The organism is Rhizobium sp. TRM95796 (assembly GCF_025779995.1).
GTDB lineage: Bacteria > Pseudomonadota > Alphaproteobacteria > Rhizobiales > Rhizobiaceae > Rhizobium_E.
On sequence record NZ_JAOXHE010000003.1, the window covers coordinates 1 to 55,082 of the forward strand.

Genomic DNA, 55,082 nt, shown 5'->3' on the forward strand with positions numbered 1-55,082 from the left:
GGACAAGCCCGAGCATGACGGCGGCGGCACTTATGATCGGTCCATGGGCAACGCCCTCTACCCCATGCCGGGATGTTCGCCCCGCGACGAGCGGAGGGATCCGCCCCCTCTCCGCCGTCATCCTCGGCCTTGTGCCGAGGATCTAAGCCATCGAACAAAATCAAGACGTTGCAGATGCTCGGGACAAGCCCGAGCATGACGGCAGCGGCAAATATGGCCTTTCCACGGGCAACGGCGTGCCCCGCCCCTCATCCCCCTGCCGGGACTTCTTCCCGCGCCTGCGGGGCGAAGGCGGATGTGGCAAGGACGGCGCTCCATCGCCCTTCTCCCCGCAGACGCGGGGAGAAGGTGGCAGCAGCCGGATGAGGGGCCGCGCACAACGCTTCTACGCGATCTCAACAACCTAGCTCAGCGCCTCGATCCCCTTGCGCCTGATGAGATCGAGCAGCACCAGCGCCGGTCCCGACGGCGTTTTCACGCCGCGTTCGAGCTGCGACACATAGCCGGTGCTGACATTGAGCCGGCGCGCGAACACCGCCTGGCTGAGCCGCGCCTTCTCGCGCATCGCCCGGATGTCGGGTCCGGAGGGAATGTCGATGCGGATCTCCCGCTCCTCCTCCGGCAGATGGCGCAGCGTGATCTGCGCCAACGTCTCATCGTCGATGATCCCGCCGCGATGAAAATCCTGAGCGGTCTCCAAGAGGGCCTCTCGCAGCCGCTGTCTTTCGTCGTTACACATGATCGATCTCCTTGAGCCGTCCTTCCGCCAACGCGCGTTTCAAACCTGCGGCGTCCAGCGCCAGCACGTCGCGGGCCAGGTCGCGGATGGTTTCCAGTTCATCCACCCCGATATTGCCCCGATCGCTCTTCTCAAACCCATACACGAACACCGCCCGGTCGCCGCGCCGGATGGCGATCAGCGTCCGGTATCCGCCGGAGCGCCCTGACCGACGCGCCCGACCCGCTGCTTAATCACGCCGCCGCCGAGATCGGCGTCAACAAGCCAGCGTTCAGCGCGGGTGATCGCCTCGATCAGCGCCGCCTCCGCGATCCCGGCGCGCCGAACGAATTTCGCCATCCACCGGGTCATGAAGACGCGCCTGCCGACCTCCGCCGCTCCCAGAACGATAGTTCATTGTGCGAGTGTTTCAAGCCGCCGCGTCGCCGCGCGGATGCGTCCGGCAAGCCCCAACGCCTTCACAGCATTCACCCGCGCGCCCAGCAGCATGGGAAAGGTGACGATCGAAATCTCCCAGAGATCCGCCTCGAGGATCCGCCGCACGCCGCTTTTAGCATCCGCTTTGGCCCGCACCGTCTCGAAACCGATTGACAGCCCGTCGAGCGCCTTGCCGCGCATCAATTCGCGCACCTCCCGCGCCCGCGCCACACCGTCCGACAACAGCCCCTCGACATAAAGCCCGCGCGCATCCTCCCTGATCGTCCGCCACACGCCGATCGGCTCGGCCGGATCATGCTGATAAAGCATCCGCACGCCCTCGGCCCCGCGCCGCGCCAGCGATTTCAGAAAGGCCCCGCGCTCGACGCTGTCGCGTCCGAGATCGGTCTCGCCGAACAGGCTGGCGTAACCGGAAAACGCGCCGCCTGCGTCGAGCATCTTCAGTTCAGGCAAAGCGAAGCGTCGCCCGGCGCGTCCGCCGATCTCGGTGCTGATCATGACAAACTCCTGGATTGTGGGAGGGGAGCGCCGAATTGACAGCCCCCGAAGCCTATGGTGGAATATTGGAATGAAGGCGGCTTTGATCATCCGAGAACGGAGACTGTTCGCCGACGGCTTCATCATGGACATGGTGATCTGGCGCGTGCCGAAACCCGTTCCGCCTGCATTGCATGGTTTCAAGTACCGCTTCTTCTATGGTCGTCCCGGAGAACGGCTGATCGGCTACGACAACGAACGCGGCAAGGGAGATCACCGTCATTATTTGGGCGTGGAATAGCGCTACGAGTTCACCAGCATCGAAAAGCTGCTCGACGATTTCGCCGAGGCGGTTTCGAACCTGAGGGGAGAGCCCATTTGACCAAGGTCGATGTCCATGTCGCCGAGCCCTTCTCGGCATCCCGCCGTCGCATTCTCGATGCGCTGGCGCGGTCGGACGCCGGCGAAACCGTCAGTGAATTCCACATCGTGTTTCCGGACTGGACCACGCTGGCCTCGGTCATGACGCCAAGCCGTCTGGCGCTCTTGCGCCATCTTCATGCGCATCCCCGATCAAACGTCGCGGATTTGGCGCGCGGCCTGGAACGCGACGATAATGGCGTCAATGACGATGTCGCGGCGCTCATGGCTGCGGGACTGATCGACCGAGACGATTTCGGCCTCAGCGCCACCTATGGCGAGATCCGTGCGTCGATTGCGCTTTAGCGATCCGGCTCGGTCAGGAAGATTCACCCCTTCTCCCGCCCCCACCGTCTCGCCAGCCGCTCGATCAGCCCCAGCCCCCACCAGGCGGTCACGCTCACGCTGGCCGCCCCCGTCAGCATCACCTCCGAGGGCGAGAGCGCCGCAGCCACCCCCATGCGCTGGGCCAGCCACACCCCGGCCGGGCCGCCGAAGACGACGCCGGCGATCAGGCCGGTGGCGAAGCGGGCGGCCGCCTCGCGGGTTCCGCGCGGCAGCATATAGACGAGCGACAGCGCCGCTCCCGCCGAGGCGCCGGCGGCGCGCTCCATCCAGAAGCCGGGGTCCTGGGTCAGGTCAGCCATCGTTAACAGTTTCACGGTAGGGTCCATCCAGTTGTTCAGGCAGGTCATCGGCGTCTCCTCCCGTTCCCGAGGCGACCCCGCGACATCGAAAAAGCGAGTCTCCTGAATCGCTTGGCCGAACGCGTTGAGACGGCGGTTTCACATCGCGCGCGCCCGGCAGAGCCGAGCCTTCACGCGCCTCATGAACCGCCTGCCGGAGCATGCCCGGCATCCTCTGGAACTTCATGATTTCATTGTCGTCTTCGTCCGCCGCGCCTTTCTCGCCGCCGGTTTTGGCCCCGCTGAGGGCTCTATCATTTTGAGTCAATCGCTCTGGACAAGCCCCTCAAAACGCTTAGCTTTAGGCTTGAAGCATCAAGGAGCCGCCCATGTCCGATTTCCCCGTGATCGATCTCGCCGCCTTCGAGGGAGCCGACGAGGATAAGAAGCGGCAGATGGGGCGGGAGGTAGACCGCATCTGCCGCGCGTCCGGCTTCCTCGCGGTCGTCAACCACGGGATTTCGGACGAAACCATTACGAATGTATGGAGCGCCGCCCGCGCCTTTTTCGATCTGCCCTATGAGCTCAAGGATCAGGCGCGCGCGCCCTATCCGGGCTATCCCTACGGCTATCTCGGCCCGGGCGCCGAGGCGCTCGCCAGGTCCAAGGGCGTGGAAAGCCCGCCCGATCTCAAGGAAAGTTTCAATGGCGGCCCGCTCTCGGCGCCCGAAGGGCTGACCGATGAGGAGGCGCTGAATTTCTGCTATGCGCCGACCATCTGGCCGCGCGATCCCCAGGGCTTCAGGGGCGATTGGGAGGCTTATTACAAAGCCGTCACCGATCTCGCCGCCCGCATCATGCGCGTCTTCGCCGTGGCGCTCGATCTCGATGAAGCCTATTTCGAGCCCTTTATCGCCAATCCCATCTCGGCGCTTCGGGCGCTCAATTACCCCGAACTCACCGCCCCGCCGCCCGAGGGCCAGTTGCGCGCCGGCGCCCATACCGATTACGGCAGCCTGACCATCCTTCTGCCGCAGCCCGGCTCGCGCGGGCTGGAAATCCTCACCCCCGAAGGCGCATGGCGCGAAGTGCCCCCCGTCGACGGCGCCTTCGTCATCAATATCGGCGATCTCATGGCCCGCTGGACCAATGACCGCTGGGTCTCCACGCTGCACCGCGTCGTCAACGTCCCCCCCGACCAAGGCGGCCTCGACCGCCGCCAATCGCTCGCCTTCTTCCACCAGCCCGACTGGTTCGCCGCCATCGAAACCCTGCCCTCCTGCCAGGCCGAAGGCGAGACGCCGACCTATGAGCCGGTGCTGTCGGGGCCGTATTTGATGGGGAAGTTCAGGAAGACGGTGGTGTGATTTTTGGCGCGCGCAAACCGTCCGCTATTGGGCACGATCTAGACAGAAGGGAACATATCGCTTCTGGATTATGAGCTCGGAAGTCGCCTATTGCGGGCCTCAGGTGCCATAGGGCGACTGCATTGTCTTCGACAATATCGATGCGATGATTGATTCTTGCCCTCGGCGGCCCTAGGCTCGATGTGAGTCACGTATGGAGTAGGTGTTCGGGCAAACCTTCTTGTGCGCCCGATTGACTAAAAGCAAACCTTGCTTCCCTAGTTTTGAGTCGCCGCAGTACTCGGCCCGCTCGTTAGCCTACTACGCGTTGAAATGGCTTTGCACTACTCACCGTCTTCAGCGCATCTTCAACCGAAAGATTGCTGATAAGCTGATGCTCGTCTGTACTGCAGGGTACAAAGTGCTCAGGCCATGTCGATACTGCTTCGCACAGAAGCTTGAACTGGGAGGGCGCATCCTGGTTGACCTGAAGTACTTTCAGACGCGTAGCCGTCTCGTTACTTTCACAGAGAAATCGGAGTTCTGGAGCAACAAATCGAGGGCAATAGCCAATAATGACAGCAGGATCTCGCGTTCTGAGACAGACAGCATTGTCATCGTACGGATTTTGAATATCCAGCATCGGAAACAAGACTTCTCCAGGTTCTAGCGCTGCTACGCGATTCGCAGACTCCATCGTTAGATGACTAATCCCATGTGCAAAAAAAACAGATCTATACCGACCGTCACGACTTCTCTCAGGAACCGGCGACACCTGCAATGCATCAGTCGCACGCACGCCGCCAATTCGCGCCATCAATCCTAATGGGTCGCTTTCCCTGTCTAGGCCGGACCAGCGTGCGTATCTGGCGTATTCTGGCCTTTTTTCGTTCATGACCCGGTTGGCAAAGATAGGGAACAGTTCGTCAGAGATATACAACGACGAGAAATCGTTCATCCTGCCGAACGGAAGAAAGTTCTTTGAAACTTGAGCGCCACGCGTGTACCCAAAGACATAGTACCCGCTCTGGTTAACGAGTTTTGCAACAGGGAGCCACCTTCGGGTGTCGGGATCTTGCCAATTCAGGAAGAATGATCGCATCATGTTTGCCCCAAGAGCTTTTGCCTGTTGATTTCGAGCATATTCAAGGCGAAAGACACCGCCTCACTGCTAATGAGTTCTGCCGGTATCCGATCAAAGATATTAGATAGGTCACTTAGATCCACTTTCGAGAGGCGCGACAGCCAGAACTCTTCGTGCCTTTTCCCTGCCAAACCCGCAAGACGGAAAGCATCAATAGGTGACAGTGGTCGTTTATCCGTCTGGTCAATGTAGAGTCCCGACCGTGTTTTTTCGGCGTATGCACGCACATCGAAGCGCTTGTCTTTCGTAACCATACGCTCTGCTCTCACTGCGTCACTCAGTTCCCTACCCAAGCTCGACGCGTGATCGAAAGTTGGTGCCAGTGTGATAGTGCGCTTCTGCGGATCCAGCACAAGCCCCCAATTTTCGCTGTGCCTATCTCCGTTACCGATCCATGCATCGAGCATGAGATATCCCACAAAACAACGTAGTGCCTCGTCTGGATCATCGGTAAACTTCTGTAAAACAGCAGTCACCCGACTAACGGTGTGACCCCGGTATTTGTAGAAGCTAGTCCCATCAAATTTTTTCTCGACGGAATTGATAAGTTCGTTTCCCAGGATCAGACGGCTACCATCAGGGTTCATTTTAGGTGACAGAACGCCCAATTTGCCCTGATATCTTGCGAACTCGTAGTGAGCGTGAGGCAGATTCAAAAGGGCACAGATCTCACAGGCAACCTTTTCAGCCCAGTTCTCACCCGTCCCTTCGCGACCAAATTTCAGAAGTTGAAGCCCGCCATCAAAATTCAACCAGAACTTCTCTTTGGTGCCGAGGTATTCAATGACATCGATTTCATTTTGCACGTCAAATACTGGAAACAGAGTCATTCGCAGTCCTGCCGCTTAGTACGAGCACTTCGACAGATCCCATACCTCAAATCGTTGAATTTGACATCGAAAAGAAATTCAACTTTTAAATTGAAGCACATGATTGATGCTGACCTTCGACCCCGCTGCGCGAACCACCGTAACAGAGGCACGAAGCGGATGACTAGAAAATATCCTTACACGTCTACAATGCGTCAACCTCCGCCACGTCGATACCCGCTGACCAACACCCCACCGCCTCCCTCTTCTCCGCATCCGCCAAGACCCTCGCCGCGCCGCCCATCGCCCAGATCGTATTACGCCCGTCCGCCAGCCCCGAGTCATGATCGAGATCGTGGCTCAGCCTGATCGCCTCCCCATAAATCCCCGAGAAAACCACGAAAGGCCGAGGCCGTGCGGGTGGCGAGTCGCAGCACAATCAGCTGCCCTCGGCGAGCCCTCCCTTCACCCAATCATATTGATCGAGGTCGAAACCGCTCACCGCAACACCGCAAACCGTTCCAGTTTGGCCAGCGTTTGCTGCCCAAGTTCTTCCGCGCCAAAACCCTTGGCCGTCTGATATTCCGCAGCCGTGCTGAAGATCATCGTCAGCGTCACCCTGGTTGCGCCATCCTGTTCCTCCATCGTGACGACGCCGTCGGCATGCTTGGGCCCGTTCTCGCCCCAAAGCAGCGCATAGGTAAACCGCTCTTCAGGCTGCACCTCGTGGTAAAGGTGGTGGTTGGGGAAAACCGTTCCATCCGGCGCGATCATGTCGAAGACCCATTCACCGCCGCTGCGTAGGTCGATCCTGCTCGTTCGGCAGGAAAAGCCTTCCGGCCCCCACCAGAGCGGCAGTGTGTCCGGGTTCATCCACACGCTCCAGACAATCGATCGCGGCGCCTTGATGATCCGCTGCAGCACCATCGTCCGGTCCGCGGCGCTGTCGATATTGTCCGTCATGTCTCACGCCCTTTCATTGTCTGCATCACAAACGCGTCCAGCCGATCCAGCCGCGCGCCCCAAAGCGCTTCTTGCTGCTCGAGCCAAGTTCGGGCGGGCTCAAAAGCCTCGGGGACGATGGCGCAGGTGCGAACCCGTCCATCCTTCGCCGTGGTGATCAGCCCGGCCTCCTTCAGCACCGACAGATGCCGCATCACGGTCGGCAGCCGCAGCCCCGTCGGCTCCGCGAGATCGGTCACGCTGACCGGCCCCTCGGCGAGCGCCGTCAACATCGATCGCCGCGTCGGGTCCGCCAGCGCGTGGAATAAGAGCGAGAGAGCGGGATCATGCTTAGCCATATGGCTAAGTTATCAGAAGCGGCGACGCACGCAAGGAAAACTTCGCCACTCGGCTAAGTGTTAGGGTGGACCGTCGCGTACACCCCCCCCTCAATACCCCACCGCCTCCCGCTTCTCCGCATCCGTCAAGAACCCCGCCGCCCCCAGCCTCGCCCACAGCGCATCCCGCTCTGCCGAGAGCCCCGAGGCCTGGTCGAGATCGTGGCTCAGCGTGATCTCCTCGCCATAGATCTCCGAGAGAAAGCCGGAAAAGGCCGAGGCCGTGCGGGCGGCGAGCGGCAGCACGGTCAGCCGCCAGAAGGCGCGGTTGGCTTCGGCGTAGTTGGCGTAGGTGTTGTCGCCGGGCAGGCCGAGCAGCAGCGGCGGCACGCCGAGCGCCAGCGCGATGTCGCGGGCGGCGCCGTTCTTGGCCTCGAAGAAATCCATTTCCCGCGGCGTCAGCGCCATGGCCTTCCAGTCGAGCCCTCCTTCGAGCAGCATCGGCCGCCCCGCCCGCGCCGGGCCGGAATAGCCCTCGGCCAGCTCCGCCTTCAGACGCTCATATTGGTCGGGGCTCAAATTGCCGCCCTCGCGCGGCTGATAGACCAGCGCGCCCGAGGGCCGGGCGGAATTCTCGATCAGCGCCGCATTCCATTCGCCGGCGCGATTGGAGAGGTCGAGCGCCGTCAGCGCCGCCGAGAGCGGCGCAAAGCCGAGGTGATCGTCGAGCGGATGAAAGAGTTTGAGATGCAGCAGCCGCCCCTCGCCCATGGCGGGATAGCGCCGGGCGCGGCCGCCGGCGGTGTAGTCATAGGCCTCCGCCCAGCCGTCGGCGCCCTCGTTCACCCTGATGCGATCGGGCCTGAGCAGATGCAGTTCGGCCAGCCGCGTCCCGGCTTTGACCGGCAGCGCATAGCCGTTGCCGGAGATCAGCAGATGGCCAAACAGCGCCTCGAAAAACTCCGCCCCCGACTGGCGCGGATTGGGCGCCGCGATCAGCGCGAGCGCCGGATGCTCGGCCGCCTCCCGTCCCCCGACATGGCAGAGCCAGTCGAGCGAGGCCGCGGCCTCGGCGATCAGCCGCACGCCGCGATGGGCGATCGGGTTCTTCATGAAACCCTCGCGGGCGAGCGCCGCGTAGGATTTCTCCCGCCAGACCAGACGCCCTTCGCCGGCGAAGGCGATCAGGCTTTCGAGCCCCTTGCGCTCGGCCGGCGCGGTGTCCTCCCGGCGTCGCCGCCAGGGCAAGAAAGATGTATTTTTCATCGTCGGATTTACCTTATGTTCAACGCGTCGTGGCAGCTTCGGCACAGGGAAAGGAGGTCCACCGGCCATGGCTAATTTCATCCACGCGCGTCAGGGGCTCAACAAGGGCGACATCGTCGTCGTCCAGTGTTCGCATCAATGCAACGTCTTCCTGATGGACGATCAGAATTTCGAGGCCTACAAGAAACGGGCCAAATTCACTTTCTTCGGCGGCCACGCCAAGCTGTTCCCGGTCAAGCTGCCGGCGCCCGCCTCGGGTCATTGGAACGTGGTGATCGATCTCGGCGGCAAACAGGCCGAAATCAGCCACCAGATCAGTTATATCCGCCAGCCGCAGCCGCAGCGCGCCGCCGCCCAGGCGTGAGGCTCGGCGCTCTTCAGGTGTGCAGCCGCAGTTTTCCGGTCACGGGATCGCGCTCCATTCCGGGGTTGTGGGTCACGGCCGGCCAGAGCTCGGCATAGCCGTCCGGCGTCGAAAACAGCGCGTTGCACATCACCTCGGCGGTATAGGCCATGCCCGGCGCGAGAAATTGCGGCGGCCGTCCGTCGTAATAGAGCAGGAAGCAGAGATAGCCTTTGCCCGCCATATAGCCGAGCATCTCGTCGAGCCCGCCGCCCAGTTGCGCGAGGCCCTTCTGGTGCATCTCGGCGACGACGAAGCGGATCGCCTTGCGGTCGAGCAGGTCGCTCGCGCCCCTGAGGATCAGCTGCTCGGCGCCTTCTGTGTCGATCTTGACCAGCCGCGCGCCGTCGAGCCCGCGCTCGGCCAGCACCGCGTCCAGCGTCGTGGTCCGCATCGTTCTCGCCCCGCCGCTCATGCCGGCGTCGCCGTTGAACTTGACGGGATCCCACAGCGCGTTGCCGCCCGAGCTCTTGGCGTTGAAGAAGAATTCCGCGTCGCGCTCCGCCTCCGCCAGCGGCCGGTCGACGATGTCGATGACCTCCAGCCCGTTCAGCCGGCATTGCAGCCTTATGCGGTCGATATTCTTGGGGTCGGGCTCGGCCGAGATCACTCTTCCTCCGGGGCCGACGAGCAGGCCGCCGAGCACCGAGAAATATCCGACATTGGCGCCGATATCGACCAGCACGTCCCCCGGCCTCAGCGCCAGGCGAAACAGATTGGTCACGTCGGGCTCATAGGCCCCGCCGGCGCGCAGAAACTGCAGGATGTGGTTCTCGTTGACGTTCTGATCGTCGTGCCGGAAATGCATCTCGGTCGGCGGACGCTCCATGCCCCTGATGCGAAACTTGTAGTCGGTCTCCATGCGCTCACCCCGGCGAATCCTTTGCCGGAGAAAACCACGCGGAGCCTGCCCGGAGCCGTCGCGGGCCGCCCCGTCGGATCGGGAAGATCGGGAGCCGAGCCGGCCCGGCTCCCCGCGCGCGTCGTCAGCCGGCCATCATGCGTCCGGTCCCGGCCCGGTCGAGACGCTGCGCGATGGCCTTGCGGGCGTTGTCCATGCCGCCCTGGCGCGCATCCGGCCCCATCGCCAGCCCGTCGGCATGGATCACGACGATATCGGTGATGCCGATGAAGGCCAGCAGGTTGCGCAGATGCGGCTCCTGCGAATCCATCGACGCGGCCGGGCCGTCCCGGTAAACGCCGCCCTGCGCCAGGATCACGACGGCGCGCTTGCCCGTCATCAGGCCCCTGGGCCCCGCTTCCCCATAGCTGAAGGTCACCCCCGCCCGCAGCACATGGTCGAACCACGCCTTGAGCGTCGAGGGCATGCCGAAATTATACATCGGCGCGCCGATCACGATCGTATCGGCGGCGACCAGTTCGGCCACGAGCTGGTCCGACAGCGCCAGCGCCGCGGCTTGTCCAGCCGTCACCGGCGGCTGTCCGCGCAGGGCGGCGGCGCCGTCGCCGTCGAGATGCGCCACCGGGTCGCGGGCGAGATCGCGCGTCACGATGCGCGGCGCGTCGCCGGCGCGTCCAAGGGCGTCGAGGGCGAAATCGACCAGTTCGTTCGACGCGGACGCCGAGCCGAGGATGCTGTTCTTGAGAACGAGAATATTCGTCATTGCCGTATTCCTGTGCGTTGAATGCCGGGCTAAGGAATAGTGATGCTTTGGCGGCGCCAGTAGCCGCCGTCTGGGCACAACACTGTTGCTTCCAGAGGAACGCGATGATCGAAATCGAGGATATGCGGGCTTTTGTCGAAGTCGCGGGCGGCGGCGGCTTCACGCGGGCGGCGGCCAGGCTCGGCGTCGCCAAGTCGGTGGTCAGCAGGCGCATCGCCAAGATGGAGCGCGACCTCGGCGTTCAACTTCTGTCGCGCAGCACGCGCGGCGTCACCCTCACCGATGCGGGCGCCGAGTTCCGGCAGCGCAGCGAGCTGATCATCGGCGCCTTCGACGAGGCCCGCGACGCCGCCGCCGCGCATCGGGGCCAGGTCGCCGGCAAATTGCGGCTGGCGGCGCCCACCGCCTTCGCCCGCCTGCTGGCGCCGACGCTGGTGCAGATGGGACAGACGCACCCCAGGCTCGAAATCGACGTCTCCTTCACCGACAGGGTGGTGGATATGATCGCCGAGCGCTTCGATGTCGCGATCCGGATCGGGGCGCTGCCGGATTCCAGCCTGATGGCCCGGCGCATCGCGCCGATACGCTCGGTCGTCGCCGCCAGCCCGGATTATTTGGAGAAGATGGGCCGGCCGGAAACGCCGACCGATCTGGCCCGTCATTCCTGCCTGCTCTACGCCATGTCTCCGGTCGGCGGCTGGAGCTTCCGGATCGGCGGGCGCTGGACGCAGATCCAGGTCGCCGGCCGCTTCCGGTCCGACAATGGCGAGACCATCGTCGATTGGGCCGTGGCCGGGCTCGGCGTCTGCAATTCGCCGTCCTTCCTGGTCGAGGACCAGATCGCCGACGGCAGGCTCGAACAGTTGTTCACCGACTACCCGACGCCGGAATTCGGCATTTACGTCGTCAGGCCGCCGGGCGGCGAAGCGACCGCGCGCGTGAAGCTGCTGACGGATTCGCTGGCCGAACGGCTCAGCCGCTGCCCCGGTCGCTGACATCCCGGGCTGCGCCCCTTTTTCATGGCGTCAGGCGCTGGCGCAGGTCGTCCAGCAGCCAGCTTCCCGCCCGCCCCAGCGGACGATTGCGCATATGCGCCGCATAGATCGGCAGTGTTTCGGCGCGGGATGGCGCATCGCCGGAGAGATCGAGCGCCTTCAGGCGACCCGCCGCAAGGTGCTGGTCGACGAGATAGGGCGGCATCCTGCACCAGCCGAATCCTGCGAGCAGAAAATCCAGGCGGCGGGCAATGTCGACGAATCTCCAGACCCGGCTGCTGATCACCCCGTAATTCGGCCCTTCGGCGCCGAGAGCGTCGGACAGGACGAGCTGGATATGGGCGTCGAGATCCTCGCGGTTCAGCGGGCGCGCCAGACGGGCCAGCGGATGCTCCGCCGCCGCCACGGGGATGAGCCTGCGATCCATCAGCGGATAGGCCATCAGGTCGTCCGGGACCGTCGGCAGCAGCAGACAGAAGGCCAGCGACGCCGATCCCGACCGCAGCCGCCGCTCGGCGCCTCCCAGCCCTTCGGTGAAAAACGACACCGGCAGGTCGGGAAATCTGTCCCGCAGCGCCCGCATGCTGTCGATCAGCGGCTCGGTCGGCACGAGCGGATCGATGGCGAGCGTCAGCGACGCCTCCAGCCCCTGCCGGGTTCCGGCGGCGATGGCTTCGAAACGCTGCGCGCTCGCCAGGATCGCGCGCGCCTGCTCGACGAGCACGCGTCCCACCGGCGTCAGCACCGGCCGCTGCCGGCTGCGGTCGAAGAGCTCGACGCCCTGATTGTCCTCGAGCGCCCTGATCGACTGGCTGATGGCCGATTGAACCCGGCCGAGCGCCCGCCCGGCGGCGGCGAACCCGCCTTCGTCGCTGATCGTCACCAGGATGCGCAGCTGGTCCAGCGTCAGGCTCTCGATCACGCCCATCTCCATTTATGATCGTCTTTATCACTATTTGATCAGTTTTTTTGACTGGCGTCATCTCGTAAATCTCTGCCGGAGCCGCCGGCAAGGCGGCGCCGTAGACGCAATCACGCGATCCTTCAGGAGTTCCCATGCCCACTTTGCTCGTCGTCAATGCCAGTCCCCGCGGAGACCAGTCCCTATCGCGCGGGCTGTCGGCGATGTTCGTCGACCGCTGGCGCGCCAACAATCCGGATGGCCGGGTGATCGAACGCGACCTGATGGAGAGCAATCTGCCCTTCGTGACCATGCCTTGGCTCGGCGCCTATTTCACCCCTGCCGACCACCAGTCGGCGGCGATGCGGGACATGCTGCGCCTGTCGGACGCGCTTGTCGACGAAATCCTCGCCGCCGATCACATCGTCATCGCCACGCCGGTCTACAACTACAATATTCCGGCGGTGCTCAAGGCCTATATCGATCATGTCGTCCGCAAGGGCCGAACGCTCGGCTTTTCCGGCGAAGGGCTGGTTCATGGCAAGGCCTGCACCGTGGTGATGGCGTCGGGCGGCGTCTATACCGAAGGCTCGCCGATCCGCGACCGCGACATCGCCACGACCTATCTCAGGCTGATCCTCGCAGTGATCGGCATCGAGGACGTCACGGTCGTGGCCGGCGGCAACGCCAAGTCGGTCGATATGGGCCAAATGTCGCGCGAGGCCTTCCTCGACAGTTTCTCAGCCGAGATCGCCGCAGCCGCGGCCTGAGCGGACCGAAACGCTGCAGTCCCGCGTCAGGTGGCCAGGGCCAGCACGTCTTCGGCCGGCATCGGCCGGCCATAGCGGTAGCCCTGTCCCGACGGGCATCCCATTTCCAGCAGCGCGTCGGCCTGGGCCTCCGTCTCGATGCCTTCGGCGATCGTGTCCAGGCCGAGATCCGAGCTCATCGCCACCAGAGCGCGGATGATGGCGGCGTTGGACGACTTGTGCTCCAGCCCGCCGACAAAGGCCTTGTCGATCTTCAGCGTGGTCAGGGGAAAGCGTTGCAACGAGCTCAACGACGCGAAACCGGTGCCGAAATCGTCGAAGGCGACGCCCACGCCCATGTCGCGGATGGCGGCGAAGGTCTCGAATGTCCGATCGTCGTCGGCCAGCGCGATCTGTTCCGTCACCTCCAGCTCCAGCAGGTCGGATCGCAGCGCATGGTCGCGCAGCGCGCTCTCGATCTTGTCGCACAGGTTCAGCGCGCGAAACTGCGCGGGAAACAGGTTGACGCTGACCTTGTAGTCCCCGCCGCCGCGATTGAGGCGCGCCGCCATCGAGGCGGCTTCTTCCAGCGTCCACCAGCCGATATCCAGCGCCAGCGCGCTCTGCTCGAGAGCGGGCAGGAAGGCCGCCGGCGACATCAGCCCGCGGACGGGATGCGCCCAGCGGATCAGCGCTTCGAAGCCGGTGATCCTGCTGGTCCGCAGATCGACCTGCGGCTGATAGAACATCTTCAATTCATTGTCGCGCAACGCCCGTCGCAACTCGTCGCGCAGGGCGCGGCGCGCCTGGGCCTCGGAGCGCATGGACGGCTCGAAGATGCGGAAACTGCCTGCCGCTGCCGCCTTGGCGCGATAGAGCGCGAAGTCGGCGGAGGCGAGCAGTTCGTCGGCGTCCACGCCATGCTGCGGGGCCAGCGCCACGCCGGCGCTCGCCGAGAGGTCGAGGGACAGCGGCCCGAGCGTGAACGGCTTGCGGAAGGCGTGCAGGATCGCCCGGACCTCCCCATCGACCTCCGTCGCCTCCGATGCCGGAAACAGCACGGCGAATTCGTCGCCGCCCAGCCGCGCCAGCGGCACGTCGGCGCTGAGCAGATAGGACAGGCGCACGCCGACCGCCTGCAGCAGGCTGTCGCCCACGGCATGGCCATGCGTGTCGTTGACCTCCTTGAACCCGTCGAGATCGATCAGCGCGGCCGCCGCGGATCTGCCGGCCATCAGCGTGTCCTGCAACAGCGCCATGAACTGATGCTTGTTGTAGAGGCCGGTCAACGTATCCTGCGACGCCAGGCGCAGAAGGCGCGCCTCGCGCTCCCGGCGTTCGGAAATGTCGCGGATCACCGCGCCCGCGCAATGGCCCCGCCGCCCCTCCCAGACCGACAGGGTGATCTCGATGGGAAATTCGACGCCGTTCTTCTTGAGCGCGAACACTTCCACGGTTCTGCCGCCGAGATTGGGCTGCTCGCCCTTGGCGACGCGGGTGAAGCCGGCCAGATGCGCGCCGCGCATTCGCTCGGGCACGATGATGGTGATCGGCTGCCCGACCAACTCGTCCCGCGCATAGCCGAACAGGCTGCAGGCGGCGGGATTGACGAATTCGATCACGCCCCGGCTGTTGACGGAAATGAGCGACAGATAGGTTGCTTCCGCAAAATCCAGAACATTGGTCGAGATGTAATCCGCTTCCATGGCTTTCCGATCCATCGCGCCGAGCTCTGTCGTCTGCGGCGATATTACCACACCTCCGTTAGAAACTTCTGATTTATCTCAAACGATGTTACCGGCGCGGAAAGCTTTTCTGCGCTCCAGCCGCCGGACGGCCGAACCAATTCGCCGCCGGCGTCCGTCGGGCGGCGCCCGCTGCGGAACCTAACGCTCATCTTGCCGTTTGTGAGGTTGACCATCCACACGCACTGAAGAGGCGCCATCATGGCCGACAAGACTTCCGCCCCCCGCACGACGACCGACGCCGGCATCCCGGTCCAGAGCGACGAACATTCGCTCACGATAGGGCGCGACGGCCCGATCGTCCTGAACGATCACTATCTGATCGAGCAGATGGCCAATTTCAATCGCGAGCGCATTCCCGAGCGCCAGCCGCACGCCAAGGGCAGCGGCGCCTTCGGCCGTTTCGAAGTGACGCAGGACATCAGCAAATTCACCAAGGCGAAATTCCTGCAGCCCGGCGCGAAAGTCGAGACGGCGGTCCGCTTCTCCACCGTGGCGGGCGAACGCGGCAGTCCAGACACCTGGCGCGATCCGCGCGGCTTCTCGGTGAAATTCTACACCGAAGACGGCAATTTCGACATGGTCGGCAACAACACCCCGATCTTCTTCATCCGCGACCCGATGAAATTCCAGCATTTCATCCGCAGCCAGAAGCGCCGGGCCGACAACGGCCTGCGCGATCACGACATGCAGTGGGACTTCTGGACGCTCAGCCCCGAAAGCGCGCATCAGGTGACCTATCTGATGGGCGATCGCGGCGTGCCGAAAAACTGGCGCGAGATGAACGGCTATGGCAGCCACACCTATATGCTGATCAACGACGCGGGCGACAAGTTCTGGGTCAAGTGGCATTTCCACACCGATCTGGGCGACGGCAACGCGCATCTGACCCAGCAGGCCGCCGACGAAATGGCCGGCCAGGACGGCGACTATCACCGTCGCGACCTGTTCGATCACATCGACAAGGGCGAATTCCCCAGCTGGACGCTGAAATTCCAGGTCATGCCGTTCGAAGACGCCCGGACCTATCGCATCAATCCGTTCGACCTGACCAAGATCTGGCCGCACAAGGATTATCCGCTGATCGAGGTCGGCAAACTCACCCTCGACACCAATCCCGAAGACTGGGACACCCAGATCGAGCAACTGGCCTTCGAGCCCAACAATATGGTGCCCGGCATCGGCCTCAGCCCCGACAAGATGCTGCTCGCGCGCGGATTTTCCTATGCGGACGCCCATCGCGCCCGGCTCGGGGTCAATTACAAGCAGATCCCGGTCAATCAGGCCAAGGCGGCCGAGGTCCATTCCTATTCGCGCGCCGGACGCGGGCGAACCGTCAACGCGGTCGATCCGGTCTATGCGCCCAATTCCTACGGCGGTCCCGGCGCGCAGCCGCAAACCGGAGGCGAAGCGACATGGATGGCCGACGGCGACATGGTCCGCGCGGCCTACACCTTGCGCCAGGACGATGACGACTGGAGCCAGCCCGGCGCGCTGGTGCGCGAGGTGATGGACGATGCGCAGCGCGAACGCTTCGTGAAGAACGTCGCCGGGCATCTCGCCAAGGGCGTCAGCGAACCCATCCTGCAGCGCGCCTTCGATTACTGGCGCAATGTCGACAAGGACATCGGCGACCGGATCGAGAAGGCCGCCCGCGACCTCGTCGGCGGCGCCTCGAAGGCTCCGGGCATGGCGAGCGCCAAATCGATCTCCGGCTATCAGGGCATTCCCGAGACAGCCTCGATCGCCCGGGGCGAAGGCCAGAAAAACGCCGCGGCCGAGTAACGCGACGCCCGAACCCGCCGCTATGTTTTCCTCGATCCCGTCTCCGACGTTCCACCGTCGGAGGCGCAGATCGAGAAAATTGCATTCGGGTCGAGGGTCCGGGTGACGGGCGGCCGACGCAACCTCGACGCCGGCCGAAAGGTCAACCTCGACGCCCGGTCAGTCGGTTGCTGACAAGCACGATGGTTGCATCGCGCAATCGTAGAAAGATGCCGGCGGCGCCGAGCGATCATCCCTGACCTATTGGATGCGTATGACTCTGGTAAATTGTGCCTTCGCGCCAGAAGCTGAAATTGCCATGATCAGAACTGCGCTGATCGCCCATCAAGGCGCGCACCAAGATGGTGTATACGTACGTTATATTTTAGTGAATACTTTCACCGAAATCATTTAGTAGCGGCTCCATCTCGCGGAGTGTCAAAGGCCATTTGGCCTTGGCTTTTTTCGGCGATTGGGAGATCAACAAGTAGACCAAGAGAACGGACGGCTGGCTGAACAAGGGATTCTTCTCCCCGATTCGACCCTTAATGCTGTCAATAATGAAAGGTTTTTCCTTGAGCATTTCTTCGATCTGATGGACATACTCACTTGCCGCGCCATTCTCGTAGGCGGACAACAGAAGCCCCTCTAGCACTGTCGGTTTCGGATCGAAACCGACCGCATCGCGATAAACGGATGATAGTTCGGCCGTCATTTGACGAACGCTTGTGAGCGCTTCATTTACGTCCTCCGCGACCTTCTCAAAATAGTCGTTAGTTGCCTCCAACAACGCCATCGCCTTCGCGGCGTTTCGGTGCATGGCGGGCGTTGCCTCGATTTGAGGTTTGTAAATCGTGTCGTGCGTCAGCTCACTATAGGCGTGCTGGAGCAAGGTCTTGATCTGCACTTCACATGGCGTGTCCGCCGGTATCCAGACACCTTCAAACTCGATATCATGTTTGGGGCGAACGACGTAGTGTAGCGCCGCATACGCAAATTGCAAAGGATTCTTCTTTTGTTCTTCTTCGTAGTCGCGGTCCTTGCAGAAATCCCAATCGTCCATAGATGCGAGTGCGGTCTCGACGGTACGAACATCCGTTCCCAAGAGAACCACGAAGCGCGTGCCAACCTTGTCTGTAATGTCCTCGTATGGGTTCTTGTAGTTTTTGTTTCGGTAAAATGCCTTTTCGACCAGCTTCTGACTGTCTTTGGTGCGCGGCAATACGGCAGTGCGGAGGAAATAGTCTGGACGCACGGGGGCGATCATGGGAGCCAGTTGCTCTTGGACTTTAAGTGAGATCATCTTGCCCCACGCAGCGTAGAACGCGCGTTCGTCGTCCCAACGTCGAAGAAAGTCCTCGTCTCTTGTCATTCCTGGCCCTCGATCCGCCCTCGTATCGTTATCCGAGTCCACGGATTTCCGTCCTCACCATTGCTAACCTCGACAGAGACCAAATCCCGGACAGCGTCCGGTGGACCGGTCAGAGTTATCTGTCGCGGAAATCGGAGTTTGCGCCAACGCAGACTTCCATTTACTTCGCTGAGGTCTTTAGCGATGGCACCAGTTGGAAATCGCTCTTGGCGCATATGCTGAAGATATTGCTCTGAGACCTCGTCGTCCATAAAGGCTTCAGCGAAGCGGGAGGTCTGGATAGTGTTTCCCCTGTCGAGCTTCAAATAACTGTACAATCCATTGTAAAGGTCGACCTTCTGCTCTTCAGGCAGGTTAGTTGCTCGAATGAACGCCCTTGTATGTTCGAAAAATTGTCGCACTTGCTGAGCGGCATTTTTTGGGATGTCGAGCCCCAGGAACCCACTGTAGAAATAGGTTGCCGCATTGTCACGATGGGAAGCCGTCATGGCGCTGTCATAAACGGTTGCGCTCCATCCATCCGGCAAATCCGGCCGAGGTTGCGCACCATCACTTACGAAGAGCCCAATCTTGTAAAGCTTGGTTTTCGGGCTGAGGAAGAGGTCGTTCACAAAAGTCGCTTGCAGATTCGCAGTCTTTATAAATCCCTCGTGCAACTCGGCCTTCATGACCCCAAAGAACGGCGTTGCAGGATTGCCGACAGTGCCGTCAAAAACCACCATCAATCCGCCTGGAATCTGACGCGAGGTCTGGGCTGTTGCGAGAGCGTCGGCAAAGACGGCAGACCCGACGATAAAATCTTGGTTCGATGTGCTGAAAAGTTGTACGCCACTCGCGAGCACGCTTCCGGCCCCATGCGCGCGTATTGTCATTTCCATACATTGAGAATTGCTTCTGAATGCGGCGATGACGCGACTTTTGAAGGCTTCCAACGCCGCACCTTGCAAGTTTAGAAGTCCAGCACCATACGTGGGTTGGACGACCGCCCCTGCGTCAGACCTGACATGGACCTCGTGCAAGCAAATGCGCCCGACTGTCAAATTCTGTAGAGGCATGCGCGATCTCCCAATGCAACCTCTAGTAAATAAGATTGAGTCGCGGTATTTTGCAACCCCAACACTCGACTGGGCTTATTTATGCATTGAGATATCCGAGAAATCTTTGAGCCCGCAGCCGTTTGCTTTGAATTTAATCCGTGACGACTGCGAATAAGGTGCTACTGGGTCTGACTGCCCATGCAACGTCCCCTTCGGCCCACCCCCCGGACAACGCCATCAAATCCTCCCTCGACCCCCGGCCCTCGCCAGACCCGTCAAATCTCCGCATGGCCTTCGAGATAGAAGACGCATCGACCTCGCAGGGCGACGCGGTCGCCGTTCAGGCGGCAATCGATCTCGCCGCCGCGCGCGGAGGCCTGATAGGCGCGGAGAGACGTCTTTTCGAGCCGGGCGGCCCAGTATGGGGCCAGCATGCAATGCGCGCCGCCGGTGACGGGATCTTCGGGTATGCCTTTGGCCGGGGCGAAGTAGCGGCTCACGACGTCATAGCCGTCGTCGCCCGGGGCGGTGACGATGACGCCCGGCCGGTCGAGCGCTGCGACCGCCGACATATCGGGGGAGAGCGTCCGGACCGTCCGAGCATCGTCCATCACGGCGAGATAGTTGTACGCGTTGACCCAGACCTCCCGGGGCGCAACGCCCAGCGCCGCCACCAAAGCGGGCGGCGCCGGCGCCCGGACCGAGGGCCTCGACGGGAAGTCCATCACATAGCCGTTTTCCGTGCGGATCACCGGCAAGGGGCCGCTCGCGGTGTCGAACACCACCGCGTCCATCTCGGGCCTGAGACGCTCCATCACCACCGCCGCCGTCGCCAGCGTCGCATGACCGCACAGCGGCACCTCCACGGTCGGGGTGAACCAGCGCAGGCGATAGTCGCCCGGCCGCATCACCAGAAACGCCGTTTCCGCCAGGTTGTTCTCGGCGGAGATCGCCTGCATCGTGCAATCGTCGGGAAAGTCCGGCAACACCATGACGGCGGCAGGATTGCCGCGAAACCGCCGGCTGGTGAATGCATCGACTTGAAAAATGGGGACGCGCACGCGTGAAATCCTCCTCGGAGCCCAAAGTCCAGACCTTGTGCCCGAGGGCGCCGCGCCTCGCAAGCGCCGCGTCGCGGAGAGAGAGGCGATCGCAAGTTCCGCCCGTCGCCCGGCGGTCGCGTCGAAGGCCCCTCGCCGCTCGTCGGTTCCTGCCCTTTTTCGACGTCAATCCGACCGAGTGGCGAAGGCTCTTTGCGCCGAGAGAACCTCGTTCCGATGATCCTCCGTCCATTGCAGGATCGCGCGGAGATGCGGCTCCAGGGATCGCCCGAGCGGCGAAATCTCATACACCACCGCCACCGGCGCCGTGCTGACGACATGGCGGCTGATGAAGCCATTCGCTTCCAGTCTGCGAAGGGCCTGGGTCAACGCCTTCTGCGAAATGCCTTCGTTCGCCCTCTTCAAGGCGTTGAACCGCATGGGGCCGGCGCAGAGGGAGCCGAGGATCAGCAGCGTCCATTTGGTGGTGATCTCTTCCAGGATCGCCCTGTTCAGTTCCAGCCCTTCGCGGGAGGTCGTCGTCATCGAGCAGGATACTCCAGGTTACCAAGTAACGTACAGGTGCGTAATTGCATTCACGTATAATATGTATACCTAACTCGTCTCTCATCAACAAGGAGACGCAAAATGCCCATCCAGGCGCATGACATCGACAGGGAGCACTCGCCCCGCAAGATCATACTCGTGTTCGGAGCGACCGGACAACAAGGGGGCGCCGTCGCCTCGGCGCTGGGCCGGACCGGCTGGGCGGTTCGGGCTCTCGTCCGCGATCCCGAAAGCGCAAAGGCGAAGGTCCTGGCGTCCCTCGGGGTCGAAGTCGCGCGTGGCGACCTCTCCGACAGCGCATCGATCAGAGCGGCGATGTCCGGCGTCTATGGCGTCTTCAGCGTTCAGCCGAGTTCCGGGCAGGGAGATGTCTACGGCGTCACCGACGAGCAGGAGGTGCGCTACGGGACGACGATCGCCGATATCGCGGCTGAGTGCGGCGTCGAGCACCTCGTCTATACGTCGGTCAATGCCGCCGGTCCCGAAAAGACCGGCATGGGGCATTTCGACAGCAAATCGGAGATCGAGGCCCATATCCGCACGCTCGACCTCAAGAGCACGATCATCCGGCCGGCCGGCTTCATGGAACTGTTGATGCTGCCCGGAATGGGGCTCGACAAGGGATATTTCCTATCCTTCGTGCGCCCGGATCAGACAGCGCAGGTGATCGCAGTCCAGGACATCGGCAGGATCGTCGCCGGGATTTTCCAGAACCCGGATCGCTTCGTCGGCGAGACCATCGACATCGCCGGCGACGAAATCACCGGGCAGCGTCTGCAGGACAGCTTGAGCCGCGCAGCCGGCAAACCGATCGCCTATAGCCGTTTCCCCGACAGCCTGTTGCGACAGAACAGTTTTCTCGATCGTCTCGCCGAACTGTTCGATGACGGACGACTTGCCGGACATGCCGACATCCCCCGCCTAGAGCAAGACTTTGGAAAACTCCTCGGCTTCGACGAATGGTTGGCGGGGCCGGGCAAACCGCTTTTCGAGGCGGCGCTGGTCGCAGAAAACGCGCCCATCGCCCTTCGTTGATCCGCGCGACGGCGGCGCTCCCGCGCTGCCGTCCCGTCGTCCTCAGATACGCGACGGCGACGTGGCGGACGCAGGCTCCGCCACCTCGTTCATCGAGAAGGTTCACGACGCCGGATGCTCACAGCGTCACGCCGACGCTCGACAGGAAGCCGTCCATGCGGCGATCGACCTCGCGCTTGGTTTCGGCCCAGGCGGGAAACGACTGCAGAAGGTTGTCGTGCCACGCCATGAGATTGGGAAACTCCCGAAAGGGAGGCCTCGACCGGTCGATCTGCGAAAACGGACCGGCGATGTCGAGATCGGCGAGGGTCAGGGTCTCGCCGACAATGAATGTGCGGCGCTCCAGGCGCTGGTCGAGCACTTTCGCCGCCGCGCGGAGCTTGCTCTCGGCGAAGTCGATCACGGGCTCGCTTTTCGGCATGCCCATGACGGTCTTGCCCACCCTCTCGTCGAACAGCGCCGTCGCAAAGACGCGCCACTGCTCCGCCGACCAGAACATCCATTGCAGAACCTGAAAACGCTCCTCCGCATTCGCTCCGGCCAAAGGCGAGTTCGTCTTGTCCGCCAGATACAGGTTGATCGCCGCCGCTTCGTAGAGAATGACGTCGCCGTCCTCCAGAACCGGCGTCAGGCCATGCGGGTTGAGACGTGACTTGAACGCGTCGGTCCGGCTTTCGCCCTTGAAAAGGTCGACCATGACATGTTCGAGCTCGACACCCATTATTCTCGCCGCCGTGGTCACGCGGCGCAAGCTGCCCGAGCCCGGATCGCCATAAATCTTCATCGTCATATCCCTTCCTCTCGGCTTGAGGTCCATTGCGGCCCAACGCAGGAAGCCTTTTCATATTCTTTTCAGGAATTTAATTGACGGCAAAGGCATAGACTCTATTCGAAATCGGCATAGATACGGACCAGCCGCGGCGCGACGTCAGGTTTGAGCCGCGCCCGTTCGACGGAGAAAGCGAATATGGACAGACTGGACGCAATGCGGGCGTTCGCGCGCGTCGTCGAGACCGGGAGCTTTTCACAGGCCGCGCGCGACCTGAATGTGAGCCAACCAACCGTCAGCAAGCAGCTCGCGGCGCTCGAAGCGCGGCTGGGCGCCCAGTTGCTGACCAGAAGTTCGCGCGCGCTCACCGTCACGCTGGCCGGACAGGAATATTACGAAGCCGCGATCCGCATTCTCGAGGATATCCAGACCGTGGAGGAAAAACTGCTCGAAGGGCAGTCGTCGCCGTCGGGTCTCGTGCGGATAACCCTCGCTCCCGCCTTCGGCAGGATGTATGTCATACCAAAGCTTCCCGTCTTCAAAGAGCGCTTTCCGGACGTTTCGATCGACATCGAAGTCTCCGGCCGTCACGTCGATCTCGTCGAGGAGGGGATCGATATCGCCATCCGCATCGGTCACCTCTCGGACTCCGCCCTGCTGGCCCGGCGGATTGGCGATATGCGCATGATCACCGTGGCGTCCGCCGACTATCTCGCCAGGCGCGGCGCGCCGCGAACGCTGGACGATCTGCAGGGCCACGAGCGGATCGGCTACGTCCATCAGGGCCACATGATCGGCTGGAATTTCACGGTCGAGGGCAAGGAGATCACCCTGGAAGGCGGCTGCGCCTTCCGCACCAACGATGCCGAACATGTCCGGGGCGCCGTGCTGGCCGGTCTCGGCATCGCCCATCACGCGAGTTGGCTGTTTCCGGATGTGCTCGCCTCCGGGGAAGTGGCGCGCATTCTCGACGATTACGCCCCGCCCCTTCTTCCGATCAATGCGATCATCGCCGGGGGGCGGCGCATGCCGTCCCGGGTGCGGCGTTTCATCGATTTCCTCGCCGACATCTGCGCCGCGGAGCCCGAGCTGCGCATCGGATAGCCATCTCATAGCGCCGACGACGACCGACGGCGCAGACCGCCCCCTTCACGCCAAACTCCCCCTCGCCGCCTCCTCCACCCGATAATCCGCCGCGATCCGCAACTCCCTCAGCGGCCGGTCGAGCGCTGATAGTTGGGATGCGCCTTATAGGCCGCGACCCGGGCCTCGTCTTCGAATTCGCCATAGACGACCAGATCGGCCTCGCCGCCCAGCTGGTCGGTCGTCAAATTGGTCGCGGACGGAGAAGAACAAACGATAGGACGGATCACGCGAGCCTCCGCCGATGCTGGCTGGCCGCCATTGGCCCAAAGCAGACTTTCACTTCGAAGAACGCGACGCGGCGGTCTTGCTCTATCGAAACGTAAAGCCGTTACGCGCAGTTCTGAAAACTCCTCCAAACGCAAAGCCAAGAGCAAAGCCTGCGAGCGGCCAAACCCATCCCACTCCAGGCGTGCTAAAATAGCTATCCACCAGATCAGCCGCACTCATGAGGGCTGTTGAGCCAGTAGCGCCCGCAAACGCATAGGCGGGAACGTTGCGACTGCGTGGTCTCCATGCGTGATAGAGGCCGGTTGTCATCGCGGCTGCCGAGAATATGAGGAGAAGCAGAAGATAGGACACCACGTTGTCCATAATCGGCTCGAATCCGCGACCAGCCACCACTCTGCTGACGTTGACGAACGCCAGTAACGGGAATGGCGACAACACCAAGAGAACAAGCATGGTCACAACGGAATTGACAGGGCGCACGGTTCACTTCCATCCAATTGGGGCAATGTTACCGTTCTGCGCCAAATCGAGCAACCCGACCAATGTCTCCTTCTGGCGTGTAGGCGACTTCAAGTTTTGGCTCTCATTGGCCCACAGCGGCCGTCAGCCCATGCTTCTCACGATCTCCGCAACACTGTCTTCGACAGAAAGACGGGCGGTGTCGATCCGAAGATCGGCCTTCCAGGGTTCATAATGCCTGTTCTGGATGACCTCCCACGAGGGCGGCGACAGTCCAACAACAGAAGGCGGTCTTGTCTCGGCGCGATGGCGGTGGACCGCGGCATCGGAGCAAACGATCTCGATTTCGACGAATTTGCAATCGCACTCAGCGGCGACATCTCGAAACGCCTTTCGGGTTTCCGGCAAAGGATTCACGGAGTCTGCGATGACTGTATGCCCGAGACGCAGGTTATCAACCGCCAGACGATAGAGCGCCAGATACCCGCTTGGACCGACATCCCGTCCCTCCGCCAGTGGCGCGGATCCGCGGATCGCCTGTTCGATCGTGTCCACCCTCAGATACACGGCCCCTATTCTCCGCGCCAAGGCCTGCGCCACCGTGCTTTTTCCTGATCCAGGCAGTCCGCCGAAAATAACAAGCATCAATCGCCCTCGCCCCACGACGCCACTCTAACGGAGTTGGATGTCGACGCCTACTCCCTCACGCCAAACTCCCCCTCGCCGCCTCTCCCCCCTGTAATCCGCCGCAATCCTCACCTCCCTCAGCGGACGAACGATCTCGATCGAGCGCTGATAGTCGGGATGCGGTCGAGATCCGCCCTATGGGCGGAGAAGAACATTCGACAGGACGGATAATGCCGGCCTCCTGCGATGGCGGCTGGCCGCGATAGGGCCATTGCGGACCTATTGTCACCGCCTCTTGACGTTTCATCTGGGTTAGTCCCCCCCAACCACGCTCGAGGTCAGTATGCATGGTGTTGTGCCAGATAAGCCCGTCTCACCTATTTGTTGTCTCCAATGTCCCTCGTCTAATTTCGAAACGCCTTGAGTAGCCGCCTTTTATGCCGCCTACGAAATCTTCGCGTGACAGAGAGATACAACCATAGGGGATTTCAGCCTGGAACACCTCAAGCGTCGCGATGCGTGCCTTCAGTCGCTTGACAGCGTTTTGGCTTATGGCCAACTCTAGCAAATGCAATGTGTACCCTATGAACATAACCTCGGCCTCGACCGCTTCTCCGGGATTATTGACATTGAGCTTGACCTTAAGAACGGTGGCCGCATACTCGGTGCCTTCGACGTAGTAAGCTATATTGTTTTGTAGGTGCATACCGCTCCCGATCGCTAGCATTGCGCTGGAAGCAAACCAATCGTCGTCTAAGCTGCGATGATAATCGCCGGTGACTAAGCCGCAGTCTACAAGAAACTGCATGGCTAAATAGGGCGACCAGCCATATCTGGGCTGCACGACTGGCGGAGCGGCCTCTCGGTCCTTCAAGGTGAAAAGACCGTCTAAAAGCTTCTTGAGTTCTTCCCTATCTCTTGGATGGGCTGCTTGGATTGCCTTGCGCCAGCGCTCCAGCAGTTCGAGGTCACCCCTTATGCGCGAGATTGCCTGTAATCGTGCATAAGGCATAAGGCTCTGGTCGATGCCGAAGACCGATATCGCCGTGAATGCTTCCGAATAAGCGACGTACGCTCGCCATGCGTAGAGGAAAGGAATGAAGCCGATGGACAACAGCATGGGGACCGTCAACTCAATCGCGTTCGCGACAGTCGCGGTCTGGCTCCACAGTTGAATTGTTTTCCAAAGGCTAAAGCAGATATATGAACACCCTACCAACGCGCCGAGGTAACCCATCAGCTTGACGGCTTGGGCATGTGCGGGTTTATGATTTTTAATTGTGCCCACCAGTGCGAACATCGTCACAAAGGGGAAGGCGAGCAATTCAGTCCAAAGTGGGAAACTATAGAGTTCGGTGATGAAGGTGAGGAGGCCAGCAACTGATAAGGTCTCGGCGGCAATCTTGCCAAATCCGGCTTTACGTTCTTTCGCCTTGGCTGCTTCGACCATCGTGACGAATGCGAATGTGAAAAGCCACACGATTGTCGTCTTGAGGTTGGCAACCGACCACCAGCCTAAACGCTCCAGCAGATAAATCTCGACGGCCGCATAACTGGCTCCGATCCCAAAGGGTATAAGCAATATCGGCTGGAAGAGGGTGCAGAAAACACCACCAAGGCTCTCTCGAGTTGACTCCTTAACTAGGACTACTACAAGGAAAACAGCAATCCAGACCGCCAAGGCGATCTCTCGTGTGGTAATGGAAGCAATAACAGCAATCATATGTTGATATAGCACAATTTTTAGATGTTTTGCAAATAATCTTTCACAATGATATACTTTCTAAAACAGACAGCCGCCAAAAATAATTTCGCGCCTGTTGTCGCAGTTGAAACCGAACACATCATTTCTCTTCCCTCGGCTCCATTTTGCCTACTCATAAGGAGCAATGTGGTGTCGGCTAGTGGCCCAAAACGGTCACTCCCCCTCACATCAAACTCCCCCTCGCCGCCTCCTCCACCCGATAGTCCGCCGCAATCCTGAGCTCCCTCAGCGGCCGGACGATCTCGATCGAGCGCTGATAATTCGGATGCGCCTTATAGGCCGCGAGTTGGGCCTCGTCTTCGAATTCGCCATAGACGACCAGGTCGGCCTCGCCGCCCAGCTGGTCGGTCTTCAGGTTGGTCCCGATCTCGAGCAGGATCTTGTCGGGGATCTCGGTCAGGATGGAGAGACCGGCCTTGATGCGGTCGAGATCGGCCCTGTCGCGGGCGGAGAAGAAGACGATATGGCGGATCATGCGGGCCTCCGGGGATGCTGGCCCGCGCTTAGCACGGCCCCCGCGCCGCCTGCAACCGCCTCACTTGTAGGACAGCGCCTTATAGAACGCCCGGCCGTGGCCGGCGAGTTTGTCGGCGCTTTCCAGCCCGTTGATGATGCGCCGCGCGCCGGCCCAGTCGTCGCTGTCGCCGTCGAAAAACTCCTTGAGCTTGCGCTTCGTGAACAGGCCCTCGATCATGCCGGCGATGATGATTTTGACCGCGATATCGGGATCGAGCGCCCGGTCGGGGTCAGTGACGAGATCGACGCCGAGCCGCGTTCCCAGCGCCTCATAGTTGCGCTTATGCGTCAGCTGCACCAGCCCGCGGCCATACCAGCTCCTGCCGTCCTCGTCCTTGCGCCAATAGGGCGTCTTCACCCAGGGCAATTTCCCCGCATTCCACGCGGTCTCCAGCCTGTTGATCGCCTGGTCGTCGGTGTTGGCCAGCGTCTCGCGCACCGCCTGCAGCGTATGGGCGCTTTCGTGATAGGCGGTGGCGAGGATATAGGCCAGCCAGCGGTCGTCCTTGGCCGCATGGTCGCTCTCCCAGGCGTCGAGGATCGCCTCGGCGCCATCGACCTGGCTCTGCTTCAAGCCGTTCGGAAACAGGCTTTCGCGGATGACCTCGAAAAAGAACGCCCTGTTGATGCCCATCGTGTGTTGCTCCTGTGTTCAAAATTCCAGGCCTGCGGGTCGGAAAACCTCACACGCCCCTCACCCTCGGCTCGCCCGCCCCCGTCAGCATCAGCGCCGTCAGCGCCCAGACCAGCGCGTCGAGCCGGTCGGGAGAGGCGCCGTTGGAGAGGCCGTCGGGGCCGAAATCGCACATCTGGTCTTCAAGCGCCGGAAAGGCCCCGGCATGGGCGACACGGCCCTGCTCGTAAAGCGCGGCTGCGGGTTCGGCGCGGGCCCGTTTGCCGCGCCGGGCCGAGACGGTGGAGATGGGCAGATTGGCGTCGGCGGCGCGTAAGATCGCCGTCACCATGTCGCCGCCCTGGTTGATCTCGGCGATCACCCGGTCGGCCTGGAAGCGTCGATAGGCGCGCGCCACGGCGTCGGCCCAGCGCGCCGGCGAGGCCCGCTCCACCGAGCAATCGGCCAGCACCACCGCGCGGCCATCCTCTCCGAGCCCGGCCACCACGACGCCGCAGCAACTGTCGCGCGCCACTTCAGACGCCGGCGGATCGACCGCCACGACGATGCGGCGCATCGGCCCCGGCGCGCGGATGCGGCTCCGTTCGATCAGCGACCGGCTCCACAGCGCGTCGTCGCGATCCTCGATCATCTCGCCGTCGAGTTCCTGCCGCCCCAGCCGCGTGCCGCCATAGCGCTGCTCGAGCGCCGCGATGAAGCCCGGCGCGAGATTGTCGGCATTGTCGCGCGTCGCAAGCCGGGTGAGGACCGCGCCGGGCTCAGTGATCAGCCGCTTGAGCAGCGGCGTCGCGCGCGGCGTGGTCGTCGCCGCCTGCCGGGGCAAGGCGCCCAGCCGGAGGCCGAATTGCAGCATGTCCCAGGTTTCCTCGGCATGTTTCCATTTGCCGATCTCGTCGGCCCAGGCATAGTCGAATTGCGGCCCGCGCAGGCTTTCCGGATCTTCCGATGAAAACAGCTGCGCCGTCGAGCCGTTCGGCCAGACCAGCCGTCTGCGGCTCACCTCGAAAGCCGGCCTGTCGACCCGGGCGATGCGCCAGATCCCCGAGACGCCATCCACCATCACCTCGCGGGCGTCGCCCAGCGTTTCGCCGATCAGCGCAATCCGCACCGGGCTTTCGCCTGTGGCCAGCGCCTGCACCCATTCGGCCCCGGCCCGGGTCTTGCCCGAGCCGCGCCCGCCGAGGATCAGCCAGCTCCGCCAGTCGCCTTTGGGCGGCCGCTGGTCGCGCCTCAGCGCATGCCGCGCTTCGAGCCGGAGCAGCGCCGGAACCGGCAGGGCCAAAAACCCCTCGGCGGTCAAAGGCGGCAAGGCGGCTTGTTGGGCCTCGACCGTGGCGTCGTCCCCACCCTCGGTCGCGATCGTCGCCGGAGCGCTTGCGGCCTCAGCTTCCGGCGCCGCGTCCGCTATTGCCGCGCCGCTCCCGGCGGCCAGCACAGTCTCGGCGACGCGCCTGTCCTCGTCGCGCGCGTCCTTCAAATTATGGAGCACCGTTAGCTTTTTGCTCACTCGCTGCAATGTCCTCGTCTTCGCCTTGACGGTTTTGACGGCCTGTCTTGCGGACGCCGCGACAGCCATTCGCCGCGTCCTGAGCGACACCCCCCGATTGGTCTGTCCAAACCTGTCGGCCCCCCGCGTCATTCCGCCCGCACCGCCCCGGTCTCCAAAGCGGCGCAGCCTTGGGCGCCGTCACGCGCCGACAGGTCGGCATCGTCAGGCCCATCGCGCGCCTCGCCCGGCTCATGCCGCTTACGCATCTCCGCCGCCAGTTCGCGGGCGCGGGCTTCGATCAGCCGCTCCACGCGCGCAGCCAGCGCCTTATGCGCCTCGGCGCCGAAACTCGCCTCCTCGCGCGCCGCCCGTTCTTCGGCGAGCGCCCGCTGCAGGCTGTCGAGTTTTTCGATGGTGCGGACAATCTGCTGGATCGCTTCGCTCGCCGCCTTGGCGTCGGCCTTGGCGGTCTTGTGGTCCTCGCCCTCGGTCTCCATCAACTGTTGCGCGCGGGCCCGTATGGCGCGGAACATGTTCAGCTCTTCGCCGAGTTCGGTCACGATCTCGGACAGCATCCGCGCGAGCTCCCGCCCCTCGTCCCCAGCCGCCTTGATCTCCGGCGCCATCTCCGGCTCCCGGTCGCCCAACAGCGCCCGCCCGATCAGAAACTCCGTCTCAAAACCCTCGACCCCGTCATCCAGCTCGCCCGTCATGGAAAATTTTCCCAACAAAAAAGGCGCGAGCCTCGCGCTCACGCCTTGTCCTATCGACCATTTCCCGGCCTTCGCCGCCTTCAGGAGCCTGTCCCGAGCCGCATTGACCGGATCATGTCATAACCCTACCAAATCACCGTCACACCGTCAAGGACTTTTTTCCTATTCGTTTTATCTGACTGCGGACACGGGATTTTTGGTGATATTAAACTTGCGGATACAACTTCTCGGAAAAAATAATTGAAGTCATACCGCAAATTTCATCGGCGCCGTCAGATCTTTGAAATTTTACTGGCGTAAGGGCAAAGACAGTCTATTGATCGTGCTTACGTCTAGCTCCCACGAATATACCGGTAAGAACCATTCCGACTAAGCCTATTACGGTAGCAGCGGTACTCCCGACTAGGATTTGCATTACTGCATCAGATATGGGCTGCTTGAAGCACTCGAATGAGTTCATAAGGATCACAAGACCCACAAAGCCACAATAAACACACATAAAAATAAAAGTTTTTTGCGCAAATGGTTCTATCAAGCCGTCGAGAATTTCGGATGCGCGGGTCGCATTTTTAAGCCTGTCGTACTCAATTTGGAGAGAGGCTTTTTCATCAGTAACTCTAACGAACTCCAGCCGCATCCTTTCAAATGCGCCCTCATCTAACGGCGTAGAACCTAACCCAACAGTCTCGGGTGCATTATCAAGATCCTGTAGGGTTATTCTCTCAGGCATCTTTTACGCGACCAGCCAACGCAAGTTTTATGTAATGGTCCTTAATGTCGTCATTCGAAAGCGGCGCGTTCTTTCGGTTTCCGAAATACGCCTTGTACCAAGGCGTTCCGACCTGATGGGTCATGTCTGAAAGTTCCACCGAGGACTTCGATCCATATTTTTTCCACACGTGATCAATTATCGCCTTTTCGCCGGGGGTCAGATTAGCGGTAATTTCCTCACCGCTTACGGGCTCAAGCAGCGTGTATTTTTTTCCTCGGTATCCAAAATCCTTGATATGGTTCCATACGCTTCGAAAAACAGGCCCGTTGTCCCATGCCTGCGGAACTTCATCGATCAGCGGCTCGCCGTTGATAGCCAGATTCCACCCGTGAGCAATGTAGGTAAGCTTCTGAATTGGAAGCTGCTTGGGCCATGTATCGCTATCCCTTCTTCGAAGAAATTCATTAGCAATTGCCCTGGCGTCATGATTCGGCATCATCGCGCTCCATTTAGTCAAGTATCGAATATAGGTTTTCGTTCACCTTTTGTCACTTATTTTATCGAGAATACTTTTCTTAAATTCTCCTCACGCCGCAAAACCCGTGCACCAGGAACAAATCCCCCTCACCCCGCCTCCGCCACCGTCTCCGGCGCCTTCAATTCCGGCGCCGTCTTCATCTTCCCCCCCAATTCCCTGAGCAACCGGCTGGTCGCCGTCGAGAGCAACCTCGGCCGCTCGAACACCGGCAGGCCCGCCTTGGCGGCGTCCTCGGCCTTCTTGCGGGCTTCCTCGGCCACCACCGCCGGGTCGCGCTTTTCGGCTTCCGGGAAGGGGTTTTCGACGCCGGGGATGGCGCGGAGCTCGACGCCCTGATGGGCGTAATCCATCAGCATCTTGAAAGTCATGGCGGGCAGCGAGCCGCCGGTCATGTTGTTGGTCGAGGTGTAGTCGTCGTTGCCGAACCACACGGCGGCGGCGTAGTTGCCGGTGAAGCCGCAGAACCAGGCGTCGCGATAGGCCTGGGTCGTGCCGGTCTTGCCGGCGGTCAGCACGCCGTCGACGGCGGCCTTGCGGGCGGTGCCGACATAGGGGATGCGGGTCAGCATCTGGTTCATATAGGCCGCGGCGGTTTCCGACAGCACGCGCTTGGGCGGCGGGGCGTCGCGGCTGAAGTCGTAAAGCACCTTGCCGTCGTAATCCATGATCTGCTCGACGCCGTGGCGGCGCGATTCGTAACCGCCGGCGGGGAACACCGCGTAAGCCGTGGCCTGGTCCATCACGGTGACTTCGGAACTGCCGAGCGGAATGGTCACATCCTTGCGGATCGGCGTCTCGACGCCGAATTTCTTGGCCTCGTCGATGATCTGCTGGATGCCGTCCTTGCCGAACTTCTCCTTGGCGAAGCGCACCGGTATGGTGTTGATCGACTTGGCGATCGCCGTCTGCACGTCGATGCGGCCGGCATAGGAATTGCCGTAATTGCCCGGGCACCAGTTGCCCCAGCAGATCGGCGCGTCGGTGATCGCCGTGGTCGGCGTCAGCCCCTTCTCCATGGCCAGCGAATAGGTGTAGATCTTGAAGGACGAGCCCGGCTGGCGCAGCGCCCGGGTGGCGCGGTTGAACTGCGTCTCGCCATAGTCGCGGCCGCCGACCATGGCGCGCACGGCGCCGCCGTTTTCGATCATCACCAGCGCGCCCTGGCTGACGCGGTAGCTCTCGCCATATTGGCGCAGCCCCGTCTCCACCGCCTGTTCGGCGGCGTGCTGCAGGCTCATGTCGATGGTGGTGCGCACCACCAGCGAATGGTCGGTATAGTCGCGCGCCTGTTTCAGCACTTCCTCATAGGCCCAGTCCAGGAAGAAGTCGGGCGCCTCCTGCTTGCCGCGATCCACCGCCGTGGCCGGGTTGCGCCGCGCCTCGATCACCTCGCCCTCGGTCATCAGCCCGCCCTGGACGAGATTGGTCAGCACTTCGTTGGCGCGGGCGCGGGCGGCCGGCAGGTTGACATGCGGCGCATATTTGGCCGGCGCCTTGAACAGGCCGGCCAGCATGGCGCTTTCGGCCAGGGTCAGATCGGTGATTTCCTTGCCGAAATAGAAGCGCGCCGCCGCCGCCGCCCCGAATGTGCCGCCGCCCATATAGGCGCGGTCGAGATAGAGCGACAGGATTTCCTTCTTGGAATAATTGGCCTCCAGCCACAGCGACAGGAAGGCTTCCTTGATCTTGCGGTCGAAGGTGCGCTCGTTGGAGAGGAACAGGTTCTTGGCCAGCTGCTGGGTCAGGGTCGAGCCGCCCTGCACCACGCCGCCGGCGCGGGCGTTTTCGCTCATGGCGCGGGCCAGGCCGAGAAAATCGATGCCGAAATGGTCGAAGAAGCGGCGGTCCTCGGTCGCCAGCACCGCCTTGACGAGATGGTCGGGCAATTCGTCGATCGGCGCGGAATCCTCGTGGATGATGCCGCGATGGCCGATCACGTTTCCGTAGCGATCGAGAAAGGTGACGGCGAAATCCTGCTTCTTGCGCCAGTCGCTCTTGGCGATCTCGAAAGCGGGCTTGGCCAGCGCCAGCATCGCCACCATGCCGACCGCGCCCCAGGTGAGCGCCTCGCCGGCCAGCTCCACCGGCAGCCGCTTCCAGCCCTTCACCTTGAATTTACGGAAGAAAATCGTGACGTCTTCCCACCAGTCGACGAAATTGAACGAGGCGTTCCACAGCGTCGAATCGATCCAGGCGTCGATGCGCAGCAGAATATGCTTCTTCAGGCGCGGTTCTCGTTCTTTCTGCGGGTCGTCGGCCATTGGAAACTCACGCGTCCGTCAAAGCGATGGAAAATCAAGCCACGGGCATTTCGGATATTTCTAAACCGGGCGGCATTCTCTATACCACCGCGATGACCGACACAGAACTGGAAAATACGGCGCCATTTTGGAAGACCAAGACGCTGCGCCAGATGAGCGACACGGAATGGGAAAGCCTGTGCGACGGCTGCGGCCGCTGCTGTCTCAACAAGGTCGAGTTCGAAGACACCGGCGAGATCGTCTTCACCAATATCCGCTGCAAGATGCTTGATCCGCAAAGCTGTCGCTGCATGGACTATGAAAACCGCCAGCAACATGTGCCGGATTGCATCCGACTGACCATCGAGGAGGTCGAAACCCTGCCCTGGCTGCCCCCCACCTGCGGCTACCGCATCGTGAAGGAAGGCCGTGATCTCGCCTGGTGGCACCCGCTGATCTCCGGCGACCCCGACACCGTCCACGCCGCCGGCATCTCCGTCCGCGACCGCACGGTCAACGAGGAAGACGTCGCCTGGGAGGATTACGAGGAGCACGAGGTGGACTGGCCGATGCAGGATGTGGAGGGGAAGTGAGGCTCTGACCTCACCCTCTCTCAGCCGTCATGCTAGGGCCTGTCCCGAGTATCTGCGCATGTCGGAATAGTGTCTATATGTCAACATCTTAGCCGCCAGCGGCACATCCTAGGCTCAAGGCCGGGGATGACGTCGTGCAAGGGCGACAGCAACGCCCGATCAAGTTTTCTGCACGAGGCGTTCCGGCCTCCCCTTATCGCCAAACCATTGAGAAGACGCAGTTCCATATCGGCCTCTCAACCTTGGGCGGTTGCAACATTCACCATATGGCCAATCCGACATTGACCGGCGACGTTCGTTGTTAGTAGTTTATTAAATATATTTCAGGAGACCCGAATGGCCATACCAGAAATTTCCGTCGCGCGCGTCGATGCAACAGAACTCAGCGGCGAATATGTCACTTTTCAGATCAGCCTTTCCGAAGCTTCCGACGAAGAAGTGACGATGCGCTTCCGTAGCGTCGAAGGCACGGCGACCGGCGACGATTTCAGCAACGGATTGGAAAGCGGAACCTTCACCATCGCAGCCGGCGAGACGACCGGACTGGTGTCGCTGCGGATGTATAGCGACAGCACCGACGAAGTCGACGAGTCGATCTGGCTGGAATTGTTCAACGCGCAGAACGCTGTTTTTTCGGGCGGCGAAGCAACGCTCCGCACCCTCGGCGTCATTCGCGACAACGACGGCAGCGGCTCCAATCTCAGCCTTTTCGTTTCTAGCCCGTCTTTCGTGGAAGGCAATAGCGGCTCGACGACAGCGGTGTTCGAAGTCCATCTGTCGCAGCCCTATTCCAGTGAACTGAGCTTCAGCTACACCACGGTGGACGGGACGGCGAAAGCCGGTTCGGACTACACGGCGACGACCGGCACGGTCACGTTCTTTGCCGGGCAGACGGTCGCGTCGGTCGAGATCGAGGTGAAGGGCGACACGACGATCGAGGCGAGCGAATTCTTTTCCCTCGTCGTCACGCCGACCAGCGACATCGCCAGCGGCACGGCCGGCTCCACCGGCATGGCCGCGATCCTCGACAATGACACCGGCGCCGCCGGCGCTCCGGAAATCTCCGTCACCCGCGTCGATTCCACCGAACTCAGCGGCGAATATGTCACATTCCAGATCAGTCTGTCCGAAGCCTCCGACGAAGAGGTGACGATGGATTTCCGCAGCATCGAAGGCACGGCGACTGCCGCTGACTTCAGCAATGGCATGGAAAGCGGAACCGTCACCATCGCAGCCGGCGAGACGACCGGACTGGTGTCCTTCCGGCTGTATGGCGACAGCGAGGACGAAGTCGACGAGTCCGTCTGGCTGGAGCTTACCAATGCGCAAAACGCCGTATTTGCCGGCGGAGACGCCAGCCTGCGCGCCATCGGCGTCGTCCGCGACAATGACGGCAGCGGCTCCAATCTCAGCCTGTTCGTGTCCAGCCCCACATTCGTCGAGGGCAATAGCGGTTCGACGGCGGCTGTGTTCGAGATCCATCTGTCGCGGCCCTACGCCAGCGAGTTGAGCTTCAGCTACACCACCGTGGACGGAACAGCGACATCAGGGTCGGATTACACGGCCGAAACCGGAACCGTCACCTTCCTCGCCGGGCAGACCGTCGCGTCGGTGGAAATCGACGTCAAGGGCGACAAAACGATCGAGGCAGGCGAATTTTTCTCGCTCGTCGTCACGCCGACCAGCGAGATCAAGAACGATGCGGCGGCCTCGACCGGCATGGCCACGATCCTCGACAACGACACCGGCGGCGCGGGCACGCCGGAAATCTCCGTGAGCCGCGTCGACGCAACTGAACTCAGCAGCGAATACGTCACCTTCAAAGTCTCCTTGTCCGAGGCCGCCGACGAAAATGTCACCATGAACTTTCGCGGCATCGAAGGCACGGCGACCGCCGGCGACTTCAGCGACAGCTTGCAGACCGCGACCGTCACGATCGAGGCGGGAGACACGACCGGGCTCGTGTCCTTCCGGATGTATGGCGATAGTGACGACGAGGTCGACGAGTCCGTCTGGCTGGAGCTCTCGAACGCCAAGAACGCCGTGTTCGCAGGCGGGGAAACCAGCCTGCGCGCCCTCGGGGTCGTCCGCGACAATGACGGCAGCGGCTCCAATCTCGCTTTGTTCGTCTCCAGCCCTACCCTCAAGGAAGGCAATAACGGCGTCGCAAAGGCAGTGTTCGAAGTGCATCTGTCGCGACCTTATGACAGCGACCTGAGCTTCAGTTACAAAACGGCGAATGGAACCGCGAAAGCCGGTTCGGACTACGTCGCCGAAACCGGCAAGGTCGAGTTCCTCGCCGGCCAGACGACCGCAACGGTGGAAATCGATGTCAAGGGCGACAGCGCGATCGAGAAAAACGAATATTTCTCGCTGGTCGTCACACCGACGAGCGAAGTCAAAAACGGCTCGCCCGCCCATGTTGGAACGGCGACGATCCGCAATGACGACACCATCCACCAGACGATCTACGGAACCGCCCGCAACGACAAACTCTACGGCTATGACGGCAATGACAAGCTCTATGGCCGCGCTGGAAATGATCTGCTCGACGGCGGGTCGGGGGCTGACAGGCTTTATGGCGAGGGTGGACGAGACAGGCTCTATGGTGGAGTTGGAGGGGACAAGCTGAACGGCGGCGACGGCAAGGATCTCTTCCTTTTCAAATCCGTCAAGGACTCCACCACGGGCGCTTCGGGCCGGGATTCGATCCTCGACTTCAGCCGGAAGGAGGGCGACCGCATCGACCTCTCGGCCATCGACGCCAACTCGAAAACGGGGGCCGACGACGACTTCATGTTTATCGGCGCGAAGGATTTCTCGAAGACCGCGGGCGAATTGCGCTTCGAGAAAAAGTCCGGCGACGCCTTCGTCTATGGCGATGTCAACGGCGATGGAAGGGCGGATTTCTCACTGCATATCGATGGCGCCGCCAGCGTCGACAAGGCATTTTTCATCCTATAGCGATCGGGGCAGTGCCCGTCCCTCGCCGCCTCTCCGCAGATGCTCGGGCCTGTCCCGAGCATCTGCGAACGCCTGAATATCGCTGATACTTCAACATCCTAGCCCCGCGCCGCAGATCCTCGGCACAAGGCCGAGGATGACGTCGAGCAAGGGGGACCCCTCACACCGCCCACTCCCCCGTCGCCCTGTCGCTCGCCGTAAACTCCCCCGTCGCGAAATCCACCACCCCGTCGTCGAACACCGCGAGCTCCACGCCCTCGAGCCTGTCCCGTCCCTCGCCGCCGCCGGAGATGACGAGCGTGTCGAGGTCGATCACATAGTCGCCATGGTCGCCGGAAAAGATCGCGCGGTCGCGGCCCGCGCCGCCGATCAGCGTGTCGTTTCCATCGCCGCCGTCGAGCCGGTCGGCGCCGCTACGGCCTTCGAGAATGTTGCGGCCGTCGTCGCCGGTCAGGGTGTCGGCGAATTTGGAGCCGATCAGGCCTTCGATCGCGCTGTAGCGGTCGCCCCTGGCCTCGCCTGAATTTCGGGAGACGTCGGAGAGGTCGGCGGTCACGCCCTTGTCGGCCAGCTTGTAGCTGGCGAAGTCGACGCCGTCGCCGCCCAAGATCCTGTCGGCGCCGAGGCAACCCGCCAGCCGGTCGTCTCCCTTGCCGCCCAGCAGGCGGTCGGCTCCCTCGAGGCCGTAGAGGAAGTCGTCGCCGGCGCCCGTCTTCAGCACGTTTGCAGCGTCGCTGCCGATCACCAGATCGCGATAGGCCTTGGTGATCCGGCCGCCGTCGGTCGTGTCGTAGTCATCCGGAAGGCTGCTCCATTTGTGCACCCAGGCATTGTCGATGCGCCGGCCGTCGGTATAGCGGACGCCCGCCTCGATCACCTCACCGCTGGCGTCATACCCCATATAGGCGAGCTGTCGGGTGTAGCCGGCCTGGGCGTAGATCCCGTTGACGAAATTCTGGTTGTCGCCGGCCGGATTCCGGATCGTCCAATTGTCCTCGTAGCCTTCCAGCGCATGGCCGAGTTCGTGGACGATGGCGGTGAAGGGCGTGTCCTTGACCGCATTGCCGTGGCGGTCGAGGTAATGGGCGTCGTCGAGTTCGCGCATGTCGATATAGATCTGGCCGGTTCGCAGGCCGGCGGCGAAATTGCCCTTTTCGTAGTTGACGACGATCCGCGCGCCGTCGTCGCCCACCCAGTCCTCCAGCATGCGTCGGCCGATTGCGGAGTCGCGATAGGCCTGGCGAAACACCGCCAGAATGGCCTTTTCGTCGGCGTCGGAGAAATCCTTGTCGATGTCGACGGCGGCGAGGACTGACTTCAGGGACATGCGGCATCCTTCTTGCGGGCGATGGCGGGCGACCGAACCGACACTAGTCGCCGCTTTCGCCCTGCGTCAACGCGCCCGCCGCACCGAAAAACTATGGCGTCGCCTGCATCCACGCGCGGCAATATTAGCAAGTCCAGTCATCATCCGACAGTTTCGCGAAAGTTTGCCCCCCTACCCTGAGACGAGGTTTGGTCAGTGGGGATTCTGCATGGATAATCTGGCGCGCAAGGAAGATGTGGATCAGCGGATCCGGCAGACGATGGCCGACATCGCCCGCATCGGCGACCCCAAGCGGATGATGGAGCTCGCCGACAGCCTCGTCTACTCCATGCCGCCCGAGCGGGGCGTGGAAATGGCCGGGCTGATGAGCTACGCCAATCCCTTCTACCTGCCCGACATGCCCGACGAGGCCGCCGAGCGCATCGCCATCCATATCGGCACGCTGGCCGAATATGTGATGCGCGCCAAGCTGACGGCCAACCGCGCCGGCAAGCGCAACATCCTGCTCGCCTGCGCGCCGAAATCGGCCTCGACCTTCATTCAAGGCGCGCTGCGCGCGGCGCTCGATCTGCCCACCGCCAGCCTGTTCACCGCCACCACCGACCCGATGTCGGGTTCGGCGCTGGGCGCCAATCTGCGCGAGCAGGAGCCGGACGAACTGGCGCTGTTGCGCGCCGGCCTCAACGGTCGCGGCTACGTCACCCAGCATCACGCCCGCTGCTCGCCCTATCTGGCGCGGCTGATAGAAACCTATCGCATCCGCCCGATCGTCACCTATCGCAACATCTTCGACACGCTGGTGTCGATGGACGACATGGTGGTCGACTGGCGCAAGGGTCTCCCAGTGACCGTCAGCAATTTCTTCAACGACGCCATGCCGCAGAACTACCATCTGCGCGAACGCGAGGCGCGGCTGATGATGCTGGCGCGGCGCTGGGCGCCCTGGCTGACGCAATTCTATGTCAGCTGGCGCAAGTCCGAGGCGCTCGGTTTCGTCAAGCCGCTGTGGATCAGCTACGACGCCGATTTCCTCGGCGACAAGTCGGCGCTCGCCGCCCGCATCGTCGATTATGTCGGCGCCTCGGGCGACGCCGCGCTGCGCCTGGCCGCCGCCTTCGAAGACCGCTCCGACGCCTCCGCCAAGCGCCTCAACAAGGGCGTGGCCGGCCGCGGCCGCGATATTCCCGACGCCGTCCGCGCCCATGTCATGGCCGTCGCGTCCGCCTATGCGGACGATGTCGATCTGGCGCCGCTGGTCGGCGGCTGAGCCGAAACCGTTTCGAGGACCCCCGCATGCACGCACACGCCGCCAATGATCTCGAGGGCCAGATCCGGCCGATGATGACCTGGATGTCGCGCAATCCCGACGGACGGGAAATGCTCGATGTCGGCAACGCCTTCATCCTGCGCTTTCCGCCGCAGCGGGCGCTGGCCGTCGCCACCGCCATGAGCCTGGCCAATCCGTTCTTCCTGCCGAAAGTGCCGGATCAGGCCGCCAACGATCTCGCCGTGCCGCTCGAGGATTTCGCCGAAATCGTCATGCGCGCCAAGCTCACGGCCAAGAAGGCCAAGCAGAGCAATGTGCTGATCGCGGCCGCGCCGTTTTCCGGCGCCGATCTCATCCAGAGCGCGCTGGTCCGCGCCGCCGGCCTGCCGGAGGCCTGCCTGCACTCCACCACGCTCGACGGCCCGGCCGCCACCGCCCAGGGCGGCAGCCTGCGCGAGCAGGAAGTCGACGAACTGGCGCTGATCCAGAACGGGCTCAACATGCATGGCTACACCGCCCTGCACGCCGTACGCTGCACGCCCTATATGTCCCGGCTGTTGTCCACCTATGGCGTCAGGCCGATCGTCGCCAGCCGCGGGATCGCCGACACGATCGTGTCGCTCGAAGCGGCGGCGCTCGCCGGCCGCGCGGGCCAGGACGGGCTCTACCCCGCCTATTTCGCCGACGGACTGCCGGGCAATTTCCACACGCTCGGCCGCGAGGAGCGGCTGACGCTGATCGCCCATCGCTGGACGCCCTGGCTGGTGCAGTTCTTCGTCAGCTGGCGGATCTGCGCGCGCGAAGGCCTGGCGCAGCCGCTGTTCCTCACTTACGAGGAAGACATGCTCGGCGATCTCGACCTGCTCGCCGCCCGCATCGCCGATTTCGTCGGCTATGACGTCGCCGATATCGAAAAGGTCGCCCGCGTCTTCGCCGATCCCGACAACGCGGCCGCCCGCAGCCTGAAGACCGATCCCGCCGGCCGCGGCGCCGATCTGCCGGCCACGGTGGCCGCCTTCATCCAGGCTTCGATCGACGATTATCGCGACGATGTCGACCTGACGCCGCTGGTGGGCGCGGCGCTCGCCTGAGATTTGACCTATCGCATTGATTTCGCCGCGTCGGGGCCTTCCTATGGGAGGCCCCGACGTCGTTTCAGGAGATCGTCACTTGGTGGATCTGCCGCATGGCCTCTTGCCGTTTCTCATCGCCAGCCTGCTGATCGAGCTGACGCCGGGGCCGAACATGACCTGGCTCGCCATCCTGACTTTGGCGGAGGGACGCGCGCGCGGGCTGATGGCGGTGGCCGGCGTCGGGCTCGGGCTTGCGCTTCTGGGCGCGCTCGGCGCGCTCGGCGTCTCCGAGATCGTGCAGTCGTCGCGACTGGCCTATGAGGCCTTGCGCTGGGCGGGGGCGGCCTTCCTGGTCTATCTCGCCTGGGAAGGCTGGCGCGGCGGCGAAAAAGAAGAAGGCGGCGGCGAGCGCCGCGCCTTCGCGCGCGGCTTTTTCGCCAATGTCCTCAATCCCAAGGCGGCGGTGTTCTACATCGCCGTGCTGCCCGGCTTCATCACCCCCGATCACGACGTGGCCGCGCAGACATGGACGCTGACGGCGGCCTATGTGACGGTGGCGACCTCGGTGCATGCGGCCATCGTGCTCATGGCCTCGGTGCTGCAGCCGCTGCTGATGGAGCCGCGCCGGGCCGAGATCACCCGAAAAGCGCTGTCGCTGGCGCTGTTCGGCGTCGCCGTCTGGTTCATTCTCACCAGCAGCCGGGCGGGCTGACCTCACATGGCCGCAGCGGTCGGCGTGCGGCGGGCAAACAGCCAGTGATCGAGCGACACCGGCCCGGGGCCCCGCAGCGCGATCAGCAGCAGGCAGGCGGCCCAGGTTCCATGCGTCGGCCAGGCGCCGGGATAGACGAAGATCTGGATCACCAGCGTCATGCCGAGAAGCGCCAGCGCCGCGAAGCGCGTTCCCAGACCCAGCACCAGCAGGATGGGGAAGAAATGCTCGGCGAAAGCGGCCATATGCGCGGCGAGCCAAGGATCGATCAACGGCAATTTATATTCGTTTTCGAACAGGAAGATGGCGCTGTCATTGACCATGAAGCCGTCGACCTTGGTCTGGCCGGACTGCCAGAAGACCGCGGCGATCGACAGCCGCGCAATCAGCGACACCGGCCAGAGCGGAGCGGCCTCGGCCAGCCGCAAGGCGCGATCATAGAGAGACAGTGCGGATGTGGTCACGGTCATGGCTGTGGCTCCAGTGGTTCGAGCGCGGTGAAACATCCGGCCTGTATCAAGCCGGTCAGATGCAGGGTCAGGTCGAAATCGGCGACGCTTGCGGCGGCGGTCGCATAGGCGTCGCCCAGCGTCGCGCCTTCGGCGAGCGCGGTGAGAAACAACGCTCCGCCCGGCGGCAGCACGCGGGTCTCCACCAGCATCCGCGGGCGGCAGACGAGCACCTCCTCGGCCCGCCAATCGTTGATCGGACCGGGCTCGGCCTCGCCGGAATTCATCGCCCAGATCGTTCCGACCGGATGGGCGGAGGCGATGACGGCGAGCGAGGTATGGGCGCGGAACCGGATCTCGGCCAGCCGTTCGGGCGGCAGGGCGGCGAGCGCCTGCGGATCGAGCGGATCGGCGTCCGCGGCGTGATAGGCATGCGAGCGGGCGATCTCCAGCCGCGCCACGTCGGCGAGGTAAGGCAGTTCGGCAACCGGTTCGAAGCCAGCGAGAAACTCCGGCAGATCGTCGCCGTAAGTCAGGAGCAGCGGCGAGCGCGGCGGATGGGCGGAGACGAAGACCTCGGCCATCGCGGTGAAGAAGGCGTCGCCCACCAGTTTCTCGATGACGGGAAAGCGGCTGGCGAGCGCGCCCCGAAGCCCGATGGCGACATTGTCGCGATAGACGCGGAAGCGCCGTCCCACCGGCCCGCTCCAGGCTTTCACGCCCTCGGGCGGCGTCTCCCCGGGGGTCAGCAGCGCTGCGGCGAAGTGGTCGTGGATCTGCATCGTCACGCCGCCCGCGCCCGCGCCAGATCGAGAATGGCGCCGGCCGCGATCGCTTCCGAGCGCAGCACCGTCCAATCCGGCACGTCGTTGTCCCATTCGATTAGCGTCGGCAGCGGCCCGGTCTTCGCGATGGTCTCCCTGTAGAGCGTCCAGACCGGATCTTTCACCGGCGTGTCGTGGCTGTCGATCAGAAGGGCCGCGCCATGCTCGTCCTCGGTCTCGGAATGACCCGATAGATGGATCTCGCCGACATGGCCGAGCGGGAAACGGCCGAGATAGGCGCGCGGATCGAGATTGTGGTTGGCGGCGGCGACGAAGACATTGTTGATGTCGAGCAGCAGCCCGCAGCCGGTGCGGCGGGCGATCTCGCCGAGAAACTCGGTTTCCTCGATGTCGCTCGCCTCGAACAGCAGATAGGTGGCGGGATTTTCGAGCAGCATGCGCCGGCCCAATGTGTCCTGCACCTGATCGACATGGCCGACCACGCTGTCGAGCGTCGCCTGTTTATAGGGCAAGGGTAGGAGATCGTTGTAGAAATTCTCGCCGTGGCTCGACCAGGCCAGATGTTCGGAAAAGCTTTCCGGCTGATAGCGGTCGCAGACGATCTTCAGGCGCGCCAGATGGGCGCGATCGAGCGGCTGCGCGCCGCCGATCGACAGTCCCACGCCATGCACCGAGAGCGCGTAATCCTGCCTCAGTTTCGCAAGCCGCGCATGCGGCGGCCCGCCCGCGCCCATATAGTTTTCCGCATGCACCTCGAAAAAGCCGAGCGGTTGAGGCTCCCGGTCGATCTCGGAAAAATGCTCCGGCTTGAAGCCGACGCCGGGACGGGCGGGAAGCAGCGTCTGTCGCATGATCGGTGTCCTTTCGAGGCGTGAGGGTAGTGTTCAGGGTTTGACGGCGTGCACTGCCCGATCCGGCTGCCGCCACCTTCTCCCCGCGCCTGCGGGGAGAAGGACGAGTGTGGCAATGTCGGCGCTCCATCCTCCTTCTCCCCGCTGGCGCGGGGAGAAGGTCCCGGCAGGGGGATGAGGGGCGGTGCACGCCCTCGCCTCAGCCGATCTCCCCCCTTGAGGGGGAGATGCCCGGCAGGGAAGAGGGGGGTATGGCCGCGCACGCCGTCAAGGTGCGATCACATCGGCGCCGGGCCCTGCTCCAGCATGCCCATGCCGTCGGGGGTCTTCATGGTGACGCAGGTGCCGGCCGGGACGAGCTTCCAGGCGTTCTTCTGATAGTCGACCTTGGAGGTTCCGGCGCAGGTGGTGCCGGCGCCGGCGGCGCAGTCGTTCTGGCCCTTGAGCGCGACGCCGTAGCACTTTTCCTTGTCGGCGGCGGCGGCGGGGGCGGTCACGGCGGCCGAGAGGGCGGCGGCGACGGAAGCGGCGAGGACGGCGGTGTTGACGAAGTTCATGTGGATCTCCCAGTGATCGGTAAAGTCGGGTTGCGTGCGGAGGGGCGGATGGATCAGGCCGGGGTCAGCGAGCCCATGCCGTTCGGGGTTTCCATCTTGGCGCAGGTGCCGGCCGGCACGAGCTTGAAGGAGGCCTTGTCGTAATCGACCTTGGAATGGCCGGCGCAGTCATGCTTGCCGGCGGCGCAATCGTTCTGGCCCTTCAGCGCGACGCCGTAGCATTTTTCGGTGTCGGCGGCGGCGGCCGGAACCGAAACGGCGGCGAGCGCGGAGGCGAGAGAGCCGGCGAGCGTCAAAGTCAGCATGGTCTTGTTCATCGATCTGTCTCCGTTTGAGCGGCCATCCATCGGCCTGCAAAGGGGAATACGGGGGTATTTCCGCCTTCATTACAGCCATGGTGAAATTTTTTCGGAGGGGCCAAGCATCACGTCTTCGACACGCAAGCGTGATCCGAACGTCGCGACATTTGAATTTTTTCATCTTCGCGCTGTAATAAAGGCGCGGGCTCTTGCGTAACAGGGGATAACGCGTGGCGATTTCGGCGCGACAACAGCAATGGGCGACATGGATGCGGGCGGCGCTTTCGGGCGACGAGCGTGCCTATCACGCCTTTCTCACCGACGTCGCGCCGCATCTGCGCGCCATGGCGCGACGGCGATGCGACATGCTGGGCGCGGACAAGAGCATCGCCGAGGATATCGTGCAGGAGGTGCTGCTCAGCGTGCATCTCAAACGCGGCTCCTGGGATCCGTCCCGACCGATCGGCCCCTGGCTCGCCGCCATCACGCGCAACAAGCTGATCGACGCGCTGCGCCGCAGAGGCCGCCGCGTCGACATTCCCATCGAAGACGTGGCCGAGACGCTGGCCGCTCTCGACGCGGGAGAGACCGAGCAGGATCTGGGCGACGCCAGCCGTCTCCTCGACCGGCTCAAGGATCCGCAGCGCGACATCGTGCGCTCCATCTCGCTCGAAGGGCGGGAGGTGCGCGAGACCGCGGCGCGGCTGAACATGACCGAGGGCGCGGTGCGCGTGGCCCTGCACAGGGCGTTGAAGAACCTCGCGGCCCTTTATCGGAGCACGGTGGAATGAAGACCGAAGACCTGATCGCCCTGATGACCAAGGACGCCGGCAGCGTCAAACCGCTCGGGGGCGCCTTTTCCGGCTGGCTGGCGCTCGGCGCGGCAGGCTCCGCCGTCCTGTTCCTGCTCACGATCGGGTTGCGGCCGGATCTCGCGGTGATGATCGCCACGCCGCGCGTCGCCTTCAAGATCGTGTTGACGCTGCTCATCGCCGGCGCCGCCATTCTGCTGGCGCGCCGCATGGGCGAGCCCGGCCTGTCGCTGAAGCCGGCTTTCGCCCTCATCGCGCTCGCCGGCGTGGCGCTGGTCGCAGGCGTGGCGACCGAACTCGCCGCCCTGCCCCGCTCGGCCTGGGCGACCAGCCTGATCGGCCGCAACTCGCGCTTCTGCCTCGTCGCCATCCCGACGCTGTCGCTCCTGCCGCTTCTCGCCTTGATGCTGGCGCTTCGCCGCGGCGCGCCGGACCGGCCCGCCGCCGCGGGCGCGGGGGCGGGCCTCGCCGCCGGAGCGGTGGCGACCGCCATCTATGCCTGGCATTGCCCCGACGACAGTCCGCTCTTCGTGGCGTCCTGGTACATGCTGGCCATGCTGATCGTGACGGGCGTCGGCGCGGCCATCGGCGCCCGCGCGCTGAAGTGGTGAATTGGCGCGACGCAGCGATCTCGGCAATCGGAGATTGACGCATCGCGCGCAGTGTCGTTAAAGTCCTCCGCACAGTTGACGAAGCAATTTAGGAGGATGTGATGAGCGTTTTTACAGTAACGCCCGGCGATTACCTGTATTCATTTGCGAGCTTCGTGGGGGCGGTGGACGCCTTCATCTTCGCCCGGGCCGACTTCAGCGCCACCTCGAGTTCCTCGTTCAAGTCGGTCATCGAAGAAGGCCCGTTCGAAGGCCTGGGCTTCAGCGTCAAGGGCAGCGGATTTCGCTACAACGGCGACAGTTTGGCGGATGGGGTGATTTCCTCGATCACCGCCACCGAACGCGGCGAAACCATCTTCCGGATCACCGGCCAACTGGACATGGACGTGTTTCGTCCCTTGATCGTCAAGGAACTGACCGGCACGGACCGGCTGGCGATCGAGCGCAAACTGTTCAGCCAGGACTGGCGCTACACCGGCACCGACGCCGACGACATCGCCGCCAAGAACAGCCTTTTGGGCGGCGACGGCTACCGGTTCAATCCCAAGGGGAACGACGTCATCAAGCTCATGGGCGGCGATGACGATTTCTTCGCCGGCGACGGCAATGACGAAATCTATGGCGGCGCGGGCAATGACCGGCTGGACGCCGGCGCCGGCCGCGACCTCATCCATGGCGGCGCGGGCAAGGACACGCTGACCGGCGGCGCGGGCGGCGACACGTTTCTGTTCCGCCGCGGCGACGGCAAGGACACGATCGTCGATTTCGACGCCGAGGGCGGCGATCACGACCGCATCGATCTCTCCGACATCGGCGCGATCAAGAACTGGGCCGATCTCAAGGCGAACCATCTCGACAGGTACGGCGCGGATGCGATCATCGACGGCGGCGCCGGCGCGCAACTGCGGCTGGAGGACGTCAAGCTGGGCGACCTCGACAAGACCGACTTCCTGTTCTGAGCCGGACGATCGGCGCCTGATTTCCTGAGTATTTTCGGGACTATCGTTCGAATACGCTAAAATTACGGATCGGACGCTAACCCTTCGCTAACCGGAACGCGGTGTAACTCGGGCTCGGGAAAGCGCAGCCGCGCTTTCGGGACAGGGCGGAGTGTGCGCGTGTTGATGCCTGCGGAAATAAACCTGGCCTATCCGCGCATGGTGGATGCGCGGGCTGCGGTGCTGCTCGTCGAGGGATCGGAATCCCTCAGTCTGCTGCTGAAGACGCGCATCGAGGCCGAAGCCGACGTCGATGTCGTCGCCTGCCACACGCTCGCCGAGGCGCGCGCGGCGCTGCGGGCGCGACGCTTCACGCTCGTCGTCGCCGCCCGCACCCTGCCCGATGGGCCGGACGGCGAGATCGTGGCGGCGGCGGAAAAGGCGGAGACGCCGTTCATCCTGCTGACGGCGACCTTCGACCCCAGCCTGCGCAGCCGCTTCGCCCGGCAGCATCTCGTCGACTATTTCGTCAAGGACAATGCGCATGCGGCGCAGCTGGTGACGGCGGCGGTGGTCAAGTTCATCGCCAATCGCGACGTGACGGTGCTGGTGGTCGACGACAGCGCCTCCGGCCGCAGCAGGCTGACCGACATCCTCCGCCGGCAGAACTTCACCGTGACGCAGACCAGCTGCGCCGAAGACGCCATGCGCCGCATCGACGCCGGCGGCGTCGAACTGGTGATCGTCGACTATTACATGCCCGGCATGAACGGCTATGAGCTGATCCGCAAGATCCGCGAGACGCATCCGTCTGACCGCATCCGGCTGATCGGCGTTTCCGCCTCGTCCGACCGCATGCTCGCCGCCGCCTTCCTGAAAGCCGGCGCCTCGGACTTTCTCTATCGCCCCTTCGTTACCGAGGAACTGCAGTGCCGGCTCGATGCGCATGTGGAAACGCTGAACCAGATCAAGCGGTTGCGACATCTCGCCGAGCATGATCCGCTGACCGGCCTCCATAACCGCCGCGCCTTTTTCGAACACGCCCGGCGCCGCCTCCGCGACCTCGAAGACCGCGGCCGCCGCGGCTCGGTGTTCATCGTCGACATCGACCATTTCAAGCAGATCAACGACACGCATGGCCACGAGGCCGGCGACCGGGTGCTCATCGGCGCCGCGAAGCTGATCAAGGCGCATGCCGATCTGACCGGCGCGCTCTCGGCCCGGTTCGGCGGCGAGGAATTCGTGGTGCTGTCGACCGATCTGACCGATATCGCCGCCGAAGCCTCGGCGGAGGCGCTGCGCACCCATTTCGCCGCCAGCCGCTTCGACGCCGCGGACGAGCCGATCAGCGCGACCATCTCGATCGGGCTCGCCGAACTCGATCCGGGCGAAACGCTCTCCAACGCACTGAACGCCGCCGACCAGATGCTCTATCTGGCCAAAAGCGGCGGCCGCAACAGGGTGGTGTCGGACCGGTCGTTTGCGTGAGGGGGAGGCTTATAAGGCGTTTTTCAGGCTCCTCATCAAGCGCGTTGATTTTCGAGACAGCCTACTCGGCCGAAACTATAGGATTAGCCGTGATCGTAGGCCTGAAAATTATGATCCACCCATAGAATGAAGAAAATCTGCCCTACCTTGTATCCGATGAAGCGTTTTTTACCCACGTAATGAAGCGATAGAAAGTGGTCCACGTCATCGGTAACGGAGGCGGGAACAGGTCGTTTAATACGATTGCGAGGTATTTCTTCGCTCCCGAACCCCTTGTTCGAAGCGCCACGAATTTTTCGCCAAGGCTCCCGGCTGAGCATGAACATTCGCTTCGCGAGTGAAAGCCTGTCTTCATCTTCGCAGCAATTGAACGAATTTCCAGAGCCGTCCTGCATCTTTTCAAAAGAAAAAGCTGGCGGAAGAAGATCAAGACTCGCCGGGGCATTCTGCGCAGTAATTTTGAGGAAAGGCGCGACCTTTCCTTTTTGCTTAGTTGGCTTCGGCCTTCCCATAAACGGCCCTTACATAATCTTCATCGATTTGAGATCTAAAATACTCCAACAAGGATTCGACCGAAATTTTTCGGTCGCCTTTATAGGCATCATTCCAAGGCTTTTCTTCGTGGGTCATGTTGCGAAGCCGCCAAGGCGAATATTGGGCGTAATACTCGTAAATATCGTCGAGTGCCTCTCGGTCTTTCGGATCTATTTGCTCTGACTCAAAATCGTTGAGTGGCGGAATGGGCTGCGATCCGTACTCTTTGTACTTATGATACAAGACTGGCACGACCGGCCCATGATCCCATGCCTCTATTTCCTCGTGAAAAAGTGGCTCCCCATTTCTCATGGCCGTCAAGAGCCCCTGTGCGTAATAGCAAAGTTTTTGAAGCTTCAAGTTCGAGACATCATTGTCTTCGGCGTTCGTGCGCGTCCGGAAATATGATGCGATCTGATCCACAGAATATGTTGTCATGAAATATTGCTTCCTCAATGGCTGTCAGAAGAAGTCTCCCCTTAAACCGAGATACTACCACTATTTGCCGAGTGGTAAACCTACAATGTGGTTTTACTTTGGAAGGCGTCACAGGGCGTAGCGTTCGCCGAAGCATTCAGCCTGCCGATGCCTGCGCGGTTTTCTCTTGCTTCTCGCGGGTCCGGACGCCTATCCTGCCCCTCAATTGTTCTCAACGCCGCGTCGCCCCATGCTCGCCGCCTTTCGCGCTCTCTCAGCTCCCCAACGCTCCGCCCGCGCCGACCGGCACCTCGCCTATTGCCTGACATTCGCGGCCGGCGCCGCCAATGCCGGCGGCTTCATGGCGGTGGGGCAGTACACATCGCATATGTCGGGCATCGTCTCGGCCATGGCCGATCACCTGACGCTGGGTCAGGCGGCGCTCGTCGGCGCGGGACTTTCGGCCTTTATCGCCTTCGTGGCGGGGGCTGCGACCTCCGCCATCCTGGTCAACTGGGCGCGGCGGCGCGCGCTCGCCAGCGAATACGCGCTGCCGCTGATGCTGGAGGCGGCGCTGCTGGCGCTGTTTGCGCTGGTCGGGCCGCGGCTGCAGACCTATGCCTGGGCGCTGGCGCCGGCCACCGTGATGCTGCTCTGCTTCATCATGGGCCTGCAGAACGCCATCATCACCAAACTGTCGCAGGCGCGCATCCGCACCACCCATATCACCGGCCTCGTCACCGACATGGGCATCGAGATCGGCAAGGCGCTCTACTGGAACGCGCCCTCCTCGACGCTGCCGCCGGTCAAAGCCGACCGCGACAAGCTCGGCCTGCTCGCCAGCCTGATCGGCCTGTTCTTCGCCGGCGGGGCGCTGGGCGCAAAAGCCTTCATGACCACCGGCTTCGCAGCGGCCTATGCGCTGGCCGCATTGGTGGCGGCGCTGGCGATCGCGCCCGTCATCGAGGATCTGCGCAGGCTGCTCTCCGCCGGGCGTCGCCTGAACTGACGCCGCGTCGGTTGCGCTTGCGCGGGTCTTGCCGCCCCTCAATTGTTAACGCTCATTTCCCATTCGTAAACGGTAACCTTTGATTAACCATGAAATGCAACCATTTATAAACCATGGGGGCATGGGCATCGCATTCGAAGGGGTTACTAAAAATGCCAGTCATTACAATTGCGAACACCAAGGGCGGAGCAGGCAAGACGACGGCGGCGGTGCTGCTGGCGGTGGAGCTCGCCCATTGCGGCCACAAGGTCACGGTATTCGACAGCGACGCCCAGGCCTGGTTTTCGGAATGGTTCAACGCGGCGCGGCCGGCCGGCCTGATCACGCTGGTCACCCGCGTGACGCCGGCTTCGCTGGAATGTCAGATCCGCGACATGGAATCCGACGAATATTTCATCATCGACCTGGCCGGCGAACGCAACCAGCTGACCGCCACCGCGCTGGCCTTCGCCAATCACGTGCTGATCCCGGTTCAGGGCTCGGCGATGGACGCCAAGGGCGCGATGAAGATCCTCGACCTGATCAAGCAGATCAAGGCCGAGACCGGCTTCGACATTCCGCATTCGGTGCTTCTGTCGCGCGTCAACCCGATGGTGACCACGCATTCGCTCTTGGTCATCAAGGGCATGCTCGCCCAGCGCAACGTCAATGTGCTGGCCACGCCGATCGTGGAGCGCGGCGCCTATCGCGAAATGTTCGACCATGGAACGACGATCTACGATCTCGATCCGGCGAAAACCTCCAATCTCGATCGCGCCCAGTCCAACGCCCGCGAATTCGCCGCCGAAATCATGCGGCTGCTGCCGGCCCGCGTCATCCGCAGCGCGCGCCGCAAGACCTTCTTCGGCTGGGGCCGGGCGGCGTAAGCGCAGGAAGGTCTGATTGCGCGCCTGAAGGGGATGGACTATATTTCCCGAACGAAGAGCGTCATGAAGAGAATTTCTCTGGACGAGCACTGGACGAAACTCGTGGAGGACGCGGTCGAGGACGGCCGCTTCCGCTCCGCAGAGGACGTTGTGACCGCAGGTCTCCGACTGATGGAGGAGCGTGACGGCAGGCTCCGGGCGCTCAAGGACAAGGTCGCCGACGCGATTGCCCGAGGCGGGGCTGTGTCCGAACCGGAACTGGACGCTCTGCTGGTCGATCGAGCCGAAGCGCTGTTGCGCGAAGGCCTGTGATTGCGGCGGCTGGTCTATCTTCCAAGCGCCGCTGCAAACTGGAAGCTGTGCTTTGAAAGTCAATGTATTTCACAACGGGTTGCTGATTGGCTGCAGTCGCCTGGATGCGGCCGATCCGCCGATGAGCGTTGCGTCAGGACCATTTGAGCCGACGTCACACTATGATCCGCAACGCCATGCCAGCAACATCGACGGTGAGGACAACACCGGGCGCGTTGAAGAGCAATTGTCTGTCCGCTCGGAAGAGTTTGGGGGCATCGACTGCCAAGGCGTCATCATCGACGACTACAGCAAAACACTGGGGGAGATAAGCATCTCCGTGTTGTGCATACGCCATCCGGATTACGACACTTTATTTGCATCCAGTCCGGCCTATAAGGCCTATTGGGATTAATCCGCCTGACCTCACATCCCCGCCCGGCGCTCCAGCGCTTCGACCCGCTCGGTCAGATCGCTGAGCGCGGTCGTGTTCTGAAGACCGCCCTGCAGCGCGGTCAGAATATCGTTGTATTGGCTGCGGAGCTCGATGCGCATCTCGCGGATATGTTCCGAATTGGCGTCGAGAGTGTTTTCGATGTCCTCCATGCGGTGATGAAGCGCTTCCAGACGTTGCGCGAGCGCCTCCAGACGGCGCTCGATGGCCTCCAGACGGTGCGCGAGCGCGTCGAAACGATGCGTGACATCCGTCCGAAACTGCGCGAAATCCGACCGGAATAATGTGTGCTCCGATCTCATCTCGAGCACATCGCCCCGCACTTGCGTGTTCTGGCGCGACAGTTTGGTGAATTCCGACTCGAAGCGCCCGATGGCGCCGATGTTTTCGGAGATGTTGCCGTTCAGCGTCTTCATGCCGTCGAGAACGGCGGAGAACTGGTGGATCAGGCGCTTCTGAAACTCAAAATCTTCAGACATCGGGCGATCTCGGCGTTGATGGCAAGGATCATACAACGTTGCGATGACCGAGACAACAAGGACAACCGGCGGGGCCAAGCGGGCCGAACCTCCCTCCCCCTTGCCCCCGCCCCGCATTCGCTCTATCCAGCCCGCTCCCCTTTCCCCCGCCCCGGAGGCCTCAAAAATGCTCCCCTGGATCACCCTGGATACCGCGACGATCCCCGGCGGGACGGAGACGTTGCGGCTCAAGCAGCGGGGGACGGAGTTTTCGATCATGCTCGGGGCCAACGAGTTGATGAACAGCCGGCTCTATGGGTCGGAAGAGGCGCTCTCGACCTTGTCGATCGAGGCGCTCGCCGGGCGGCCCAAGCCCAAAGTGCTGATCGGCGGGCTCGGCATGGGGTTCACGCTGCGGGCGGCGCTCGGGCGGCTCGGCGGCGATGCGGAAGTCGAGGTGGCGGAGTTGGTGCCCCAGGTGGTCGACTGGGCGCGCGGGCCGATGGCGGCGCTGCATCAGGGGACGCTGGAGGATCCGCGCGTGACGATCACCGTGGGCGATGTCGGCGCGGTGATATCGGGCGGCAAAAGCTATGACGCGATCCTGCTCGATGTCGACAACGGCCCGGACGGGCTGAGCCGCACCGCCAATGACGCGCTCTACAACGCCCGCGGGCTGGGGCTGGCGAAAGCGGCGCTCAGCAAGGGCGGCGTGCTGGCCGTCTGGTCCTCGGGCCGCGACCCCGGCTTCACCAAAAGGCTCAATCAGGCGGGGTTCCGGACCGAGGAGAAGATCGTGCGCGCCACCGGCAAATCCGGCGCCAAGCACATGATCTGGCTGGCGGTAAAGCCGTAAGGCGTCCTGCGCGTCAGAAGATGAAGTCGCTGGCCCTGAAGTCGGCGCGCGTGACGTTTTCGATCGTCACCTGATCGTCGCCGGGCAGGTCGAGGATCACGTTCTTGCCGCTCTGGCGCATGACATTGGTCTTGAGATCGACGAAACTGTCGAAAGCCTCGCTCTGGGCGAAATCGCTGATGTCGATCCGGTCGTCGCCCGCCCCCTTGATCTGAAAACCGCGGATCCTGTCGGCCCCGCAATCGAGGCTGAAGACGAATGTGTCGCGCACGCCGTCTTTCACCGAACCGCCGATCAGCAGGTCGTCGCCGGCTCCGCCGTTCAACACATCCCTGCCGCCGAGTCCCCGGAGAATGTTGTCGCCGCGATTGCCGGTGATGACGTTGGCGTCGCCGTTGCCGAGGCCCCTGAGCGCGTCTGCGCCGCGCAGGATCAGGTTTTCGACGCCGCCGCTCAGCGCAAAGCTGCGCGCGCTCGACAGCGTATCGGTTCCCGCGCCGCCGAAGATCTCGTAATCGCCCGCGCCGAGAAAGATGACGTCGTCGCCTTCGCCTGCATCGACCGAACCGGCGATCAAACCGGAAAGAAGGCGCAGCGTATCGGCGCCGGCGCCGAGGGCGACATCGCCGGTAATGAGCCCGGTATTGACGAAGGTGGCGTCGGCAGAGGTCTCTGCCACCGAACCGTCGATGGTTCCGCTGTTCTGGATGCGGGCGAAACCGTCGATATCGCCGCTCAGCGTCACCGCCTCGCCGGACGCCGCCGCGATCACCCCGGTATTCTTGAGGGAAATGCCGGCGCCATTGAGCGAGACCGTGACGCCCACCGACGAGAGGTCGCCGGAATTGACCAGCGAACAGCTGTCGCCGACGAGCGAAATGGCGGCATTGACGCCGCTCATCTCGCCGCGATTGATCACGGCGTTCTTGTCGCCGGTCACGGCCACGCCGGCAAGGCCGCCGACGATCGAGCCGGCGTTGAACAGGTCCATCGACGTGGCGAATCCACCGATCCCGGATCCCCCCGCCAGAATGCCGCCATTGCGGCCGATGACGATTTGGTCGCTGACGCTGGCGAAAGTCAGGAAGTTGAAATCATCCGTCGATCCGAGCGTCACGCCTCCGCCGATCGTGGACAGGAGGTGACCGTCGATCAGCACGCTGCGCGACGTCGAAGACCCGGGTAGCGACACCGCGGCGTCGGTGGTGAACACCGTCGCGCCGGCGAGGATCGCGACCGAGGAAAAGTTTCCCGTGACGGTCACCGGCGTTGCGGTGCTGGATGTGATGAAGGTGCTGGCCATGATCGCTCTCGGTTCATGTGTTTCGTCTTCCGGAAGGCCGGCGGCGCTTGCCTTCGGATTGACAAAGGCTAAATTGAAAACTCGGTCGGCCAAACGCCCATTCCTGGGCGCATCCGTCTCAAAACTGGGCGGATCCGACGCGATCGGGGAGAGCGTGATGGACCAGATGAACCGCATGCCGAGGCCGGAGGCGCTTGCCGAACGCGCTGCGGCGCTTGCCGCCCATCCCGCCTTCCATCACGTCGCCCGGGCCGGCGCGCAGGGCCTGCTCGCGATGTACGACCAGAACCCCGAACTGGTGCGGCTGATCGGCAATCATCAGAAATGGCTGCTGACCGGGCTGATCTACGGCGCCTATCTCAAATCGATCGCGCCGGGGGCCGCCCGTCCCTTCTGCGCCGCCCAGGTCATCGAGGACGCCGACGCCGCCGGCATCCTCAGCCGCAACACCGTGCAGCAGACCATGGACGCGATGGCGGGCTACGGGCTGCTGGACAGGACCGATCATGCCGATGACGGCCGCGTCGTGCTGCTCGGCATTCCCGATCATATCC

The 55,082-nt window shown here is 62.7% G+C and carries 58 protein-coding genes and 3 pseudogenes (1 of these 61 running past the window's edge); 24 read left to right on the forward strand and 37 right to left on the reverse strand.

What is annotated here, in order from left to right; translation table 11 throughout:
- Window positions 1–403: 403 nt before the first annotated feature.
- The 3 genes and pseudogenes from OCK01_RS08475 to OCK01_RS08490 form a co-directional block, all read right to left on the reverse strand.
- A complete protein-coding gene (locus OCK01_RS08475; RefSeq protein WP_263823548.1) occupies window positions 404–739 on the reverse strand; it encodes a helix-turn-helix domain-containing protein in 336 nt (111 codons plus the stop codon).
- Window positions 732–1,090 (reverse strand): annotated as a pseudogene (locus OCK01_RS26540) (type II toxin-antitoxin system RelE/ParE family toxin). The gene OCK01_RS08475 and the pseudogene OCK01_RS26540 overlap by 8 nt, the downstream one beginning before the upstream one ends.
- 42 nt (window positions 1,091–1,132) lie before the next feature.
- Entirely contained in the window at window positions 1,133–1,675 is a 543-nt protein-coding gene (locus tag OCK01_RS08490; RefSeq protein ID WP_263823551.1) for an HK97 family phage prohead protease, read from the reverse strand.
- A 70-nt stretch (window positions 1,676–1,745) separates the two neighbouring features.
- On the opposite strand from OCK01_RS08490, the gene OCK01_RS08495 reads away from it, so the two are divergent.
- Window positions 1,746–1,955 (forward strand): DUF6516 family protein, encoded by a 210-nt coding sequence (locus OCK01_RS08495; protein ID WP_263823552.1) that lies wholly within the window; start codon window positions 1,746–1,748, stop codon window positions 1,953–1,955.
- Between the two features lie 77 nt (window positions 1,956–2,032).
- A complete protein-coding gene (locus OCK01_RS08500) occupies window positions 2,033–2,380 on the forward strand; it encodes a hypothetical protein (protein WP_263823553.1) in 348 nt (115 codons plus the stop codon).
- A 23-nt stretch (window positions 2,381–2,403) separates the two neighbouring features.
- Here OCK01_RS08500 and OCK01_RS08505 read toward each other — a convergent pair whose 3' ends face one another.
- Entirely contained in the window at window positions 2,404–2,721 is a 318-nt protein-coding gene (locus tag OCK01_RS08505) for a DUF6107 family protein (protein ID WP_263823603.1), read from the reverse strand.
- Window positions 2,722–3,089: 368 nt separating this feature from the next.
- Between OCK01_RS08505 and OCK01_RS08510 the strand changes: the two genes are divergently transcribed.
- Window positions 3,090–4,067 carry an isopenicillin N synthase family dioxygenase gene (locus OCK01_RS08510; protein WP_263823554.1) on the forward strand — a complete coding sequence of 326 codons (978 nt, stop codon included), beginning with the start codon at window positions 3,090–3,092 and terminating at the stop codon, window positions 4,065–4,067.
- Window positions 4,068–4,359: 292 nt separating this feature from the next.
- On the opposite strand, the gene OCK01_RS08515 is transcribed toward OCK01_RS08510, so the two are convergent.
- From OCK01_RS08515 to OCK01_RS08535, 5 genes and pseudogenes are all read right to left on the reverse strand, one after another.
- Entirely contained in the window at window positions 4,360–5,151 is a 792-nt protein-coding gene (locus OCK01_RS08515; RefSeq protein ID WP_263823555.1) for a hypothetical protein, read from the reverse strand.
- Entirely contained in the window at window positions 5,148–6,020 is an 873-nt protein-coding gene (locus tag OCK01_RS08520) for a HipA domain-containing protein (protein WP_263823556.1), read from the reverse strand. The genes OCK01_RS08515 and OCK01_RS08520 overlap by 4 nt, the downstream gene beginning before the upstream one ends.
- A 477-nt stretch (window positions 6,021–6,497) precedes the next feature.
- A pseudogene (locus OCK01_RS08525) lies at window positions 6,498–6,956 on the reverse strand (SRPBCC domain-containing protein); the annotation flags it as partial.
- A 2-nt stretch (window positions 6,957–6,958) separates the two neighbouring features.
- Window positions 6,959–7,300: an ArsR/SmtB family transcription factor gene (locus tag OCK01_RS08530; protein WP_263823557.1), complete on the reverse strand. Its 342-nt coding sequence runs from the start codon at window positions 7,298–7,300 to the stop codon at window positions 6,959–6,961.
- A gap of 90 nt (window positions 7,301–7,390) precedes the next feature.
- Window positions 7,391–8,545: a phage portal protein gene (locus OCK01_RS08535; protein ID WP_263823558.1), complete on the reverse strand. Its 1,155-nt coding sequence runs from the start codon at window positions 8,543–8,545 to the stop codon at window positions 7,391–7,393.
- Window positions 8,546–8,612: 67 nt separating this feature from the next.
- On the opposite strand from OCK01_RS08535, the gene OCK01_RS08540 reads away from it, so the two are divergent.
- Complete coding sequence (locus OCK01_RS08540) at window positions 8,613–8,909, forward strand: DUF1883 domain-containing protein (RefSeq protein ID WP_263823559.1); 297 nt, start codon at window positions 8,613–8,615, stop codon at window positions 8,907–8,909.
- Between the two features lie 13 nt (window positions 8,910–8,922).
- Here the strand turns inward: OCK01_RS08540 and OCK01_RS08545 are convergent, their stop codons facing one another.
- Complete coding sequence (locus tag OCK01_RS08545; RefSeq protein WP_263823560.1) at window positions 8,923–9,810, reverse strand: FkbM family methyltransferase; 888 nt, start codon at window positions 9,808–9,810, stop codon at window positions 8,923–8,925.
- Between the two features lie 124 nt (window positions 9,811–9,934).
- Window positions 9,935–10,573, reverse strand: a complete 639-nt coding sequence (locus OCK01_RS08550; RefSeq protein ID WP_263823561.1) for an FMN-dependent NADH-azoreductase — start codon at window positions 10,571–10,573, stop codon at window positions 9,935–9,937.
- Between the two features lie 104 nt (window positions 10,574–10,677).
- Here OCK01_RS08550 and OCK01_RS08555 point away from each other — a divergent pair, with 104 nt between their 5' ends.
- A complete protein-coding gene (locus tag OCK01_RS08555) occupies window positions 10,678–11,568 on the forward strand; it encodes a LysR family transcriptional regulator (protein ID WP_263823562.1) in 891 nt (296 codons plus the stop codon).
- 22 nt (window positions 11,569–11,590) lie between these two features.
- Here the strand turns inward: OCK01_RS08555 and OCK01_RS08560 are convergent, their stop codons facing one another.
- Window positions 11,591–12,490 carry a LysR family transcriptional regulator gene (locus OCK01_RS08560; protein ID WP_263823563.1) on the reverse strand — a complete coding sequence of 300 codons (900 nt, stop codon included), beginning with the start codon at window positions 12,488–12,490 and terminating at the stop codon, window positions 11,591–11,593.
- A gap of 134 nt (window positions 12,491–12,624) precedes the next feature.
- On the opposite strand from OCK01_RS08560, the gene OCK01_RS08565 reads away from it, so the two are divergent.
- Window positions 12,625–13,239, forward strand: a complete 615-nt coding sequence (locus OCK01_RS08565) for an FMN-dependent NADH-azoreductase (protein WP_263823564.1) — start codon at window positions 12,625–12,627, stop codon at window positions 13,237–13,239.
- A 26-nt stretch (window positions 13,240–13,265) separates the two neighbouring features.
- Here the strand turns inward: OCK01_RS08565 and OCK01_RS08570 are convergent, their stop codons facing one another.
- Window positions 13,266–14,924, reverse strand: a complete 1,659-nt coding sequence (locus tag OCK01_RS08570; protein ID WP_263823565.1) for a putative bifunctional diguanylate cyclase/phosphodiesterase — start codon at window positions 14,922–14,924, stop codon at window positions 13,266–13,268.
- A 240-nt stretch (window positions 14,925–15,164) separates the two neighbouring features.
- Here OCK01_RS08570 and OCK01_RS08575 point away from each other — a divergent pair, with 240 nt between their 5' ends.
- Window positions 15,165–16,748, forward strand: a complete 1,584-nt coding sequence (locus OCK01_RS08575; RefSeq protein WP_263823566.1) for a catalase — start codon at window positions 15,165–15,167, stop codon at window positions 16,746–16,748.
- Between the two features lie 364 nt (window positions 16,749–17,112).
- Here OCK01_RS08575 and OCK01_RS08580 read toward each other — a convergent pair whose 3' ends face one another.
- The 4 genes from OCK01_RS08580 to OCK01_RS08595 form a co-directional block, all read right to left on the reverse strand.
- Window positions 17,113–18,099 carry a GTP pyrophosphokinase family protein gene (locus OCK01_RS08580; RefSeq protein ID WP_263823567.1) on the reverse strand — a complete coding sequence of 329 codons (987 nt, stop codon included), beginning with the start codon at window positions 18,097–18,099 and terminating at the stop codon, window positions 17,113–17,115.
- Window positions 18,096–19,154, reverse strand: a complete 1,059-nt coding sequence (locus tag OCK01_RS08585) for a nucleoid-associated protein (RefSeq protein WP_263823568.1) — start codon at window positions 19,152–19,154, stop codon at window positions 18,096–18,098. The genes OCK01_RS08580 and OCK01_RS08585 overlap by 4 nt, the downstream gene beginning before the upstream one ends.
- Window positions 19,155–19,411: 257 nt before the next feature.
- Window positions 19,412–20,197 (reverse strand): PhzF family phenazine biosynthesis protein, encoded by a 786-nt coding sequence (locus OCK01_RS08590; protein ID WP_263823569.1) that lies wholly within the window; start codon window positions 20,195–20,197, stop codon window positions 19,412–19,414.
- Window positions 20,198–20,362: 165 nt separating this feature from the next.
- Window positions 20,363–20,722 (reverse strand): winged helix-turn-helix transcriptional regulator, encoded by a 360-nt coding sequence (locus OCK01_RS08595; protein ID WP_263823570.1) that lies wholly within the window; start codon window positions 20,720–20,722, stop codon window positions 20,363–20,365.
- Between the two features lie 102 nt (window positions 20,723–20,824).
- Between OCK01_RS08595 and OCK01_RS08600 the strand changes: the two genes are divergently transcribed.
- Complete coding sequence (locus OCK01_RS08600) at window positions 20,825–21,778, forward strand: NmrA/HSCARG family protein (protein ID WP_263823571.1); 954 nt, start codon at window positions 20,825–20,827, stop codon at window positions 21,776–21,778.
- A 118-nt stretch (window positions 21,779–21,896) separates the two neighbouring features.
- On the opposite strand, the gene OCK01_RS08605 is transcribed toward OCK01_RS08600, so the two are convergent.
- Window positions 21,897–22,568, reverse strand: a complete 672-nt coding sequence (locus tag OCK01_RS08605; protein WP_263823572.1) for a glutathione S-transferase family protein — start codon at window positions 22,566–22,568, stop codon at window positions 21,897–21,899.
- Window positions 22,569–22,745: 177 nt separating this feature from the next.
- On the opposite strand from OCK01_RS08605, the gene OCK01_RS08610 reads away from it, so the two are divergent.
- The gene (locus OCK01_RS08610; protein ID WP_263823573.1) at window positions 22,746–23,651 is read left to right on the forward strand and encodes a LysR family transcriptional regulator; all 906 of its coding nucleotides are present in this window, start codon (window positions 22,746–22,748) and stop codon (window positions 23,649–23,651) included.
- A gap of 45 nt (window positions 23,652–23,696) precedes the next feature.
- Here the strand turns inward: OCK01_RS08610 and OCK01_RS08615 are convergent.
- The 9 genes and pseudogenes from OCK01_RS08615 to OCK01_RS08655 form a co-directional block, all read right to left on the reverse strand.
- Window positions 23,697–23,920 (reverse strand): annotated as a pseudogene (locus tag OCK01_RS08615) (Dabb family protein).
- A 604-nt stretch (window positions 23,921–24,524) separates the two neighbouring features.
- On the reverse strand, window positions 24,525–25,025 hold the full coding sequence (locus OCK01_RS08620; protein WP_263823574.1) for an AAA family ATPase: 501 nt from the start codon (window positions 25,023–25,025) through the stop codon (window positions 24,525–24,527).
- Between the two features lie 355 nt (window positions 25,026–25,380).
- Window positions 25,381–26,688 carry a hypothetical protein gene (locus tag OCK01_RS08625; protein WP_263823575.1) on the reverse strand — a complete coding sequence of 436 codons (1,308 nt, stop codon included), beginning with the start codon at window positions 26,686–26,688 and terminating at the stop codon, window positions 25,381–25,383.
- A 247-nt stretch (window positions 26,689–26,935) separates the two neighbouring features.
- On the reverse strand, window positions 26,936–27,247 hold the full coding sequence (locus OCK01_RS08630) for a Dabb family protein (protein ID WP_263823576.1): 312 nt from the start codon (window positions 27,245–27,247) through the stop codon (window positions 26,936–26,938).
- 60 nt (window positions 27,248–27,307) lie between these two features.
- Complete coding sequence (locus tag OCK01_RS08635) at window positions 27,308–27,922, reverse strand: glycoside hydrolase family 19 protein (RefSeq protein ID WP_263823577.1); 615 nt, start codon at window positions 27,920–27,922, stop codon at window positions 27,308–27,310.
- A gap of 49 nt (window positions 27,923–27,971) precedes the next feature.
- Window positions 27,972–29,204: a DNA-packaging protein gene (locus OCK01_RS08640; RefSeq protein WP_412178989.1), complete on the reverse strand. Its 1,233-nt coding sequence runs from the start codon at window positions 29,202–29,204 to the stop codon at window positions 27,972–27,974.
- A 353-nt stretch (window positions 29,205–29,557) separates the two neighbouring features.
- Complete coding sequence (locus OCK01_RS08645; protein WP_263823578.1) at window positions 29,558–30,124, reverse strand: hypothetical protein; 567 nt, start codon at window positions 30,122–30,124, stop codon at window positions 29,558–29,560.
- 722 nt (window positions 30,125–30,846) lie between these two features.
- On the reverse strand, window positions 30,847–31,332 hold the full coding sequence (locus tag OCK01_RS08650) for a Panacea domain-containing protein (RefSeq protein ID WP_263823579.1): 486 nt from the start codon (window positions 31,330–31,332) through the stop codon (window positions 30,847–30,849).
- Between the two features lie 128 nt (window positions 31,333–31,460).
- Window positions 31,461–33,635, reverse strand: a complete 2,175-nt coding sequence (locus tag OCK01_RS08655) for a transglycosylase domain-containing protein (RefSeq protein WP_263823580.1) — start codon at window positions 33,633–33,635, stop codon at window positions 31,461–31,463.
- A gap of 92 nt (window positions 33,636–33,727) precedes the next feature.
- Here OCK01_RS08655 and OCK01_RS08660 point away from each other — a divergent pair, with 92 nt between their 5' ends.
- Window positions 33,728–34,207 (forward strand): YcgN family cysteine cluster protein, encoded by a 480-nt coding sequence (locus tag OCK01_RS08660; RefSeq protein ID WP_263823605.1) that lies wholly within the window; start codon window positions 33,728–33,730, stop codon window positions 34,205–34,207.
- A 336-nt stretch (window positions 34,208–34,543) separates the two neighbouring features.
- Window positions 34,544–37,171 (forward strand): Calx-beta domain-containing protein, encoded by a 2,628-nt coding sequence (locus tag OCK01_RS08665; RefSeq protein ID WP_263823581.1) that lies wholly within the window; start codon window positions 34,544–34,546, stop codon window positions 37,169–37,171.
- Between the two features lie 160 nt (window positions 37,172–37,331).
- Here OCK01_RS08665 and OCK01_RS08670 read toward each other — a convergent pair whose 3' ends face one another.
- Complete coding sequence (locus OCK01_RS08670; RefSeq protein ID WP_263823582.1) at window positions 37,332–38,498, reverse strand: calcium-binding protein; 1,167 nt, start codon at window positions 38,496–38,498, stop codon at window positions 37,332–37,334.
- Window positions 38,499–38,706: 208 nt separating this feature from the next.
- Here OCK01_RS08670 and OCK01_RS08675 point away from each other — a divergent pair, with 208 nt between their 5' ends.
- The 3 genes from OCK01_RS08675 to OCK01_RS08685 all read left to right on the forward strand — a co-directional run bounded on the left by OCK01_RS08675 (window position 38,707) and on the right by OCK01_RS08685 (window position 41,550).
- Window positions 38,707–39,765 (forward strand): hypothetical protein, encoded by a 1,059-nt coding sequence (locus tag OCK01_RS08675; RefSeq protein ID WP_263823583.1) that lies wholly within the window; start codon window positions 38,707–38,709, stop codon window positions 39,763–39,765.
- A 26-nt stretch (window positions 39,766–39,791) separates the two neighbouring features.
- Entirely contained in the window at window positions 39,792–40,856 is a 1,065-nt protein-coding gene (locus tag OCK01_RS08680; RefSeq protein WP_182826872.1) for a hypothetical protein, read from the forward strand.
- A gap of 82 nt (window positions 40,857–40,938) precedes the next feature.
- The gene (locus OCK01_RS08685) at window positions 40,939–41,550 is read left to right on the forward strand and encodes a LysE family translocator (RefSeq protein ID WP_318530235.1); all 612 of its coding nucleotides are present in this window, start codon (window positions 40,939–40,941) and stop codon (window positions 41,548–41,550) included.
- Window positions 41,551–41,552: 2 nt separating this feature from the next.
- On the opposite strand, the gene OCK01_RS08690 is transcribed toward OCK01_RS08685, so the two are convergent.
- The 5 genes from OCK01_RS08690 to OCK01_RS08710 all read right to left on the reverse strand — a co-directional run bounded on the left by OCK01_RS08690 (window position 41,553) and on the right by OCK01_RS08710 (window position 44,509).
- Window positions 41,553–42,020, reverse strand: a complete 468-nt coding sequence (locus OCK01_RS08690) for a DoxX family protein (RefSeq protein WP_182826874.1) — start codon at window positions 42,018–42,020, stop codon at window positions 41,553–41,555.
- On the reverse strand, window positions 42,017–42,781 hold the full coding sequence (locus OCK01_RS08695; protein WP_263823607.1) for a DUF2063 domain-containing protein: 765 nt from the start codon (window positions 42,779–42,781) through the stop codon (window positions 42,017–42,019). The genes OCK01_RS08690 and OCK01_RS08695 overlap by 4 nt, the downstream gene beginning before the upstream one ends.
- A 2-nt stretch (window positions 42,782–42,783) precedes the next feature.
- Window positions 42,784–43,635 (reverse strand): DUF692 domain-containing protein, encoded by an 852-nt coding sequence (locus OCK01_RS08700; protein ID WP_263823584.1) that lies wholly within the window; start codon window positions 43,633–43,635, stop codon window positions 42,784–42,786.
- Between the two features lie 278 nt (window positions 43,636–43,913).
- Entirely contained in the window at window positions 43,914–44,192 is a 279-nt protein-coding gene (locus OCK01_RS08705; RefSeq protein WP_263823585.1) for a DUF2282 domain-containing protein, read from the reverse strand.
- A gap of 53 nt (window positions 44,193–44,245) precedes the next feature.
- Window positions 44,246–44,509 carry a DUF2282 domain-containing protein gene (locus tag OCK01_RS08710; RefSeq protein ID WP_263823586.1) on the reverse strand — a complete coding sequence of 88 codons (264 nt, stop codon included), beginning with the start codon at window positions 44,507–44,509 and terminating at the stop codon, window positions 44,246–44,248.
- Between the two features lie 212 nt (window positions 44,510–44,721).
- Between OCK01_RS08710 and OCK01_RS08715 the strand changes: the two genes are divergently transcribed.
- The 4 genes from OCK01_RS08715 (at window position 44,722) to OCK01_RS08730 (ending at window position 48,340) form a co-directional block, all read left to right on the forward strand.
- On the forward strand, window positions 44,722–45,282 hold the full coding sequence (locus OCK01_RS08715) for a sigma-70 family RNA polymerase sigma factor (protein ID WP_263823587.1): 561 nt from the start codon (window positions 44,722–44,724) through the stop codon (window positions 45,280–45,282).
- Window positions 45,279–45,914 (forward strand): DUF1109 domain-containing protein, encoded by a 636-nt coding sequence (locus OCK01_RS08720; RefSeq protein WP_263823588.1) that lies wholly within the window; start codon window positions 45,279–45,281, stop codon window positions 45,912–45,914. The genes OCK01_RS08715 and OCK01_RS08720 overlap by 4 nt, the downstream gene beginning before the upstream one ends.
- A 101-nt stretch (window positions 45,915–46,015) precedes the next feature.
- Entirely contained in the window at window positions 46,016–46,873 is an 858-nt protein-coding gene (locus tag OCK01_RS08725) for a calcium-binding protein (protein WP_263823589.1), read from the forward strand.
- 165 nt (window positions 46,874–47,038) lie between these two features.
- Entirely contained in the window at window positions 47,039–48,340 is a 1,302-nt protein-coding gene (locus OCK01_RS08730) for a diguanylate cyclase (protein WP_263823608.1), read from the forward strand.
- 83 nt (window positions 48,341–48,423) lie between these two features.
- Here OCK01_RS08730 and OCK01_RS08735 read toward each other — a convergent pair whose 3' ends face one another.
- Both OCK01_RS08735 and OCK01_RS08740 read right to left on the reverse strand, forming a co-directional pair.
- The gene (locus tag OCK01_RS08735; RefSeq protein ID WP_263823590.1) at window positions 48,424–48,852 is read right to left on the reverse strand and encodes a hypothetical protein; all 429 of its coding nucleotides are present in this window, start codon (window positions 48,850–48,852) and stop codon (window positions 48,424–48,426) included.
- Complete coding sequence (locus OCK01_RS08740) at window positions 48,830–49,312, reverse strand: Panacea domain-containing protein (protein ID WP_263823591.1); 483 nt, start codon at window positions 49,310–49,312, stop codon at window positions 48,830–48,832. Before OCK01_RS08740 ends, OCK01_RS08735 begins: the two co-directional genes overlap by 23 nt.
- 229 nt (window positions 49,313–49,541) lie before the next feature.
- On the opposite strand from OCK01_RS08740, the gene OCK01_RS08745 reads away from it, so the two are divergent.
- From OCK01_RS08745 to OCK01_RS08760, 4 genes are all read left to right on the forward strand, one after another.
- Window positions 49,542–50,300 carry a YoaK family protein gene (locus OCK01_RS08745; protein ID WP_263823592.1) on the forward strand — a complete coding sequence of 253 codons (759 nt, stop codon included), beginning with the start codon at window positions 49,542–49,544 and terminating at the stop codon, window positions 50,298–50,300.
- A 152-nt stretch (window positions 50,301–50,452) separates the two neighbouring features.
- Window positions 50,453–51,166 (forward strand): ParA family protein, encoded by a 714-nt coding sequence (locus OCK01_RS08750; protein ID WP_263823593.1) that lies wholly within the window; start codon window positions 50,453–50,455, stop codon window positions 51,164–51,166.
- Between the two features lie 63 nt (window positions 51,167–51,229).
- Window positions 51,230–51,478: a type II toxin-antitoxin system ParD family antitoxin gene (locus tag OCK01_RS08755; protein WP_263823594.1), complete on the forward strand. Its 249-nt coding sequence runs from the start codon at window positions 51,230–51,232 to the stop codon at window positions 51,476–51,478.
- Between the two features lie 52 nt (window positions 51,479–51,530).
- The gene (locus OCK01_RS08760; RefSeq protein ID WP_263823595.1) at window positions 51,531–51,872 is read left to right on the forward strand and encodes a hypothetical protein; all 342 of its coding nucleotides are present in this window, start codon (window positions 51,531–51,533) and stop codon (window positions 51,870–51,872) included.
- 11 nt (window positions 51,873–51,883) lie between these two features.
- Here the strand turns inward: OCK01_RS08760 and OCK01_RS08765 are convergent, their stop codons facing one another.
- Window positions 51,884–52,390 (reverse strand): hypothetical protein, encoded by a 507-nt coding sequence (locus OCK01_RS08765; protein ID WP_263823596.1) that lies wholly within the window; start codon window positions 52,388–52,390, stop codon window positions 51,884–51,886.
- Between the two features lie 166 nt (window positions 52,391–52,556).
- Here OCK01_RS08765 and OCK01_RS08770 point away from each other — a divergent pair, with 166 nt between their 5' ends.
- The gene (locus OCK01_RS08770; protein WP_263823597.1) at window positions 52,557–53,225 is read left to right on the forward strand and encodes a spermidine synthase; all 669 of its coding nucleotides are present in this window, start codon (window positions 52,557–52,559) and stop codon (window positions 53,223–53,225) included.
- A 13-nt stretch (window positions 53,226–53,238) separates the two neighbouring features.
- Here the strand turns inward: OCK01_RS08770 and OCK01_RS08775 are convergent, their stop codons facing one another.
- Window positions 53,239–54,528: a hypothetical protein gene (locus OCK01_RS08775; RefSeq protein WP_263823598.1), complete on the reverse strand. Its 1,290-nt coding sequence runs from the start codon at window positions 54,526–54,528 to the stop codon at window positions 53,239–53,241.
- Window positions 54,529–54,685: 157 nt separating this feature from the next.
- On the opposite strand from OCK01_RS08775, the gene OCK01_RS08780 reads away from it, so the two are divergent.
- Window positions 54,686–55,082, forward strand: partial view of a hypothetical protein gene (locus OCK01_RS08780; protein WP_263823599.1) — the 5' end (the start) only. It continues 479 nt past the right edge of the window; 397 of the gene's 876 nt are visible here — the first part of the coding sequence; it begins with the start codon at window positions 54,686–54,688; its stop codon lies off the right edge, out of view.

Coding starts and splice junctions, on each gene's coding strand:
- OCK01_RS08605 (WP_263823572.1), bottom strand. CDS start 22,568: ATGACGATGAAGATTTATGGCGATCCGGGCTCGGGCAGCTTGCGCCGC.
- OCK01_RS08720 (WP_263823588.1), top strand. CDS start 45,279: ATGAAGACCGAAGACCTGATCGCCCTGATGACCAAGGACGCCGGCAGC.
- OCK01_RS08675 (WP_263823583.1), top strand. CDS start 38,707: ATGGATAATCTGGCGCGCAAGGAAGATGTGGATCAGCGGATCCGGCAG.
- OCK01_RS08510 (WP_263823554.1), top strand. CDS start 3,090: ATGTCCGATTTCCCCGTGATCGATCTCGCCGCCTTCGAGGGAGCCGAC.
- OCK01_RS08520 (WP_263823556.1), bottom strand. CDS start 6,020: ATGACTCTGTTTCCAGTATTTGACGTGCAAAATGAAATCGATGTCATT.
- OCK01_RS08540 (WP_263823559.1), top strand. CDS start 8,613: ATGGCTAATTTCATCCACGCGCGTCAGGGGCTCAACAAGGGCGACATC.
- OCK01_RS08725 (WP_263823589.1), top strand. CDS start 46,016: ATGAGCGTTTTTACAGTAACGCCCGGCGATTACCTGTATTCATTTGCG.
- OCK01_RS08565 (WP_263823564.1), top strand. CDS start 12,625: ATGCCCACTTTGCTCGTCGTCAATGCCAGTCCCCGCGGAGACCAGTCC.
- OCK01_RS08620 (WP_263823574.1), bottom strand. CDS start 25,025: ATGCTTGTTATTTTCGGCGGACTGCCTGGATCAGGAAAAAGCACGGTG.
- OCK01_RS08515 (WP_263823555.1), bottom strand. CDS start 5,151: ATGATGCGATCATTCTTCCTGAATTGGCAAGATCCCGACACCCGAAGG.
- OCK01_RS08750 (WP_263823593.1), top strand. CDS start 50,453: ATGCCAGTCATTACAATTGCGAACACCAAGGGCGGAGCAGGCAAGACG.
- OCK01_RS08765 (WP_263823596.1), bottom strand. CDS start 52,390: ATGTCTGAAGATTTTGAGTTTCAGAAGCGCCTGATCCACCAGTTCTCC.
- OCK01_RS08775 (WP_263823598.1), bottom strand. CDS start 54,528: ATGGCCAGCACCTTCATCACATCCAGCACCGCAACGCCGGTGACCGTC.
- OCK01_RS08745 (WP_263823592.1), top strand. CDS start 49,542: ATGCTCGCCGCCTTTCGCGCTCTCTCAGCTCCCCAACGCTCCGCCCGC.
- OCK01_RS08665 (WP_263823581.1), top strand. CDS start 34,544: ATGGCCATACCAGAAATTTCCGTCGCGCGCGTCGATGCAACAGAACTC.
- OCK01_RS08495 (WP_263823552.1), top strand. CDS start 1,746: ATGAAGGCGGCTTTGATCATCCGAGAACGGAGACTGTTCGCCGACGGC.
- OCK01_RS08630 (WP_263823576.1), bottom strand. CDS start 27,247: ATGATCCGCCATATCGTCTTCTTCTCCGCCCGCGACAGGGCCGATCTC.
- OCK01_RS08770 (WP_263823597.1), top strand. CDS start 52,557: ATGCTCCCCTGGATCACCCTGGATACCGCGACGATCCCCGGCGGGACG.
- OCK01_RS08635 (WP_263823577.1), bottom strand. CDS start 27,922: ATGGGCATCAACAGGGCGTTCTTTTTCGAGGTCATCCGCGAAAGCCTG.
- OCK01_RS08610 (WP_263823573.1), top strand. CDS start 22,746: ATGGACAGACTGGACGCAATGCGGGCGTTCGCGCGCGTCGTCGAGACC.
- OCK01_RS08490 (WP_263823551.1), bottom strand. CDS start 1,675: ATGATCAGCACCGAGATCGGCGGACGCGCCGGGCGACGCTTCGCTTTG.
- OCK01_RS08705 (WP_263823585.1), bottom strand. CDS start 44,192: ATGAACTTCGTCAACACCGCCGTCCTCGCCGCTTCCGTCGCCGCCGCC.
- OCK01_RS08550 (WP_263823561.1), bottom strand. CDS start 10,573: ATGACGAATATTCTCGTTCTCAAGAACAGCATCCTCGGCTCGGCGTCC.
- OCK01_RS08575 (WP_263823566.1), top strand. CDS start 15,165: ATGGCCGACAAGACTTCCGCCCCCCGCACGACGACCGACGCCGGCATC.
- OCK01_RS08530 (WP_263823557.1), bottom strand. CDS start 7,300: ATGGCTAAGCATGATCCCGCTCTCTCGCTCTTATTCCACGCGCTGGCG.
- OCK01_RS08595 (WP_263823570.1), bottom strand. CDS start 20,722: ATGACGACGACCTCCCGCGAAGGGCTGGAACTGAACAGGGCGATCCTG.
- OCK01_RS08505 (WP_263823603.1), bottom strand. CDS start 2,721: ATGGCTGACCTGACCCAGGACCCCGGCTTCTGGATGGAGCGCGCCGCC.
- OCK01_RS08545 (WP_263823560.1), bottom strand. CDS start 9,810: ATGGAGACCGACTACAAGTTTCGCATCAGGGGCATGGAGCGTCCGCCG.
- OCK01_RS08680 (WP_182826872.1), top strand. CDS start 39,792: ATGCACGCACACGCCGCCAATGATCTCGAGGGCCAGATCCGGCCGATG.
- OCK01_RS08730 (WP_263823608.1), top strand. CDS start 47,039: ATGCCTGCGGAAATAAACCTGGCCTATCCGCGCATGGTGGATGCGCGG.
- OCK01_RS08580 (WP_263823567.1), bottom strand. CDS start 18,099: ATGACAAGAGACGAGGACTTTCTTCGACGTTGGGACGACGAACGCGCG.
- OCK01_RS08700 (WP_263823584.1), bottom strand. CDS start 43,635: ATGCGACAGACGCTGCTTCCCGCCCGTCCCGGCGTCGGCTTCAAGCCG.
- OCK01_RS08475 (WP_263823548.1), bottom strand. CDS start 739: ATGTGTAACGACGAAAGACAGCGGCTGCGAGAGGCCCTCTTGGAGACC.
- OCK01_RS08740 (WP_263823591.1), bottom strand. CDS start 49,312: ATGACAACATATTCTGTGGATCAGATCGCATCATATTTCCGGACGCGC.
- OCK01_RS08600 (WP_263823571.1), top strand. CDS start 20,825: ATGCCCATCCAGGCGCATGACATCGACAGGGAGCACTCGCCCCGCAAG.
- OCK01_RS08585 (WP_263823568.1), bottom strand. CDS start 19,154: ATGCCTCTACAGAATTTGACAGTCGGGCGCATTTGCTTGCACGAGGTC.
- OCK01_RS08735 (WP_263823590.1), bottom strand. CDS start 48,852: ATGGGAAGGCCGAAGCCAACTAAGCAAAAAGGAAAGGTCGCGCCTTTC.
- OCK01_RS08535 (WP_263823558.1), bottom strand. CDS start 8,545: ATGAAAAATACATCTTTCTTGCCCTGGCGGCGACGCCGGGAGGACACC.
- OCK01_RS08655 (WP_263823580.1), bottom strand. CDS start 33,635: ATGGCCGACGACCCGCAGAAAGAACGAGAACCGCGCCTGAAGAAGCAT.
- OCK01_RS08690 (WP_182826874.1), bottom strand. CDS start 42,020: ATGACCGTGACCACATCCGCACTGTCTCTCTATGATCGCGCCTTGCGG.
- OCK01_RS08650 (WP_263823579.1), bottom strand. CDS start 31,332: ATGCCGAATCATGACGCCAGGGCAATTGCTAATGAATTTCTTCGAAGA.
- OCK01_RS08670 (WP_263823582.1), bottom strand. CDS start 38,498: ATGTCCCTGAAGTCAGTCCTCGCCGCCGTCGACATCGACAAGGATTTC.
- OCK01_RS08555 (WP_263823562.1), top strand. CDS start 10,678: ATGATCGAAATCGAGGATATGCGGGCTTTTGTCGAAGTCGCGGGCGGC.
- OCK01_RS08755 (WP_263823594.1), top strand. CDS start 51,230: ATGAAGAGAATTTCTCTGGACGAGCACTGGACGAAACTCGTGGAGGAC.
- OCK01_RS08645 (WP_263823578.1), bottom strand. CDS start 30,124: ATGACGGGCGAGCTGGATGACGGGGTCGAGGGTTTTGAGACGGAGTTT.
- OCK01_RS08570 (WP_263823565.1), bottom strand. CDS start 14,924: ATGGAAGCGGATTACATCTCGACCAATGTTCTGGATTTTGCGGAAGCA.
- OCK01_RS08695 (WP_263823607.1), bottom strand. CDS start 42,781: ATGCAGATCCACGACCACTTCGCCGCAGCGCTGCTGACCCCCGGGGAG.
- OCK01_RS08710 (WP_263823586.1), bottom strand. CDS start 44,509: ATGAACAAGACCATGCTGACTTTGACGCTCGCCGGCTCTCTCGCCTCC.
- OCK01_RS08660 (WP_263823605.1), top strand. CDS start 33,728: ATGACCGACACAGAACTGGAAAATACGGCGCCATTTTGGAAGACCAAG.